53 protein-coding genes (1 of these 53 running past the window's edge) are annotated in these 57,671 nt (G+C 38.6%); 32 read left to right on the top strand and 21 right to left on the bottom strand.

The genetic code is table 11. The features are described 5' to 3' along the window. From IR083_RS22745 to mtaB, 4 genes are all read right to left on the bottom strand, one after another. Positions 1-510, bottom strand: the 5' portion of a protein-coding gene (locus IR083_RS22745) for a DUF4294 domain-containing protein (protein WP_006797563.1). The gene continues 117 nt to the left of window position 1, outside the view; the window shows 510 of its 627 coding nt (coding positions 1-510); the start codon lies at positions 508-510; its stop codon lies beyond the left edge, outside the window. A gap of 252 nt (positions 511-762) precedes the next feature. Beyond that, positions 763-1,797 carry a glycosyltransferase family 2 protein gene (locus tag IR083_RS22740; RefSeq protein ID WP_194226039.1) on the bottom strand — a complete coding sequence of 345 codons (1,035 nt, stop codon included), beginning with the start codon at positions 1,795-1,797 and terminating at the stop codon, positions 763-765. Further along, on the bottom strand, positions 1,794-2,702 hold the full coding sequence (locus IR083_RS22735; RefSeq protein ID WP_194226038.1) for a lysophospholipid acyltransferase family protein: 909 nt from the start codon (positions 2,700-2,702) through the stop codon (positions 1,794-1,796). The genes IR083_RS22740 and IR083_RS22735 overlap by 4 nt, the downstream gene beginning before the upstream one ends. Before the next feature lie 3 nt (positions 2,703-2,705). Then, on the bottom strand, positions 2,706-4,016 hold the full coding sequence (gene mtaB / locus IR083_RS22730; protein WP_194226037.1) for a tRNA (N(6)-L-threonylcarbamoyladenosine(37)-C(2))-methylthiotransferase MtaB: 1,311 nt from the start codon (positions 4,014-4,016) through the stop codon (positions 2,706-2,708). Between the two features lie 691 nt (positions 4,017-4,707). On the opposite strand from mtaB, the gene IR083_RS22725 reads away from it, so the two are divergent. From IR083_RS22725 to IR083_RS22620, 22 genes are all read left to right on the top strand, one after another. Next, complete coding sequence (locus IR083_RS22725; protein ID WP_006797559.1) at positions 4,708-6,375, top strand: AMP-binding protein; 1,668 nt, start codon at positions 4,708-4,710, stop codon at positions 6,373-6,375. A 175-nt stretch (positions 6,376-6,550) separates the two neighbouring features. Next, positions 6,551-6,778: a hypothetical protein gene (locus IR083_RS22720; protein ID WP_006797558.1), complete on the top strand. Its 228-nt coding sequence runs from the start codon at positions 6,551-6,553 to the stop codon at positions 6,776-6,778. Between the two features lie 178 nt (positions 6,779-6,956). Continuing rightward, a complete protein-coding gene (locus IR083_RS22715; protein ID WP_006797557.1) occupies positions 6,957-7,820 on the top strand; it encodes an ABC transporter permease in 864 nt (287 codons plus the stop codon). 18 nt (positions 7,821-7,838) lie between these two features. Next, positions 7,839-9,122 carry an ABC transporter ATP-binding protein gene (locus IR083_RS22710; protein WP_006797556.1) on the top strand — a complete coding sequence of 428 codons (1,284 nt, stop codon included), beginning with the start codon at positions 7,839-7,841 and terminating at the stop codon, positions 9,120-9,122. A 214-nt stretch (positions 9,123-9,336) separates the two neighbouring features. After that, a complete protein-coding gene (locus IR083_RS22705; RefSeq protein WP_006797555.1) occupies positions 9,337-10,101 on the top strand; it encodes a cytidylyltransferase domain-containing protein in 765 nt (254 codons plus the stop codon). Then, a complete protein-coding gene (locus IR083_RS22700) occupies positions 10,098-11,153 on the top strand; it encodes an N-acetylneuraminate synthase family protein (protein ID WP_006797554.1) in 1,056 nt (351 codons plus the stop codon). The genes IR083_RS22705 and IR083_RS22700 overlap by 4 nt, the downstream gene beginning before the upstream one ends. 25 nt (positions 11,154-11,178) lie before the next feature. Beyond that, on the top strand, positions 11,179-11,646 hold the full coding sequence (locus IR083_RS22695; RefSeq protein ID WP_006797553.1) for a KdsC family phosphatase: 468 nt from the start codon (positions 11,179-11,181) through the stop codon (positions 11,644-11,646). Between the two features lie 334 nt (positions 11,647-11,980). After that, positions 11,981-13,087 carry a hypothetical protein gene (locus tag IR083_RS22690; RefSeq protein ID WP_194226036.1) on the top strand — a complete coding sequence of 369 codons (1,107 nt, stop codon included), beginning with the start codon at positions 11,981-11,983 and terminating at the stop codon, positions 13,085-13,087. A 15-nt stretch (positions 13,088-13,102) separates the two neighbouring features. After that, on the top strand, positions 13,103-14,236 hold the full coding sequence (locus IR083_RS22685; protein ID WP_006797551.1) for a glycosyltransferase family 4 protein: 1,134 nt from the start codon (positions 13,103-13,105) through the stop codon (positions 14,234-14,236). Then, positions 14,226-15,341, top strand: a complete 1,116-nt coding sequence (locus tag IR083_RS22680) for a glycoside hydrolase family 99-like domain-containing protein (protein WP_194226035.1) — start codon at positions 14,226-14,228, stop codon at positions 15,339-15,341. The genes IR083_RS22685 and IR083_RS22680 overlap by 11 nt, the downstream gene beginning before the upstream one ends. 5 nt (positions 15,342-15,346) lie before the next feature. Continuing rightward, entirely contained in the window at positions 15,347-16,273 is a 927-nt protein-coding gene (locus IR083_RS22675; protein WP_006797549.1) for a glycosyltransferase family 2 protein, read from the top strand. 4 nt (positions 16,274-16,277) lie between these two features. After that, entirely contained in the window at positions 16,278-17,120 is an 843-nt protein-coding gene (locus IR083_RS22670) for a glycosyltransferase family 2 protein (RefSeq protein ID WP_006797548.1), read from the top strand. Between the two features lie 4 nt (positions 17,121-17,124). Beyond that, on the top strand, positions 17,125-18,351 hold the full coding sequence (locus tag IR083_RS22665) for a glycosyltransferase (protein WP_006797547.1): 1,227 nt from the start codon (positions 17,125-17,127) through the stop codon (positions 18,349-18,351). Between the two features lie 4 nt (positions 18,352-18,355). Beyond that, positions 18,356-19,144 (top strand): glycosyltransferase family 2 protein, encoded by a 789-nt coding sequence (locus tag IR083_RS22660; RefSeq protein ID WP_006797546.1) that lies wholly within the window; start codon positions 18,356-18,358, stop codon positions 19,142-19,144. Then, a complete protein-coding gene (locus IR083_RS22655) occupies positions 19,129-20,004 on the top strand; it encodes a glycosyltransferase family 2 protein (protein WP_194226034.1) in 876 nt (291 codons plus the stop codon). The genes IR083_RS22660 and IR083_RS22655 overlap by 16 nt, the downstream gene beginning before the upstream one ends. A gap of 17 nt (positions 20,005-20,021) precedes the next feature. Then, positions 20,022-20,870, top strand: coding sequence for a glycosyltransferase (locus IR083_RS22650; RefSeq protein WP_044215271.1), 849 nt, complete (start codon positions 20,022-20,024; stop codon positions 20,868-20,870). Positions 20,871-20,882: 12 nt separating this feature from the next. After that, a complete protein-coding gene (locus IR083_RS22645) occupies positions 20,883-22,004 on the top strand; it encodes a DegT/DnrJ/EryC1/StrS family aminotransferase (RefSeq protein WP_194226033.1) in 1,122 nt (373 codons plus the stop codon). Next, positions 22,001-22,696 (top strand): WbqC family protein, encoded by a 696-nt coding sequence (locus IR083_RS22640; RefSeq protein ID WP_194226032.1) that lies wholly within the window; start codon positions 22,001-22,003, stop codon positions 22,694-22,696. Before IR083_RS22645 ends, IR083_RS22640 begins: the two co-directional genes overlap by 4 nt. A 12-nt stretch (positions 22,697-22,708) precedes the next feature. Beyond that, the gene (locus tag IR083_RS22635) at positions 22,709-22,927 is read left to right on the top strand and encodes a YdeI/OmpD-associated family protein (protein WP_006797541.1); all 219 of its coding nucleotides are present in this window, start codon (positions 22,709-22,711) and stop codon (positions 22,925-22,927) included. A gap of 9 nt (positions 22,928-22,936) precedes the next feature. Then, on the top strand, positions 22,937-23,890 hold the full coding sequence (locus IR083_RS22630; protein WP_194226031.1) for a hypothetical protein: 954 nt from the start codon (positions 22,937-22,939) through the stop codon (positions 23,888-23,890). Between the two features lies 1 nt (position 23,891). Beyond that, complete coding sequence (locus tag IR083_RS22625; protein ID WP_242052516.1) at positions 23,892-24,770, top strand: glycosyltransferase; 879 nt, start codon at positions 23,892-23,894, stop codon at positions 24,768-24,770. Between the two features lie 3 nt (positions 24,771-24,773). Beyond that, positions 24,774-25,592 carry a glycosyltransferase family 2 protein gene (locus IR083_RS22620; protein ID WP_194226030.1) on the top strand — a complete coding sequence of 273 codons (819 nt, stop codon included), beginning with the start codon at positions 24,774-24,776 and terminating at the stop codon, positions 25,590-25,592. On the opposite strand, the gene IR083_RS22615 is transcribed toward IR083_RS22620, so the two are convergent. From IR083_RS22615 to xrtK, 4 genes are all read right to left on the bottom strand, one after another. Continuing rightward, positions 25,589-26,962, bottom strand: a complete 1,374-nt coding sequence (locus tag IR083_RS22615) for a methyltransferase RsmF C-terminal domain-like protein (protein WP_006797536.1) — start codon at positions 26,960-26,962, stop codon at positions 25,589-25,591. The genes IR083_RS22620 and IR083_RS22615 overlap by 4 nt on opposite strands. Before the next feature lie 139 nt (positions 26,963-27,101). After that, positions 27,102-27,818, bottom strand: a complete 717-nt coding sequence (locus IR083_RS22610) for a phBC6A51 family helix-turn-helix protein (protein ID WP_194226029.1) — start codon at positions 27,816-27,818, stop codon at positions 27,102-27,104. 98 nt (positions 27,819-27,916) lie between these two features. Further along, positions 27,917-30,775: an MSEP-CTERM sorting domain-containing protein gene (locus IR083_RS22605; protein ID WP_194226028.1), complete on the bottom strand. Its 2,859-nt coding sequence runs from the start codon at positions 30,773-30,775 to the stop codon at positions 27,917-27,919. After that, positions 30,759-31,286 (bottom strand): exosortase K, encoded by a 528-nt coding sequence (xrtK, locus tag IR083_RS22600; RefSeq protein ID WP_194226027.1) that lies wholly within the window; start codon positions 31,284-31,286, stop codon positions 30,759-30,761. The genes IR083_RS22605 and xrtK overlap by 17 nt, the downstream gene beginning before the upstream one ends. Positions 31,287-31,509: 223 nt before the next feature. Here xrtK and nspC point away from each other — a divergent pair, with 223 nt between their 5' ends. From nspC to IR083_RS22550, 10 genes are all read left to right on the top strand, one after another. After that, on the top strand, positions 31,510-32,652 hold the full coding sequence (gene nspC / locus IR083_RS22595; RefSeq protein WP_194226026.1) for a carboxynorspermidine decarboxylase: 1,143 nt from the start codon (positions 31,510-31,512) through the stop codon (positions 32,650-32,652). Positions 32,653-32,743: 91 nt separating this feature from the next. Next, positions 32,744-32,908: a hypothetical protein gene (locus IR083_RS22590; RefSeq protein ID WP_006797531.1), complete on the top strand. Its 165-nt coding sequence runs from the start codon at positions 32,744-32,746 to the stop codon at positions 32,906-32,908. Positions 32,909-33,071: 163 nt separating this feature from the next. Beyond that, entirely contained in the window at positions 33,072-33,725 is a 654-nt protein-coding gene (rpe, locus tag IR083_RS22585) for a ribulose-phosphate 3-epimerase (protein ID WP_006797530.1), read from the top strand. A gap of 15 nt (positions 33,726-33,740) precedes the next feature. Continuing rightward, the gene (locus IR083_RS22580) at positions 33,741-35,345 is read left to right on the top strand and encodes a ComEC/Rec2 family competence protein (RefSeq protein WP_194226025.1); all 1,605 of its coding nucleotides are present in this window, start codon (positions 33,741-33,743) and stop codon (positions 35,343-35,345) included. Positions 35,346-35,610: 265 nt separating this feature from the next. Then, complete coding sequence (locus IR083_RS22575; protein WP_242052515.1) at positions 35,611-37,125, top strand: ArnT family glycosyltransferase; 1,515 nt, start codon at positions 35,611-35,613, stop codon at positions 37,123-37,125. Between the two features lie 11 nt (positions 37,126-37,136). Then, entirely contained in the window at positions 37,137-38,636 is a 1,500-nt protein-coding gene (locus tag IR083_RS22570; RefSeq protein WP_194226023.1) for a phospholipid carrier-dependent glycosyltransferase, read from the top strand. 7 nt (positions 38,637-38,643) lie between these two features. Beyond that, positions 38,644-39,348, top strand: a complete 705-nt coding sequence (locus IR083_RS22565; protein ID WP_194226022.1) for an SAM-dependent methyltransferase — start codon at positions 38,644-38,646, stop codon at positions 39,346-39,348. A gap of 964 nt (positions 39,349-40,312) precedes the next feature. Then, positions 40,313-41,041: a TorF family putative porin gene (locus IR083_RS22560; protein WP_194226021.1), complete on the top strand. Its 729-nt coding sequence runs from the start codon at positions 40,313-40,315 to the stop codon at positions 41,039-41,041. A gap of 30 nt (positions 41,042-41,071) precedes the next feature. Next, complete coding sequence (locus IR083_RS22555) at positions 41,072-41,428, top strand: P-II family nitrogen regulator (RefSeq protein ID WP_006797524.1); 357 nt, start codon at positions 41,072-41,074, stop codon at positions 41,426-41,428. Between the two features lie 42 nt (positions 41,429-41,470). After that, a complete protein-coding gene (locus tag IR083_RS22550) occupies positions 41,471-42,889 on the top strand; it encodes an ammonium transporter (protein ID WP_194226020.1) in 1,419 nt (472 codons plus the stop codon). A gap of 178 nt (positions 42,890-43,067) precedes the next feature. Here the strand turns inward: IR083_RS22550 and IR083_RS22545 are convergent, their stop codons facing one another. The 13 genes from IR083_RS22545 to IR083_RS22485 form a co-directional block, all read right to left on the bottom strand. Next, on the bottom strand, positions 43,068-43,511 hold the full coding sequence (locus IR083_RS22545; RefSeq protein ID WP_006797522.1) for a VOC family protein: 444 nt from the start codon (positions 43,509-43,511) through the stop codon (positions 43,068-43,070). Between the two features lie 91 nt (positions 43,512-43,602). Then, the gene (locus tag IR083_RS22540; protein ID WP_194226019.1) at positions 43,603-44,073 is read right to left on the bottom strand and encodes a GyrI-like domain-containing protein; all 471 of its coding nucleotides are present in this window, start codon (positions 44,071-44,073) and stop codon (positions 43,603-43,605) included. 140 nt (positions 44,074-44,213) lie between these two features. Beyond that, positions 44,214-44,552 (bottom strand): YegP family protein, encoded by a 339-nt coding sequence (locus IR083_RS22535; protein ID WP_044215372.1) that lies wholly within the window; start codon positions 44,550-44,552, stop codon positions 44,214-44,216. A 175-nt stretch (positions 44,553-44,727) separates the two neighbouring features. Further along, a complete protein-coding gene (gene pyrF / locus IR083_RS22530; RefSeq protein ID WP_006797519.1) occupies positions 44,728-45,552 on the bottom strand; it encodes an orotidine-5'-phosphate decarboxylase in 825 nt (274 codons plus the stop codon). Then, positions 45,549-46,634 carry a peptide chain release factor 1 gene (prfA, locus tag IR083_RS22525; protein ID WP_006797518.1) on the bottom strand — a complete coding sequence of 362 codons (1,086 nt, stop codon included), beginning with the start codon at positions 46,632-46,634 and terminating at the stop codon, positions 45,549-45,551. Before prfA ends, pyrF begins: the two co-directional genes overlap by 4 nt. A gap of 560 nt (positions 46,635-47,194) precedes the next feature. Next, the gene (gene uvrA / locus IR083_RS22520; protein WP_006797517.1) at positions 47,195-50,029 is read right to left on the bottom strand and encodes an excinuclease ABC subunit UvrA; all 2,835 of its coding nucleotides are present in this window, start codon (positions 50,027-50,029) and stop codon (positions 47,195-47,197) included. A gap of 27 nt (positions 50,030-50,056) precedes the next feature. Beyond that, complete coding sequence (locus IR083_RS22515; RefSeq protein WP_006797516.1) at positions 50,057-51,037, bottom strand: lytic transglycosylase domain-containing protein; 981 nt, start codon at positions 51,035-51,037, stop codon at positions 50,057-50,059. Positions 51,038-51,126: 89 nt separating this feature from the next. Beyond that, complete coding sequence (gene ispE, locus IR083_RS22510; RefSeq protein WP_194226018.1) at positions 51,127-51,945, bottom strand: 4-(cytidine 5'-diphospho)-2-C-methyl-D-erythritol kinase; 819 nt, start codon at positions 51,943-51,945, stop codon at positions 51,127-51,129. A gap of 108 nt (positions 51,946-52,053) precedes the next feature. After that, positions 52,054-52,950, bottom strand: coding sequence for a diaminopimelate dehydrogenase (locus IR083_RS22505; RefSeq protein ID WP_194226017.1), 897 nt, complete (start codon positions 52,948-52,950; stop codon positions 52,054-52,056). Between the two features lie 60 nt (positions 52,951-53,010). Further along, positions 53,011-53,700: a DUF2461 domain-containing protein gene (locus tag IR083_RS22500; RefSeq protein ID WP_006797513.1), complete on the bottom strand. Its 690-nt coding sequence runs from the start codon at positions 53,698-53,700 to the stop codon at positions 53,011-53,013. A gap of 177 nt (positions 53,701-53,877) precedes the next feature. Further along, complete coding sequence (gene glmM, locus IR083_RS22495; protein ID WP_006797512.1) at positions 53,878-55,263, bottom strand: phosphoglucosamine mutase; 1,386 nt, start codon at positions 55,261-55,263, stop codon at positions 53,878-53,880. An 8-nt stretch (positions 55,264-55,271) separates the two neighbouring features. Next, positions 55,272-55,883 (bottom strand): DUF4827 family protein, encoded by a 612-nt coding sequence (locus IR083_RS22490; RefSeq protein WP_006797511.1) that lies wholly within the window; start codon positions 55,881-55,883, stop codon positions 55,272-55,274. A 27-nt stretch (positions 55,884-55,910) separates the two neighbouring features. Next, entirely contained in the window at positions 55,911-56,942 is a 1,032-nt protein-coding gene (locus tag IR083_RS22485) for a DHH family phosphoesterase (protein ID WP_006797510.1), read from the bottom strand. Between the last annotated feature and the right edge of the window lie 729 nt (positions 56,943-57,671).

Below are 57,671 nucleotides of genomic sequence, written 5' to 3'. Positions count from 1 at the left end.
ACTGTTGCCAAAAAGCCCCGCAAAAGCGTTATATACTCCCGCTTTGAAACTGCCGACAAGAGCTTTTACAATGTTATATGAAGGAGTATTACATTCCCGGTCGATAAGCTTTACCAATATCTTACCCTGATTCTTGGTCATCTTTTTCATCTTAGGCTTATACTCCGCCATCATATACTTTTGCACATCTTCCAGATATTTTTGCTTTGCCTTTTCGGTTGGCAAGGTCTCCATATATTCGTAGGTTTCTATGATGGAGTATGCTATTGTTTTGGCATAAGGATATGCAATTTTCACATCCCGCACCAGTTTGGAATATTCCTGTCTCTCCTTATTGTTTTTAAATTTGATTTGTCCAAATATATAAACAGGTTTTAGCTGAACCACAGCAATAGTATCACCCTCATATATAGCGGCTATATCTATATACGTCTTAGGCTTCTCATCCTGCGACTTAACCGACACAGAAAGAAGCAAAAGCAAACATAGTACAGATAAAACCCTCTTCATATTTCAGTAAATAAAAACATTCAAATATACAAGAAAAATAAACAGAGGAATCATTTTTAGAATAAATTAAGCTCGTGGATATTCTATTTTATATCAGAATATAATAGTGGTGAGTTGTTATTTTTCGCAATATGGTATGATATATCAATTTTTCAAAGAACCGCGAGCCTGTATAAAAGTTATACCCTCACAACTATAGATAAAGATTCTTCGAAAAAAAACGCACATAAATAATCCTGATATCCGGAATAATTATAAGTCAGTAAAACCCTGCAATTTAGAAAAAGCCCTCACTCGCTTCAGGTAATATGCAGCAAGAATACTTTTCGGATAAATCACTTTAACTTCCCTTGCTACCTTTTTTTGCAGATTCTCGCAACGTGCCTGACGATATCGTTTCCTGTTATCATAAAAGTCTCTATGCGCCCGGATAACCTCTTTTGCATTGGCATATTTACCTGTAAGAGTGAATTGAATGGCTGCAATATAATCAAGAATGAGACGTATAACCATTACTCTCTTTAAATTCTCTTGCGGTAAATTCTTATAGAGCATAATCAGATTGTTGCGGAAATTAAGAAAAGTCTTGCGTGGGCTTTCTTTCTTCAACGTGGCAGCACCTACATGATAAACAACCGATGAAGGCAGGCAAACAATTCGCTTTCCCCGGCAATTCAGACGCCAGCAAAGATCAATTTCCTCCATATGGGCAAAGAAAGACGCATCAAAGCCTCCGGCTTCGAAAAAATCCTTAGAACGGATAAACAGACACGCTCCGGTAGCCCAAAGCACATCGACCGGCTCATCATATTGCGCCCTATCTTCCTCCACATGCATAAAAATACGTCCACGGCAAAAAGGATAACCGTATTTATCGAGAAATCCTCCTGATGCTCCCGCATATTCAAAGCACGCTTTATTTCTCTGGGCAAGAATTTTGGGTTGGGCCGCAACTATATCTTTATTATTATCCAGATGGTCTATTATTGGCAACAGCCAACCATCGGTTACTTCAGCATCCGAGTTGAGCAAGACATAATATTCAGCCTCCACTTCTTTCAGGGCCTTGTTATATCCATCGGCAAAACCGTAATTTTCCGGTAAAACAATCCGGACAATCTGAGGGTATACAGATTGAAGAAACACTATAGAATCGTCCGTAGAACCATTATCTGCCACAACAAGTTCCACATCGGCATGTGTGGTATATCGTATCACGGAAGGCAGGAAGCGCTCTAAAAGCGCCTTACCATTCCAGTTAAGAATGACAACTGCTACTTTTTTCATTTTTGTTGTTGCATTGCTTCCACTTCTTCACGTGTCCGTTTCCAACGCTTATGAGTCCAAAGCCAGTAAGCCGGATTGCGAAGAATTGTCTTTTCCATAGCCCTGATATATGTTTCTGTTATTTTATTTTCGGGTTCTTTCTTCGGATCATCTGTGATCAGGCGAACGGTAGCCTTATAATGGCCTCTCTTTATTTTCTCCATATCCAGATAAACAACCGCAAATCCGGTTTGCTTCGCAATACGCTCTACTCCGGTAAAAACAGGTGTATCCTGATTAAGGAAAGGAGTCCAGTAATGAATATTCCGCCATGCTGGTGTTTGGTCTGCCATAAAACCTATCAAGGTCTGTTGTCCTTCATTCCGAAGCTTTATAATTACCCGGTATGTATCTTGTTTAGAAATGGCAAGAGATCCGAAGCGACTTCGTATTTTGAGAAACAAATCATCCATCGCTTTATTTTTCAATGGCTTATAAATCTCTCCCAAAACCTTACCATCTTCTTTGAAGTCAAGGTTTATAGATGTAACCCATTCCCAGTTACAATAATGGCCAAGATACATCAGGGCAGAATTTCCATCTTTCATCAACTCTTTTATTTGTCCCACATTATTAAACTGCATCCGCCTTTGCATTTCTTCATCAGATATATGCAGCAGTTTCAATGTTTCCACAAAATAATCACAAAAGTGATGATAGAACTCCCGCTCTATGGTCAATCTTTCCTGTTTGGTCTTCTCCGGAAAACTGGCTTCCAGATTGTGCCTGACTACCTTTAAACGATAACCGGCTATTTTATAGACGAAAAAATAAAGTATATCGGATAATATATACAACACCCTGAATGGCAATAGGGCATGCAAATACATCCATACATATAATATATAATATAACAGTCTGCTCATTTCTTAATTCTCTACCAGTGCTGTTTTTACTTTATTAAAGTCTCCTAAGGTAACTATTTTTATTTCATTTGCCTTACTTGCCTGATATGGCGTCTCTATTTTCACATAATTCTCGGTAAATCCGTACATCCTATCATCATGCTGAGCATGCTCAAACAGGACTTTTCTCTGCGTACCCTGTTGCGACTGGTAAAATGCTTCCAGCTTATTATCCGATAAATCCAGTAAGACTTTGCATCGGGCATGTTTTGTTTTCGGGTCCACCTCGTGCTCTATCTTCAAGGCTTGTGTATTCGGGCGTTCAGAATATGTAAAGACATGAAGCTGGGAAAAATCAAGACCTTCCAGAAACAGTTTGGTCTCCTCGAAGTATTCATCCGTCTCTCCCCTTGTACCTACAATTACATCCACCCCGATAAAAGCATCAGGCATTATCGCCTTTATTTTCTCCACTTTGTGACGAAACAATGACGTGTCATACCGGCGGCGCATCAACTTCAATACAGCATCAGAGCCTGATTGCAGCGGGATATGGAAATGCGGTGCAAAACGTTTCGATTTTGACACAAAATCTATAATCTCATCCGTCAGCAAATTAGGTTCAATAGACGATATACGGTAGCGTTCAATGCCATCTACCTCGTCTAAAGCCTTTATCAGATCAAAGAATGTCTCTCCTGTCGTACGCCCGAAGTCTCCGATATTCACTCCAGTTAATACAATTTCCTTTCCTCCTTTTGCTGCCACTTCCTGCGCCTGTTTTACCATACTCTCAATAGTGCCGTTACGGCTACGCCCACGTGCAAAAGGTATAGTACAAAATGAACAGAAATAATCGCACCCGTCCTGCACTTTCAGAAAGTAGCGGGTACGGTCGTCTTGCGAACAGGAAGGGACAAAGGACTTTATTTTATTTGTTTTCGATGTATGCACTACACCCTTGTCTTTCTTCTTCAACTCATCCAGATACGCGACTACGTCGAGCTTCTGCTCCGAACCCAATACAATATCAACACCCTCAATTCCAGCTATATCCTCAGGCTTAAGCTGGGCATAACAGCCCGTCACTATAACATACGCCCCGGGATTTTCTTTGATCAATTTACGAACGGCCTGACGGCATTTTTTGTCGGCAAACTCGGTAACCGAACATGTATTTATTACGCATATCTCCGCAACTTCCCCTTCTCTAGCCCTGCGAACCCCCACCTGCGAGAGTTGCTTCCCGATAGCGGAAGTCTCGGCAAAATTCAATTTACATCCTAATGTGAGATAGGCTGCTTTCTTATTTTCAAATATCGAATTATCTATCATTGTATTTAGCTTTTTGCTGACAAGATCGATTGTCAGCTTCAGTATTGTATATCTAAAAAACTATAAAATCTTATATAAACAAAGTAACTGGTTCAAACTATGAGCCACCTACATGTTAACTATTAATCTGTGAGAACCTCCATTAAATTAACCTTATTTTGCAATATATAGTTAAAAGGTAACAAAAGTAACAGTATTTAGCTATTAGCCGTTAGCTTTTTTTGTATCCCGTCTACTCGTACCTCTTTCAAAAAAGGTAACAAAGGTAACACTATTTACAGTTAGCAGTCATCAACTTGTATCTCGTACCTTCTCTACTTGTACCCATTTACTCACTACTTATTACTTAAGACTCATTACTTGCTAAAAAGTAACAACCAACGGTCACAGGAGCGAAGCGTATGTAAAAGTAACACCAAATACTAATTTCTCTTTTGTTACTTTTCTCCAAACCTTCAAAGAACCATAAATTAAACAGCAGAAAATATCAGGCTGTTTAGTATATAGATAAAATCTCGTGAAAATCATACATTCCTCTGGCATTAAATCATATAGAGCCAAATTCGAATGAACCCGAAATTTAAAAGAGTACAAAATTACAACAATTGTCGCAATTTTAGTGATAAAATACTTGTAGAATATAAGGAGACTATTTATTTTTGCACAAATTCACCTAAAATGAGCAATCTTCATGATTAAAGAGAACCTGATCGATTTATACGCCAATAGCTTCAAAAACAACTGGGAATTAAAGGGATTATCCGATTATTCAGAACAAAAAACATTATATTACAAAGACTTAGCTTATGAAATAGCCCGTATACATATTATACTGGAAGAAGCTCAAATAAAGAAAGGTGACAAAATAGCCCTTATCGGGAAAAACAATATACCTTGGTGCGTTACTTACCTGGCTGTCATCACATATGGCGGCATCATAGTGCCTATCTTACAGGATTTTCATGCCGACAGTGTGCAGCATATCATAAATCATTCCGAAGCCGTCCTCTTATTTTCGAGTAGTCAGATATGGGATTCTCTCGATGAGGATCACCTACCCAAAATACGAGGGGTCTTCTCGGTGAACGACAGCAGTTATAAATGCCTCCATGAACAGAAAGGCGAAAAACTATCGCTTATTGTCGATTCGTTAGACGAAAAGATGAAAAAGAAATATCCCGACGGATATAAAAAAGACGATGTAAAATATGCCAAGGTAGATAACTCAGAACTTGCACTTATTAATTACACTTCAGGTACAACAGGATTTAGCAAAGGAGTAATGCTTTCGGCAAACAACCTCGCCGGCAATATCACGCATGCCCATTATCTGAAACTTTTATTCAGGGGACAAAACATAGTATCATTCCTGCCTCTAGCCCATGCCTATGGCTGTGCCTTCGAATTCCTTTACTCCCTTACCGAAGGCTCTCATACAACCTTATTAGGAAAAGCGCCATCTCCAAAAATACTGGCGGAAGCCTTTGCTGAAATAAAACCCCATCTGATTATTTCAGTACCCTTGGTTATAGAAAAGATATACAAAAAATCCATACTTCCAAAAATAGAAAAGCCCGCCATTAAGATGGCTCTGAAAATACCGATTGTAAGAGATCAGATATATTCAAAGATACGAAAGGGCATGATGGAAGGACTTGGCGGTAACTTTCATGAGGTTATTATAGGAGGAGCCGCTTTGAACAAAGAAGTAGAAGCCTTTCTGCACAAGATAAAATTTCCGTTTACTGTAGGTTATGGTATGACCGAATGCGCGCCTCTCATTTCATATGACCACAATTATGACTTTATCCCAACCTCATGCGGTAAAATATTAGACAATATAATGGAGGTAAGGATTGATTCCGACGATCCTTACAATACAGTGGGAGAGATACAGGTCAGAGGGGAGAATGTAATGATGGGATACTATAAAAACGAAGAGGCAACCAAAGCTGCATTTACCGAAGACGGATGGCTCCGAACAGGCGATCTGGGCACAATAGACAGCAACAACAGGATATTTATCAGAGGTCGTAGCAAAACAATGTTGTTAGGCCCAAGCGGACAAAACATATTTCCGGAGGAGATAGAAGCCCGATTGAATAATATGCCGTTTGTACTCGAAAGCCTTGTCGTAGAAAGGAACGGGAAGCTGGTTGCATTAACTCATCCGGATTATGAAACAATGGATGCCGCACATGTAGAACAGGAAATGCTTCCGGCTATCATGGAAGAAAACAGGCACAACCTGAATAAGCAGTTGGCCAGTTACGAAAACATAACAGCAATACAGATATATCCTAGCGAGTTTGAGAAAACTCCTAAAAAAAGCATAAAAAGATATCTCTATGAAAACTAAATAGTTATTTAACAAAATTAGACTTAAATGCATAATTTTGGAAGAAAATAAGAAAAACACTAAAAAAAACATAATTATGCTATACAACATGTAAAGAAATATATATATCTTTGCATCGTGTTATCAGAAATAACTCAAATACATTTACCGTTTAAGTTTTAATAGAAAAGAAAAAATGAAAAAATTAGTATTATTTGCTGTTGCTGTTATTGCAATCTCTTTCGCATCATGTAGTAATAAAGCTGCTGAAGAAGCTAAAGCTAAAGCTACTGCTGACTCAATCGCTGCAGTTCAAGCTGCTGAAGAAGCTGCTGCTAAAGCTAAAGCTATCGAAGATTCAATCGCTGCTGCTACTAAAGCTATTGAAGATTCAATTGCTGCTGCTACTGCTCCAAAGAAATAATCTGAGCTATAACAGCTAAAGATTACAGAAGCCTGTATGAGTAAGACTCATATAGGTTTTTTTTATTAACTATTTATCGGTAATATTCACAATCAAAGGCAGTTATTTTAATAAATAATTGAGTAAAAATAACTATCTTTGCACGCTGATTAATAGAACACAAACAAAAACATAATAAATGGAATCTGAAAAAGAGCATTGGGATATAATAATAAAACCTCGCGATAACAGCTTCTCTTTGAACTTCGGTGAAGTATGGAAGTATAGAGACCTCATAAAGAGGTACATACATCGTGACATTGTAACAGCATATAAACAAACTGTTTTAGGCCCTCTCTGGTACATTATTCAACCTTTGTTTACTACAATTATGTACATGTTTGTTTTTGCAGGAATTGCAAATATTCCGACAGACGGCTTACCTCAGCCTTTATTTTACTTATCGGGAATTTTGATATGGAACTATTTTGCAGAATGCTTAGGCAGAGCTCAGGGTACATTTCTTGGCAATGCGGGCGTCTTCAGCAAAGTGTATTTCCCCCGGATGGTTGTACCTATTTCGGGTGCCATATCCACAATGTTGAAACTGGCTATACAGGTTGTTACTTTTGCAGTGATCTACCTATATTTTCATTATGCTGAAGGGACAAATATAGCACCCAATATATACATATTATTATTCCCTCTTCTGATATTAATGACAGCTTGTTTCGCCATAGGAACAGGCATCATCATCTCTTCTATGACAACAAAATACAGGGATATGGGTATCCTCATTGGCTTTCTGGTTTCATTGTGGATGTATATAACCCCTATAATATACCCTTTGTCGATAATGTCAGAGAGATATAGTGAATACAAGTGGATTATTGCATTGAATCCCCTAACTCCTATTGTGGAAACCTTCAGATTTGCCACGATGGGTACTGGTGAATTCTCGTGGGCTTCACTTGCGTATAGCTTTGGCGTCACCGTGGTTGTATTGATTGCCGGGATTGGGATCTTTAATAAAGTTGAGAGAAACTTTATAGATGTAGTATAATAATAAATAAAACGAAAAATGTCGGATATAGCAATAAAGTTTGAAAACGTATCAAAACAATATCGTCTTGGGGTGGTCGGTACAGGAACTATCAGCCATGACCTTAACCGGTGGTGGCATCTTGTAAGAGGAAAAGAAGACCCATACCTGAAAGTAGGAGAGGTAAACGACAGAAGTTCTAAAGCTATAAGCCAATATGTATGGGCGTTGAAAGATATCAATTTTGAAGTTGAACAAGGGGATGTAGTTGGGATTATAGGACGAAATGGAGCGGGAAAATCCACCCTTTTGAAACTATTATCGCGTGTGACTACTCCTTCGACAGGGATGATAAAAGCAAAAGGACGGATTGCATCCTTATTAGAGGTAGGTACAGGTTTTCATCCCGAACTTACAGGTCGGGAAAATATATACATGAACGGATCTATTTTGGGCATGACAAAATCTGAAATAACTCGAAAGTTGGATGAAATTATAGAGTTTGCCGGAGTAGAAAAGTACATAGACACCCCGTCTAAAAGATATTCCTCAGGAATGACTGTACGTCTGGGTTTTGCGATAGCGGCTCATCTAGACCCTGAGATAATGGTCGTAGATGAAGTTTTAGCAGTTGGAGATGTCGAATTTCAAAGAAAAGCTATTGGAAAAATGCAAGATGTAGCCACAGGAGAAGGAAGAACTGTTTTATTTGTAAGCCACAATATGAATTCGGTTAATAAGCTTTGTAATAAAGGAGTAATATTAGAGAATGGATATACTGTTTTTAATGGAAATGTAGAGGATGCGATAGACAAATATGTTAGTGATTATATGATCGATGATGATGCATCTGTTTCTTATATTGCCGATTTAAATGCTCAAAAAGATAAAGATATCATTTTACATGCTGCCGAGTTAATTGATGAGTCTGGCAATAAAATAGACAATGTTATAGATGTACACACAGCCTTTAACCTGCGCTTGCAAATTGAATTTAGAAAAAGAATCAACGCTCCAAAAATTACGTTTCATTTCAAGAATATGCGTGATCAGTTTGTATGGTTTAATGATATCAACGATGTAAACAAGGGGATGGATATTCCTCATGAAAAAGGTTTATATGAATTCATCATACCAATAGAGCAGCCTTTATTGAAGCCTGATACTTATTCTGTCTCTGTCGGTATAACAAACGAAGACAATAGACAAACAAACCATTTTGGGTATATCCTGAAAATGGAAATAGTAGATTTCGCTGGGATCAGGGCTACAAGGGCTGGGTATTTGTATACTGAGACTAAATGGAATATAAAAAATCTTTGATTATGAATATGTATTATTATTTCTATTAGAGTAAGAGCCTGTTTAAATTTTATTCGTTCCGATTTTTAGAATGATTTTTTCTTTTCTGAAGCGCGAATAGCGGGTTATTCAATCTGAAAAAAGGGTAAAATCAGATAAAAAGGGACTGAAAATGAACAAAAAAACTATAATAAAATGTTTTGGTAAAATTTAAACAGGCTCTAAAAATATATTTATGAATCAGACTCGAAATACAAGCTTTATTATTCAAGCACGGATAAGTTCTACTAGATTTTCATCAAAAATCATCTTACCGTTTTGGAATGAGAAATCTATTTTGGATTTATTAATAGAAAAATTGAAAAAGGAATTTCAAGGCATACCTATAATCTTAGCAACCTCTTTAAATAAAGAGAATGATATACTGGAAGAAATTGCATTAAAACAAGATGTTTTAATATATAGAGGAAGTGAAACAGATGTATTATCTCGCTTTATAGAAGCTGCTAGAAAATTCAACATCAACAATATAATTAGAGTCTGCTCTGATAACCCGTTTCTTGATGTAAGAGAATTAGATCGTCTTATTAATTTTGTAAAAACAAAAGATTTTGATTATGTAAGTTTCAAAATTGAAGATACTCCTAGTATTAAAACTCATTTTGGATTCTGGACTGAATTTGTTACCCTTCAAACTTTGGAAAAAATAGAAAAAATAACAACTTCTCCTATTTACCATGAGCATGTAACAAACTTCATATATGAGAATCCTGATAAATTCAGCATTTTTCTGTTGGATCCGAATGAAAAAGTTCGTGAAAGAAAAGATATAAGAATGACTCTGGATACTAAACAAGATTTTGATCTCTTATCTGAAATCTATAAAATATTAGTTTCAAAGTATAGAAATATTGGAATTGATGAAATAATAGACTTTTTGGATAAAAATCCCAAATACAAAATTTCTATGATGAAGCAAATCAAATTAAACGAAAAATGAAAAAACATGTTTATATCATAGGCGAAATAGGACAAAACCATAATGGCTCGGTGGATATTGCCAAACTTCTTGTGGAGTTGGTTTCTCGTCCAGTCAGGGAAGATGTATTCGGTATCGATTTAAAACCTATGGATGCTGTAAAATTAACAAAAAGAGACTTATCCGAAGAATTGTCCGTATCGCAAATGAATAAAATTTACGATTCCCCCCACTCTTTCGGAAAAACATATGGCGAACACCGTGCTGCATTGGAGTTGTCAGACGAGGAGCATTTTGAAGTATACAAATATGCAAAAGAACGAAACCTCGAATTTGTGGAAACACTCTGCTCTATTGGCTGTTTATCACTACTGAAACTTTTCACTCCTGATTACCTGAAAGTTGCAAGCCGCGATTTGACTAATCTGCCATTGTTGCAAGCAATGGCTGAAACAAAAATCCCAATAATACTTTCAACCGGTATGGCTGGAAAGAAGGAATTGGATGATGCCCTTGAAGTGATTACTAAATATCATTCAGGCATATCTATTCTTCATTGTGTATCACAATATCCGACACACCCGCAGAACCTGAATCTCAATACAATCGCTTACCTTAAAGAATATTATGGACAATATTCTATCGGATTCTCTGACCATACAATAGGCATATCCGCCCCCGTTGCTGCCGTTGCAATGGGAGCTGAAATGATTGAAAAACATGTTACAATAGACAGACGGATGAAAGGTACTGATCAGGCCGGTTCATTAGGTCCTGATGGAATCAATAGAATGATTAGGGACATCAGGATAACAGAAATGTCGATGGGAAAAAAAGAATTGTATATAGAGCCTGTGGTTGAAGCCAGCAAATATAAACTGGAACGTTCTATTGCAACTATACGTTCAATGCAGAAAGGTGAAATCATTACCGAAAATGATATTCATTTGCTAAGCCCGGGTGATGGCTTTAAATGGAGCCAAAGAGAGTCTGTGATAGGGAAAAAGCTACTAAACGATATTGCCAGCAACGAGATAATATACAAATCAGCTATATCGGGCGAAAACGGGTAAAATTAATACATTAAAATAGAAGAATATGCTAAAACTTGTTCTCACAGATATCGATGGCGTTTGGACAGATGGAGGAATGTATTATGACCAAACAGGCAATGAATGGAAAAAATTTCATACTTACGACAGCGCAGGTGTACTATTTTGCCATCAGGCAAACATACCCGTTGGGATAATAACAGGTGAAGAAACTGAAATTGTTAAACGCCGGGCCGAAAAACTGAAAATTAATTATCTGTTTCAGGGAGCAAAGGACAAGCTTGGAATAGCAACAAACCTATGTAAAGAGTTAGGAATTAGCCTATCTGAGGTTGCATATATAGGTGACGATATAAATGATATCGAATTATTGAAAAATGCAGGAATCAGTGCATGTCCGAATAGTGCCCCCGAATGTGTAAAACAAGTTGTTCAGATCATTTTGAAAAAAGATGGGGGGGAAGGAGTTTTCAGAGAATTTGTAGAATATATACTATCTGAAAACATCAAATAAATAGCTTGAGTGAGTTATTTATCTTGATTTCTAAATTAGAATAATACAAATTAATATGTACACTACCCGAAAAGAATATCTCAACTTGATTCAACAACTTCAGGAAGCTGTATTTCCTAAACTTAAGAAATGTTGGAGATCAAACATATGGCCCATTGTACAGATTCAGGTCGGATATTATCTTCATTTGATCTATATCGGGAAAATAAATGGAACTGATGTTCAGCCAATCCAAGCATCTATCTTAGATGAAAGAGTAAGTCTCCGGGACTTTAAACTGTTTATCAGATCAGTTTGTCGTTTAATAATCTTATATCCGAAATGGAAAGGTAAATTGAAGAATAAAATATTACTTTCAGGCTTCAAAGCACACAACACAGGTATATATAATCAATACATTGATCCTTATAAAGAAATATTAAAGAAGAATAATGAAGAAAGTGAAACTATCTTTATCGACGATATTTTCTCTGACTATCAGAATGATTTTTATCTACTATGCAGACATTTACATATAGTCATTCTTTTTCTATCGAGAATAAAAAATAAAATATTCAGCAACCAGATCAAGAACATTAAATATAATGCAAACTTAATTAAGTCCTTCTTTACAGAGCAGACTTCTTTAGATGCACACTATATAGAGTCCTTGGTATATAGCAGTGTCGCGGAGAACCATTTTTACTATATTTATTTCAAATATCTATTAAAGATAATATCTCCCCGGAAAGTATGGTGTTATGTTTATTACAACAATCAGCAAAGTGCATTAATAAGAGGTGCTAATTCCTTGAAAATAGCAACGTGTGAATATCAGCATAGTGCTATCTCCGACAATCACTTTGCTTACACTCGCTGGAGTAAAATATATGAATATTCATATCATTTTCCCCATACCTTTTATGTATGGAACGAAGATGATAAAAAGTTAATCATCCGTAATTTTTCCGAAAATTCGTTTCAACCACAGGTAATAGTTTCGGGGAACTATTATTTATTGTCACAAAAAGAAAATACACAGTATATATCAAAAGAAACAAACAATGATATTCTAATTTGTTTGCAAGGAATGTGGATTCCACAATTTATCGAAGATACCATCGCTGAATCCGACACAAGGAAATGGTATATTCGCCTGCATCCCAGATATCCACAGGATAGGCCTCACCTATTATCATTATGCAAAAAATATCCGGACAGAGTTGAAATTGAAGAAGCAAACCGACAACCATTATATGAATTATTCAAAAAAGTATCTACATTGCTTGTTTCATTTTCGGGAACTGCAATAGAAGCAAAAGAGTTTAGGCTAAAAGTAATTATATTTGGAGAAGAAGGCTATAACAGTTATAAAGATTTTATCAATAACGGAGATTTTTCATATGTAGACAGTAAAGATAATTTATTAAAAATCATGGAGAAAAATAAAACAATCTCGTGAATAAAAAGTAATGAAATGAAAATACTTTGTATATCACACGGTAGCACATTAAATGGAGCGGAAAGGTCATTTGCAGAAATGCTCGAGGCTTTTTCCATAGCTGGACATGAACTATATGCTGTATTTCCATATCATGGCGAATTAATAGAATTATGTAAACCGTATCTTAACAGCTTTACAATAGTGCATCAACCTTGGTGGCACGACCATGGTACTGAACTTTCATTAAAAGAAAAGACAAGAAGACTATTTAGTATATTAATAAACACTAGAAATAGCTTACACGTAATCAGGAAGATAAAACCTGACATCGTTATTACCAATTCCTCAGTCATCCCATGTGGAGCTATAGCAAGCAAGATCGCAAGAATAAGGCATTTATGGTACTTTAGAGAAATAGGGAAAGAAGATTTAGGATTTAATTACATTTATGGAAAAAAACTGTCTTTATGGCTAGCTAATAAATTATCGTCAACAATATTATTCAATTCTTACTTTTTAGAGTCTAAATATGAAAAATACATTTCAAAGAGAAAGCGGAAAGTTGTATATCAAGCGGTATCACTAAAAACAAATAACCAATATATAAAGAAAGATCAATCCTGTGATATTTTAACACTGATCATTGTTGGACGTTTTGCAAAAGGAAAGGGCCAAGTACAGGCTTTGCAAGCAGTACATACCTTAATACGACAAGGAGAGAAAGTCAGATTATTATTAGTTGGTGCAAGTCGTGATTCTTATTCAAATCAGATTAAAGATTATATCGAAAAACATGATCTATCATCATACATATTACCTATCGATTTCTCGAAAGATATCAGTGAATATTATTACCAAGCGGATATTGCCCTTGTATGCTCCAGGTGTGAAGCATTTGGCCGCGTTACTATTGAATCTATGAAGATGGGATTACCTGTTATTGCGTCAAATACAGGAGCTAACAGTGAACTTGTCAAAGAAGGTTTTAATGGATATTTATACGAATTTAGTAACAGTAAAGATTTGGCAAATAAAATTTTAATGTTAAAAGATAAAGATACTAGAAAGATGTTTGCAACTCAAGCTAAAGAGTGGGCTGATATAACCTTTACCATGAAAAATTATTCGTCGAACCTGAATGAAATAATAAATAATTATGAACGATAATATACGTCCCATCGCCATATACCTCCCCCAATATCATCTTATACCCGAAAATGACAAAGCCTGGGGTGATGGTTTTACAGAATGGACCAATGTAAAGAAAGCTAAACCTTTATTTGAGGGACATTATCAGCCTCATATACCAGATAAAAAAACAGGTTATTATGACTTGCGTGATCCAGAAATTATGGTGAAACAGGCCGAAATGGCAAAAGAGTATGGTATCCATGGATTTGCTTTTTATCATTATTGGTTTCAAGGCAAGAGGTTGCTAAATCTACCGATAGATAATATGCTGAACCTAGGTAAACCAGATTTCCCATTCTGTTTTATCTGGGCAAATGAGCCCTGGAGTAAACGTTGGGATGGAAGCGAAAACGAAATTATCCAAGAACAAACATATTCGGAAGAAGATGATTTGAATCATATAAAGTTTCTAATACCTATCTTTAAAGATAAAAGATATATAAGAGTTAACGGAAAGCCCTTATTTGCAATATATAAATCAGCTGATTTCCCTGACATTTCAAAAACTATCCGAATATGGAGGGAAGAAGCCGCGAAAGAAGGGCTGGAGTTATATATATGCCGGATAGACAGATGGAACTCCAATGCGAAACAACAAGTGGTAGATTTAGATATTGAAGCATCCATAGAATTTCAACCGTTAAGCCCGTCCCTCGAACGTTTTCTGAAAAGAGAATGGACTATCGGAGAAAGATTAAGAAATCGTATAAGTAAAATAATAGACAGATATTTTAACGAAAACAGAAAAGTCAATCAAACAATTATCAATATGCAAAAGTTTGTTGATTTTGACAATCGCTATTTTCATACGGATCATAAATGCTACCCTTGTGTATGTCCGTCTTGGGATAATTCTGCAAGGAAAAAAGAGGCTATAATTTTCACCCATTCTTCACCTAAGGTTTTTTATAAATGGATTAAAGGAAAATTAAATAAATTCACACCATATTCAAAAGACGAAAATTTCCTATTTATTAATGCATGGAACGAATGGGCAGAAGGGAATCATCTCGAACCATGCCAAAAATGGGGAAAAGGGTATTTAAATGCCTTAAAAAAGGCGTTGGACGAAAACAAATAGATTTTATGAAAATAATTGTAATAGTAGTCACCTACAATGGTATGAAATGGTATAAGAATTGTTTCGATAGCATAAGAAACTCTTCGATACATGCCGATACCATTGTTATCGATAATAACTCAAGCGACGGCACTGTACAATTTATCAAAGATAATTATCCGGAAATCAATCTGATAGAAAGCAAAGTCAATTTAGGATTCGGAAAAGCGAACAATATTGGGTTAAAGTATGCAATAGAAATAGACGCTGACTTCGTTTTTCTCCTGAATCAGGATGCATGGGTTCGCCCCGACACAATTGAAAAACTCGCAGTAAAACTGGAAGAAAACCTCGAATACGGGATATTGAGTCCGGTACACCTGAATGGAAAAGAAAACGAATTAGATGCTAACTTCGCTGCTTATATTCGGCCTGCCGCATGCTCAAATCTTATTTCTGATTTTATAATAAAGGGAAAGGCCGAAGACAAGATTTATCCTGTCAAATTTGTAAATGCAGCATTCTGGATGATTTCAAAAACATGCCTTTTAACCATCGGTGGATTTGATCCGGTTTTTCCTCATTATGGAGAAGATGATAATTATATCGGGCGGGTCGAATATCATGGTTTTAGAACGGGAATTTACCCTAAAGTATATGGGGTGCATGACAGGACGTTCAAAGGCAGGAAATCATTAAAAGAAATCAAAGACAGAAAGTATATCTATCATTTGATTATCCTGACAGGTATTTATATGCCTTTCCGAAAATGCATATTCCGTTCTTTCTATTATCTGTTTATGGAGTCTTTGGGCCATTTATTCCATTTGGCATATAAGGATATATGGATTAATCTTTGCGTTTCGTTAAGACTCATAAAGACTATCCCGAAAATATTAAATAATCGCAGAACTTCGAAAGTAAAAGGTTTAAGTTTCTTACCTGAAAAATAAGAGTATGGATAATCAGCCCCTTTTTTCTGTTCTCATAGCCAATTACAACAACGGCCGCTTCCTTGCTGAAGCCCTGGAGAGTGTTTACAAGCAATCATATAACAATTGGGAAGTTATAATCGTGGACGATCATTCAGATGACAATTCATTTACGGTATACAATCAATTAAAAAATGATGAGCGTATAAAAATATACTGCAATAGTGAAAATCAGGGAGCCGGATTTACAAAAAGAAAATGTGTGGAAATGGCTTCAGGAAATATCTGTGGATTTCTTGACCCTGACGATGCACTAACCGATGATGCACTGAGAAAAATGGTTAATGCCCATCGGGATAATCCAACTGTATCACTTGTCCATTCTATATCATATCACTGTGATGAAAATCTGAAAGTAATCAAGACGAATGACGCACCTAAACAAATTGTAGCGAATGACCCGTATTTCCTGAACATGGAAAGCGCCATATCACATTTTTCTTCATTCAAACGAAATTTTTATCAAAAAACCGAAGGTATAGATCCATATTTACAAAGAGCGGTAGACCAAGACCTTTACTTAAAATTGTATGATGTGGGTGAAACCTATTTTCTGAATGAAGAATTATATTACTACCGCATACATAATTCAGGAATATCCACCAACGAAAATATAGGCAAGGCCTACTTTTGGCATTGGGTTGTAATTATCAATACCGGAAAAAGAAGAGGGATGAATTATGAAGACTTATTTTGCAAAAGCCTCGCTTCAAAATCCGAATATGATAAGTTGGAAAACAAATACTTGAAACTGCGCAAATATGAAAAGCTTAATAACTTATTAGGAAGCATAAGACGTAAATTCTAAATAAATGAAAATCACCCACATATCAACAGGAATAACGGGTGGTGGTGCAGGGATCGCCACGCTCAGACTTCATCAGCATCTGATGAAGGAACCGGGCATACAGTCCGAGCTAGTCCAACGTTTTCCTATCGATCCTGAATTTGCTATTGCAAATAATATTCATACAGTCGGTACAGGGCGTTCCCTTATAATAAGGGCTTTGAAAAAATATAACCTACATGCAGAACACTTTCATTGGGTAAAACTAAATAAATATCCTAAGAATTATGAAATAGCTACGTTTGCAACAACATCATACAGGTTAGAACAACTGCCCATCATAAAAGATGCTGATATCATCCATTTACATTGGATTTCGGAGTTTCTCAATTATCCTACTTTCTTCAAAAATATAACGCGTCCCATTGTATGGACGCTGCATGACATAAATCCGTTTATGGGCATGTTTCATTTCGAATCGGATAGGATCAAAAACATCGAGAGATATGGTAAAATTGATAATCAGGTACGAAATATCAAGATAAAAGCCATTAATAAAAACAAGAATATCCATATAGTCTGCCTTTCGGAATGGATGAAGAAAAAGTCCGAAGCGAGTGCTGTTTTCTGCAATTACCCTCACTATTTGATACCCAATGGACTCGATTTTTCAAACTACCCGGTTATAGATAAAACCTATGCTAAGCAGAAGACAGGAATCAGCACTAATCTGAAAACTTTCATAATAGTAGGGGCGCATCTTAGTAACATACAAAAAGGATTCCCGATGTTTTTTGAAACTATAAATAAGATGGAACGCAACGATTTTCAGATAATATCAGTAGGCCAACTACCCGATAGTATGAAAATAAGGTCTGGTATCAATCATATTCACTTCGATAAGATAACCGATATATCAGCACTCAATCGATTATACTCTGCTGCCGATCTAACCGTTATACCGTCAAAAGAAGACAACTTACCCAATGTCATGCTCGAATCATTTGCAAATGGTACTCCTGTTATAAGTTTCAGCAATGGAGGTATGGCAGAACATATAAAAACCGGGGAAAACGGAATATTACTCTCTGAAACAGGGGTAGAACCTTTAACACAGGGACTTAACGATTTCTTAAATAATAAGTATACCTTTGAGGAAAAAGCAATCAGGGATTATGCCGTAAATACATTCTCCGATACATTACAGACTCAAAAATATATACAATTATATAAAGACATACTGAGCAGATAAGAATATGAAATTATCCATTATAACAATAAACTTCAACAATGCCGATGGGCTTAGAAAGACCATCGAAAGTGTTATATCTCAAAACCAATCAGGCTTTGAATACATTGTTATTGATGGAAATTCAACCGATGGCAGCATAGAAGTTATAAAAGAGTCTAACAATCACATTTCCTTCTGGCTGAGTGAGGCAGATACAGGCGTCTATAATGCTATGAACAAAGGCATTAAACACGCCAACGGAGAATACCTCCTTTTTCTCAATAGCGGGGATACCCTCCTTAAAGATGCCGGACTGACTGGAATTATTGATAAACTGACAGGAGAGGATATAATCTATTACAACCTCGAAATTTGTGATACAACAAACAATAATAAGTTTATCAAGTTCTATCCTGATTATATAGACTTTAAATACCTGATTGAAGACGGACTCCCACATATGGGTACTTTTATAAAAAGAAATACCCTGATCGATTATGGCGGTTATTCGGAGCAGATGAGAATATCCTCCGACTGGGCTTTCTTCATCGATGCTATCTGCCTTAACAATGCTTCATATAAACATATCGACGATTGTTTTTCTACATTCTATCTGGACGGAATGAGCTCCGATAGTCAAAACCGCCAGGTATTAACAGACGAAAGGAACAATCATATTGCTACTACATACCCACTATATCAAAGTGTGTACAATGGCTGGATAGAGAAAAAACAGGAACTGTACAAACTGAAAACATCAGTAAGCGTAAGGTTTCTTAAAAAGATAGGATTATTGAAATGGCTGAAACTATAAATAAGACAACTCCCCCACCCTCGATTTCGGTAATTGTTCCCTGTTACAATCAGGCGGAATACCTGCCGGAAACACTGCAATCGGTATTAGAGCAGGATTACAGTGATTGGGAATGCATTATAGTGGATGACGGTTCACCTGATAATACCCGGGAAGTAGCCGCACAGTGGACAGAAAAAGACCAGCGTTTCAGATATTTCAGGAAAGAGAACGGCGGACTGTCCGACGCCCGCAATTTCGGTATAAAACATGCTTCAGGAAAATACATCCTGCCGTTGGATTCTGATGATAAGATAAGCCCCCAATATATTAGCGAAGCTGTGGATGTTCTCGAAGAAGATCCGGAAGTGAAGGTAGTTTACAGTAATCTCATCTTATTCGGGACGAAAAACCAAAAGCTTAAAACCCCCGACTATAGCTATAAAAGATTATTCACTGAGAACCCTATATTCTGCTCGGGGATATACAGGCGGAGTGATTTCCTGCAAACAGGAGGTTACAATACCAATATGGCTGGAGGACTCGAAGATTGGGACTTTTGGCTCGGATTTATCAAAGAAGAAGACAAAGTCGTAAAATTGGAGAAATACCATTTCTACTATCGCATAAAAGAGGTTTCAATGCTTTCGTCCCTTGATAAAGAGAAAAATGAGCGATTATTACTCCAAATCTTCAAGAATCATGTACCTTTGTTCCTCGGATACATCAACCCTGTAAGAGACCATATCGAAGCTACCTACTATAAATGGGAAGCCGATTTATACAAAAAATCGATAGAATACAAGATAGGAGATTTCTTTTATTCACCGGTCAAATTTTTGAGGAAAGTATTCCGGAAAAAGCCCTTGAAAGAGGAGTAAGATTGATACAAACTATTATGAAGATAAACGTCATACTAATCACTTATAATCAGGCTGCATATATGCCTCAGACGCTCGAAGGCATACTGATGCAGGAGACTGCACATGAAGTAGAGATTATTGTGGCTGACGATTGTTCTACCGACAATACAGTAGATATCATAAAAGAATACGAAAATAAAACCGGGTTCAAATTCACATACCTTCAAAAATTCCATAATGTAGGCTATAATAAAAATTATCAGCAAGCTTTTGCCGCCTGCACTGGTGATTATGTAGCCATTATGGAAGGAGATGATTATTGGCTGAAACCGAATCATTTACAAAATCATATAGACCATCTTGAAGCCGAGCCCAATTCTTCAATGAGTTACAACAGGCACCTGCGTCTATTTATCGACCTGGACAGAGAAGAAATATTCGACTGGACAGAGAGTAAAGATTATGAACTCATTACCACTGAGCAACTGGCTTTGGGAAATAAGATAGGCAACCTGTCATGCTGCGTATTCAGGGGAAAACATGTGCAAAACCTTGATCCTAGGCTGTTCGATATGGAAATTGCCGACTGGATGTTGGGGATGTATATGGGGCAATTCGGTCCTCTACTCTATCTTGAAGATGTTACTTCCGCTTACCGGATACACGACAACGGCCAATGGTCGAAGATGGATGATAAAGCCCAATATCTGCGAATCATTGAATTCATAAACGAGTACGACAAATACTTCAATTATAAATATACTGAAGCTTTTACAAAACATAAACGGAGGCTGGAAATACTACTCTATGGCGACAAATCGCTACGGGGACGTATAAAAAGCATTACCCCGGGTTTTATTCGAAAAATATACCGGAAACTATAGAAAACAAAGATTATGAATAAACAAATATTTGTAACGCAACCGGCACTACCGCCATTAGAAGAATTCATCCCTTATCTGCAACAGATATGGGACAATAAGATATTGACCAACAACGGGCCTTTTCACCAACAGTTTGAACAGGAACTGGCTGATTATCTCGGAGTGAAATATATCTCGGTATTCTCTAATGGTACATTGGCTCTCATCACGGCATTACAGGCTCTGCGTATAACGGGAGAAGTAATAACTACGCCGTTCAGCTTTGTCGCAACCACCCATTCACTTTGGTGGAATAATATCAAGCCTGTATTTGTGGACATCGACGATAAGTATTACAATATAGACCCGGCAAAGATAGAAGCGGCCATAACACCGCAAACAACAGCGATCATGCCTGTGCATGTATATGGTAACCCTTGCAATGTAGAGGAAATACAACGTATCGCCGATATATACGGCCTACGGGTAATCTATGATGCAGCCCATGCTTTTTCAGTAAAGAAAGACGGGCAATCGGTGATGAACTGGGGCGACCTTTCCATTCTGAGTTTCCATGCCACAAAAGTATATAATACAATTGAGGGTGGTGCTATTGTTTGTCAGGATGAAAAGACCAAGCAACGCATCGATTTGCTCAAAAACTTCGGGTTCCGAAACGAAACCACCGTCATAGAACCGGGTATCAATGCCAAGATGAATGAGTTACAAGCAGCTTATGGTTCCCTTCAGCTCAAATACGTAGACAGTTATATAGCCAAACGCCTGGAATTGGCAAAATTATATGATAGCCTGCTGAAAGATATCCCCGGAGTATCTTACATGGAAGTAGCCGAAGGAGTACAGCACACCTACCCGTATTATCCTGTGCGCATCAATACGGCAGAATACGGCATGAGCCGGGACGAACTTTATTTCAAATTACAGGAATATGATATTTTCGGACGCCGCTACTTCTACCCGCTTATCAGCGATTTCCCTACATACAAAGGGCTGCCGTCGGCAAGCGTGGCTAACCTCCCGATAGCAGGGCAGGTATCCAAAGAAATCGTATGCCTTCCTATATATGCCAATCTGGAATTTGACGAAGTACGTCGAATCTGCGATTTAATAAAAAATAAACCTTGGGGAAAATGAAACTGGGGATAATGCAGCCTTACTTTTTGCCGTATATCGGATATTTTCAATTGCTGAATGCTGTTGATAAATATGTGATATACGATAATATTCAATACACAAAAAAAGGCTGGATTAACAGGAACCGGATTTTGCAAAACGGCAAAGATTTGATGATTACTATTCCATTGGAAAAAGATTCGGATTATCTGGATGTCAAAGAACGAAGTTTATCGGTTGGTTTCGATAAAAAGAAATTATTAAATCAAATAAGAGAATCTTATAGGAAAGCTCCTTATTTTGAACAGGTAATGCCTTTGATAGAGAGAATCATCAATTACGACGATAACAATCTGTTTCATTATATAGATAACTCTGTTCGCGAAATATGCAGATATTTGGAAATTAATACAGAGATAATTATATCCTCTTCTCTCGGCATCGATCATTCCCTAAAAGGACAGGATAAAGTAATTGCAATCTGTAAAGAACTGAAAGCTACGGATTATTATAATGCAATCGGGGGGCAAGAGTTATACTCACCCGAAGAGTTTAAGAAAGAAAATATAAACCTGCATTTCATTTCTTCCAGTCCGATTGAATACAAACAGTTTGCGAATGAATTTGTACCCTGGCTTTCCATACTGGATGTAATGATGTTCAATTCTTTAGAGGATATACATAGAATATTAGATAATTATGAATTAATATAATCCGGCTGATATATGGAAAGAAGTAAAGGCGAAATCATTATACCGGAAGAACTCGTAAAACTCCTCAATGATAACAATGAAGAAAAGGAGTTCTTCGAGAGTCTCACAGATGGATATAAACGGGGATACTGTGACTGGATAGGCGGAGCCAAACAACAGGCAACCCGGGAAGTAAGAGCTGGAAAGGCTTTAATCATGTTAAAGAACAAACAGAAAACGCTCAAGACATAACTATATCGAATGAAAGAAATTGGAGGATACTTCGAACTTCAGCTCCGCAAAGGCGAGCATTACCACAAAGAAGCGGTACGGCTGAATACTGCCCGTAATTGCCTTGAATATATTCTGAAAGCAAAGAAGTATAGAAAGATATATATTCCATATCTCAACTCAGAGGTAATATGGGAGCCTATAAAGAAATTAGGCCTCGAATCTGAATTCTACTCTGTCGATTTCAATATAGACCCGGTCTTCGATAAGGAACTGGCTAAAGATGAAGTATTCCTTTACTCAGACATATATGGAATCAAATGCAATACTGTCGAAAAGCTAGTCAGGAGGTTTGGTAAGCAGCTCATTGTGGATAATACCCATGCATTCTATTCCAGACCATATGAAGGAATAGATACGATCTACTCTCCACGTAAGTTTTTCGGACTGCCCGATGGCGCATATCTTTATACAGATACATTGCTGGACGAAGTATTCGAGCAGGATATGGCAATACCTCATATGACGCACCTGATGAAGCGTATCGAATATGGGAATGCAGGCGCAGCCTATCAGGATTATCTCGACTATTGTGCCAGCCTAATTAATCAGCCGATAAAAAGGATGTCTAATCTGGCAAATGCCTTGCTGGCGAATATAGATTATGAAAATCTGAAACAAAGGCAGATAAGCAACTTCAAGTATCTGCATTCTATCTTAGGTAAAGACAATATATATGAGTTCGACAACTTTCCCGATGATACCTGTCCGCTCAGTTATATGTTCTATTCGGAAAATACGAACCTGAGGGAAAAGCTGATAGACAATAAGATATTCGTCTCCACTTATTGGAAAGCAACCCTGGACTTAGTCGAAAAAGATTCTGACGAATACAGGATTGTAAATTATCTTTTACCTTTACCTTGTGATCATCGGTATGAGGAGGAGGATATGAGAAGGATCATAGATGTGATATATAGCTAAAATGACTGAACAAAAGAACATAATGGTCTCCGTTTCCATGATAACTTACAATCATGAGAAGTTTATAGCCGAAGCTATTGAAGGAGTAGTCATGCAAAAGACGGATTTCCCTTTCGAACTCGTTATCGGCGAAGATTGCAGTACCGATAACACACGGGCCATATGTATCGAATATCAGAAAAAATATCCTGATATTATCAAGTTGAGGCTACCCGAAACCAATCAGGGTATGATGCTCAACTGGATAAACAATATAAACTCCGGACAGGGCAAATACATTGCTCTTTGCGATGGAGACGACTATTGGACCGACCCTTACAAATTACAGAAGCAGGTCGACTTTATGGAAGCTAATCCCGGTTTCGTCATGTGTTCTCATAAGGCCCATACACTAATGTGTGGCGTTTTGGACGAAAATATAGAGATGGAACGGGATATACTGACAACGGAAGACCTTATCAGCAAAGACTGGGGATTACTCACCGCGTCTATCTTTTTCCGTAAAGACGCGCATAAAACACCCGACTGGTATTATACTGTAAAGAATGGGGACTATGCCCTGCAACTCATTGTTTCCCTGTCAGGTAAAATCAAGTTCCTGCCTGAATATATGGCAGTGTACCGACAACATCTGGGCGGAATATCATCTACATTGAAGCCTTTGAATCAAACCGCATGGATGGTATATTTATTGCATGAATTTGATAAGTATACCAATCATAAATATAAGAAGATTGTCAAAGAGCGCATAAAAAGGATGTATAAGGTACAAATTTACTATGCCAAAGGCTATAGCTTGCGAAAGGCCGCTGCTATACTTACTTTGTTCCAGAAATTGTGTTACATCAATCCCTTTCTGATAAAATCGCAACGTAAATAAAATATGAAACTGTCCATTATAACCATCAACCTGAATGACGAAGCTGGTCTGCAAAAGACTATCGACAGTGTTGTTTCACAAACATTTACCGATTATGAGTTTATCATCATCGACGGTAAGTCCACTGACGGCAGTGTAGACCTTATCCGCAAATATGAAGATAAGATATCATACTGGGTAAGTGAAAAGGACAACGGCATATATAACGCTCAAAACAAAGGTATAAAGCAGTCAAAAGGCGAATACCTGTACTTCCTCAACTCCGGCGACGCCCTATATGAAAAAGATACCCTCGAGAAGGTCTTTGCAGACTATCCGCACGCCCCTTTTATCTGCGGCAGCTTCTATATGGAGCAAAAAGGGAAACTGGAAGCCGACACCTCATATAAAGACCGCGACTGGCATATGGCCATCTACGAGCTGTTTTCCGGATTCCTTTGCCATCAGGCATTCTTTATTCATCGCAGCAACTTCGAAAAATATGGACTATATGACGAGACCCTGCGGGTAGTAGCCGACTGGAAACTATTCTTTCAGGGAATAGGAATAGACCAGCTACCTGTAAAGTATGTAGACACATTTATAGTCATCTACAATATGGAGGGCTTCAGTACACAAATCGGCGGAGGTGTCATCTACCCCGAAAAACTGAAAGTATGCCGTGAATTCCTCAACGAAAATGCTGTCAAAAAACTGGAACGGCTCTATTATCTAGAACAAAATGGCTTTGTGACCGATATTATGAAGTCTAAACGTTGGATATACAACGGATTCCGTGCATTCTGCAAAATCGGGCGTATCTTCGGTTTTGTAAAGGGCTAATCCATCACATTTACTTCGCTTTCGGGTATATTTGCAGAACGTATGCGCCATTCCTGCGGGTAAAGGTTATTAGCACGATTCCCTATATTTTTCACAAATCCTATTGGAACATTCTTATATGTCAGAAGAATATAGCCTTTCGGCATATCCTGTAATATCAGGGCTTCCTTTCTTAGATAGCTTATAGCTGTTTTCCAATCCATATCGTAAGTTTCAAAGGCTTTTACATTCAGATAATTGCTTAAAGCCAACGATTGCGCAGGAATAAAATCCTTTCCTTTAAATTCACCCAGACAAATACCTTCCGATACAATATTCAGACTCGAATTTAAAATACAGACATCATTATACAGTTCCTCCGTAAAGGCATACCAGGAATCACCCTTCGGATAAAATACAAATTGCTCTTTATCCAGAATATAATCTTTGTATTGATCAGGCAATTCCACTCTGTTCTTTTTCTCATTCCGTTTTCTCCTGAAGTCGGTACGGACACCCTCTTCCTGCTGCTTCCGCAACAAAGCAAAGAAAAACCCCTCCCCTTTTGTCTTGTGAGGAAAAAAGCGACAAGCAGGAATATCCTCTGCAAAAGAAGGGCTTATCCCCCACTCTTCCTGTATATCCACTGGCAATACTTCTGCTCCTAATTCATCGCGAATCCACTGTACATTTTCTTCATTCTCTTCCAGATTATAGGTACACGTACTGTATAATAATAATCCGTCGGGTTTTAGTGCAGGCCAGATATCCGCTAAAATCCGTTGCTGCCGTTCTTTGCATAATCTTGCATTATCGACAGACCATTCGGATATTGCTCCCTCATCTTTCCGGAACATCCCCTCACCCGAACAGGGAGCATCGACAAGTATGATATCGAAGAAGCCTTTCAGTTTGCCTATTTGAGCAGGATCATTGTTTATTACCACGACATTCGGATTGCCCCATTTAGTCATATTTTCAGACAAAACATTTGCCCGCGAACGGATTACCTCATTCGATACCAACAAGCTATCTTTGTTCAATAAATCAGCTATCAGAGTAGATTTACCTCCGGGAGCCGCACACAAGTCCAAAACTTTCACATCATCCTCTGCATACTGCTTCAATGCCTGCCCTATAAACATGGAAGACGCTTCCTGCACATAGTAACAGCCTGCATGAAACAAGGGATCGAACGTAAATTGCGGCCGTTTGCCAAGATAATACCCTGTATCGCACCATGGTACTTTTACTCCGGATATTCCTATTCCCTTCATTCGGCTCAAACGGATGCTGGTTGGTGAATCACTGCTTAATGCTGCGATAAGGTCGTCCCATTCTTCTCTCAGGAGCGGTTTGGTCCGTATTATAAAATCATCAGGTAAATTCATTTTTTCCAGTTATTAGCCCCACTCCTCGGGAGGAGACTTTAGATGCTACTCACCCTCTCCAAAGCCCCATTGGGGAGGTTAGAGGGCTAAAAGGTAACAAAGGTAACACTTTTTCCACTTTTTTCACCTGTTACATATTTCATTTTCTACGTCTCTTTTTCCTTTTATTCTGTTGGCTTACAGCCTTTCGATTATTATTGGCAATCAGTCTCCGCTTTATTTCCTGACGGGCTGCAAAGGCATTATCCATTCGCTCGAAATATTCATTCATTTCCGCTTCGTCAATCTCGCTGCTATCTTCATCATCATTCTCTGCTATGGCCTGTTCCATATCATCGTCCACCTCCTGTGTCTCCATTTGTGCAAGTGCGGATTCGCTCTCCGGCTCTTCGGGCATACAAAGGGAGTCCGGCTCAGTCTCCGTCATATATTCTTTTTCTTTCCAGTCTTTTCCCTCCTCTTGTGGAAGGCGGGAAAGGCTTTGTTTATCCTGTCTGTCCAACAGCAGCTTTATGGTACGCAGATCGGGCAGGCAATTCTTCCGTTTTATCGTTTTCGATTGCAAGGATACTCCCTCCGGATTACCGGGATCAGGCAGGTAAATTTCTTTTTCTTCAACCATGATATAGCCGTCGAGCCGTTTTTTCAGGGACGAATACAACATCTGGCGTGTTCTTTCCTCCCGCCGATTCTCGGCTTTGGATATTTCCCGCGCCAGTTCGGGCTTGGTGTCTTTCCACGTGTAAAATGTTTTACGGCTGATACCCATTACCCTGCATATTTCAGCCACCGAACAAAAATCATCCTCTATCAATGATACGATTTTTTCTACTGATTCTTCACTATACTTTGCCATAAGGTTTTTATGGTATAGATAAATGATTCGGAATTTGATAATGAGCAACCAGTAATTACCTAAGCCCCAGCATTTTCAGTTTCAATAAGAACAAAGGTCTATTCCGTCACTTTCATCTTACGCTTCCTATACCATACCCAAAACAGTGCGAACAGAATAATTAATATAATTAAGTCAGGCTCCGTCATCGGCTGTGTCTCGTCATTCAGGTCGAGCGCCCTGTGACCCGACATAACTTCTTCCTGCTTCTTTTTCAGTATAGCCTTCTGTGCGTCGTTTTCTACAACAATGTAGGATGTAAGCGGACTCATTATCCCCGATTTGAAACTGTTTTGCAGCAGGCTGAGCCACTCTTTATCGGCGGTTTCGGGATGTAATACCTGATGCATCCATTGTGCCTGCATCAGCAACCCCGATTCCCAGTTCTTTTTATTTATTGCATCCTGATTTATGTCCAGTGTTTTATCTTTTGTATTTAGTATAACGGACGCTTTGTTATCGTCAGGCAGATATACAAGCGGATTACTTAGGCGCGGCCATACTTTTACGGCTTTTAACGGGATAGAGTCGATAATGCTCTCTGTTACTTTTATACCCTTCGAAAAAGAATGTCCTTTCAGGCTGTCGTTTTGCAACGAATAAAACCTGTCTCCTTCGGGATAAGTAAACTCCATATCAGCAAAATCATTATAAAGAATAGCCTTCTGTATATTATCGCTCAATACAACTATAACAGGGTATGTCATTTGAGGATCGGTATAGGAATCGAAAAGGATTTTCTTTACAGCCCTGTCGAGGAAAAATCCCCCTTCGAATTTTTGCTTTTTCAGTTCTTCCTGCCATTCATTTTTCAACGAAAAGGTTTTTATATAAGTGTTTGTAAACGATATTTTCGCATTTTCTCTGTCAATCAGATTACGGTCGAGCAGCTTGTTTATTTCGTCAAGATACTTTCCGGCTTTTTCTCTATCAGTTCTTTTTTCTTCCGGCAGATATTGTCCCGCTATTTCATAATCACCCACATTTGCAGATATATCGACAATGAAGTGGTAATATGGTTTGCGTTCTACTGTCTCCAGTTTTTGTTTTTCCTGTCCCGAAATATATGTTACTCCTGCCATATGTACATTCGGGTCTGTATGCATTTGCATTTCAGTATCTCCAAGCATAATCCGGTTGCCGTCTATATCGATAGTGACAGGCTCTTTGTGAATAAACTCGATTCCGGTATATCTCGTCTCGTCTGTTTGAAATGGAAAGACTTTGAATTCCACTGTATTTCCCGACAGGTAGCGAAGTAGTCCCGGGTCTCTGCTTACATTTCTTATCTGATTGAATACCCATGTTGCAGTTTTTTTTTCGGCCAGTATACCCGGTTCTTTCACATCTCCTACATAGAGGTAATAATCGCTTATCCAGCATCCGGCAGGCAAATCTATTTTTGTTATATATTCAGCATCCCGGAGAGGAACATTTTCGTTGTATATTGAGAGGTCTATCCAACTGACCCATGCTTTTTGTGCATCATCATATTTACTGCTATGTTGGATATCTGTTATTTTTATTTTTTGTATTGTGTCGTTTCCCGGACTTTGCCACATCCTGCTGCGTCTGTTATTATTTGCTTCATGGCCATTGAACAGGTTGTAAATCAGAGTCCGTTTACTTTCCGAAAGGGTCAGATTGTCTAGTACTAACCACTTATAGTAGCTTGACAGATACGGGGTGGAAGAATAGAATGCCGTACCGCCCGTTGGGTCGTGTGTTTCTGTAGCTTCCAATATACGGTCTACAGATTTTGCATTTAGTTTATATTCTTTCCTATAGTCGGGACTATAAAGATATTCGAGTGTTGTGTGCAGTATGCTGCGGTCGTATTTATAAGTAATCGTTATTGCTGTTGGCAACACACAAATACTAATGATTGTAATCGTATATAATAATGGTTTCTTATAGCTTCGTTTTAGGTTATTGAAGTCCTTTACGATATCATTGAGATGTATAGGGAATAAAATTAATGGTGTGAGCATCAGGAACCCTCCTCCGAAAATGATAATGGCAAACACCGACAACGGCAGGAAAGGCAACATGACCAGGAAAAAGTAAAGCGTATACATAAATGTGATACATCTCCCTGTGTAGAGAGATAACCTTAGCTGCCTGTTTTCCGGTATCGGGATGCAGATAAGCAAACCGTTTGCAACGGCTATAATATAAAACCACGGATCGGAGAAATTTCCGAACAGGTTATCGAAATTCTTATTGATATACAAACCCAATATCGGAAATATAATAGCAACCGGAATTTTCCATGCCAGCTCATATTCTTTAAAGATATTCCGGCGTGATATAAGTATATAAATAAAGCGAATGATAAAAAACAGAAAAGCGGCAGTAGCCAGAATAGCGGATACAAGGTAGAGATGTTCACTCCCGAATCTCATTCCGTCCCACAATGGCAATACCAATGTAGCAAAAACATAAATAAAAAACGGAATACTTATGGCCACTGCAATATTTATGGATGCCTTTTGGTTTCTGGCATGCGGAGTGAGTAAAATGGCCAGGGCAAACAAAGTATATATAAGTGTGGGCATAAGAAAAGCCCCTACATACATAGGCAGGTTTCCCGATATCATCCAATCGGGAATGCCGGATGGCACCAAATAGGTATAATTATAATAATATGCGTATATAAAACTGAGAAAAGCAATAAATGATACAATACAGTAAACTATATCTACCCGTTTTTTGCGCACCATCTGTACAATAGCATAGGCAGCATTCAGCAATGCAAGCATAACCAGTACAATTGCAAACGACTTCCAGCGTGTCAGTTCGGAATAATCCAGCAAGCTTTTTATTATTTGAAATTCGCCCCATTCCAGAAATAGGATCAGTATGACAGGTAAAGTGTTGATAAGGAATATCCATTTAGGATTAAGCAGTTTTCTCATGATTGCGTTGTATTTTGTTTATTATCTGATTTAGAAGTAAATATCCGAATATAAGAAAGGAGAGGTAGACAAAAATCCCTTCAGCCTGATGTATCAACTTATCCGGAAGGCCGGAAGCTGAATAGAAACCTGTATCCATTATCAGCATATACCCTGTTATGCGTGATATATTGGCTATAAGAGTTATCATATAAGAAAGAATGAAAGATGCGGGTATAACGAGCCATTTTTTTATAATACCTGTTTTTATAAATACAAAAGCAATCATCAGAAAACTGATCAACAGAAAGTTAAAACCCGAACACGACTTATTGATCACCATATTTATCTGCGGATAAAAATATCCTGATGCATTATTGTAGATAGCATCCGATCCAGATATCAGTTCTATGGCTTTATTAGTAGGACCAAGCAGAAACCGTATATTATCGGTATCTAAATGTGGATAAGCCAGTTTTAAACCTGCGAATATGCAGAAGCAAAGAATTGAAAGTGTTATTTTATTTTCCATAAAAAAGAACTTTGAAAAACAAAGTAATGTTTAAAAATTTAATTAACCAAACTTTTTTGAGAATTATTATAGAGAAAAATAAAGTTATTGAACGTAGAGGTGAATAAATATTCGCCTCTATAAACTACTATTGAGAATTGACATATTAATTTTTAAACCACCCCTCCACTATTCAATAAAAATAGCGACCTTTGCAAACGAAAAAATATAGATCAGTAATTACATGATAGAAATACATAAAGTACCCTCTCCATGCTTTGTTATGGAAGAAGAACTGCTCAGAAAGAATCTTTCACTTATCAAATCGGTAAAAGAACGGGCAGGAGTTAATATAATACTTGCGTTCAAAGCATTTGCCATGTGGAAATCTTTCCCCATTATCCGCGAATATATCCCATACTCAACGGCTAGTTCGGTGTTTGAAGCACAGTTGGCTTACGAGGAAATGGGAAGCCTTGCCCATACATTCTCTCCAGCCTATACTCCGGATAATTTTCCTGTATTCATGCGATATAGCAGTCACATTACGTTCAATTCCTTGTCTCAATACGAACGCTTTTATCCTGAGACTCTGAAACACAGGAAGAAAGTCTCGTGTGGTATCCGCATCAATCCCGAATATTCAGTTGTGGAAACCGACCTGTATAATCCGGCAACTCCGGATTCTCGCCTCGGTGTTCCGGTCAGCCATTTCGGCGATGAATTACCCGAAGGAGTAGAAGGTCTGCATTTTCATACGCTGTGTGAATCTTCTTCTTATGATTTAGAGAAGACACTGGAACAGGTAGAGAAGAAATTCGGGCATTTTCTGCCAAAAGTAAAATGGCTGAATATGGGAGGTGGCCATCTGATGACCCGCGAAGACTACGATGTGGAGCACCTCATAAATTTGCTACTATCGTTTAAAGCAAAATATCCGAACCTCGAAATTACAATGGAGCCGGGAAGCGCTTTTGCTTGGCAGACAGGGGTATTAGTCTCCACAGTGGTGGATATTGTGGATAATGGCGGAATAAAAACAGCCATACTCGATGTGTCTTTTGCCTGCCACATGCCTGATTGTCTCGAAATGCCGTATAAACCTTATATCAGGGGAGCATATCATGAGCCGGTAAAAGGTCTGCCTACTTACCGGATGGGAGGTAGCAGCTGTCTCAGCGGCGATTTTATAGGGGAGTGGTCGTTCGACGAACCGCTTTTGATCGGCGACAGGATTATCTTTGAGGATATGATACATTATACTACTGTGAAAACAACTATGTTTAACGGTATCTCGCATCCTGCTATCGCGCTTTGGAACAAGTATAACCAGCTGGAAATTTATCGTGAGTTCGATTATGAGGACTACAAAAACAGAATGAGTTGATCCGGTAAAATGTTAAAAATGAGATTGTAGGCAATAAGACTTTTATACAGGCGTTTCATTAATATAACTCTAAAAAAAACGGAAATCGCCTATGAAGAAAATCTTTACACCTGAACAATGTCAACATTTTGATAAAAATGAAGAGAAGGTTGTCGCACCTTCCGAAAAAACACTAGACTTTCTTAAACAATTTGCACGCGCGCATTATGTAGATAAATCCTTACCGGATACTATAAGCGGATTTTGTGTAAATTAAGAGCAGATAAAAAAGAAAATAGAGTACAGGCTATCACAGCCTGTGCTTTTTTATTGAGATTTTTGAAATATACAGAAGCTCAAATTCGGATTTTCCTATATCATCCCGTCCCTTTTTTTACTATATTTACACTCATAATATTTATAACTTATAATTCGTAGACATGTCACACAAGATAGCGCCTTCTCTTCTTTCTGCAAATTTCCTGAATCTTCAGGCAGATGTGGAGATGATAAATAAGAGCGAAGCCGATTGGTTCCATTGCGATGTAATGGATGGGAGTTTTGTACCTAATATCTCGTTCGGCTTTCCGATAATAAAGCAGATCAGTACAATTGCAAAGAAACCGCTGGATGTTCACCTGATGATCGTCAATCCCGATAAGTACATATCGCAGGTAAAAGAGGCCGGAGCATATATGATGAATGTGCATTACGAGGCTTGCACCCATCTGCACCGTACGGTTTCAGGTATACACGAAGCAGGGATGAAAGCCGGGGTGACATTGAATCCGCATACGCCTGTTTCGTTGCTGGAAGATATATTACAGGATGTGGATATGGTTCTTCTTATGACAGTGAATCCGGGATTCGGCGGGCAAAAATTCATAGAGCATTCGCTCTCTAAAGTTTCCCGTTTGAAAGATATGATACTAAAAAGGAATTTGCAGACTTTGATCGAGGTTGATGGCGGGGTGAACTTGCAGACAGGAAAGCAACTTGTAGATGCCGGAGCCGATGTGCTCGTGGCAGGTAATGCTGTATTCGCAGATGCCGATCCTGTGGAAATGATACATAAACTGAAAAGTCTTAAATGATAACTTAATAGGTCTGTGACCTTATTATTACCGGCGGGAATGAAGAATCCGTTTTCCAAAATACCATTCCTGTTTTTTCTTATTCCGCTTGTAGCGGGGATTTTATTACAATATTATTTAAAGATAGAATATTCAGGCATAGCTTTCTCCCTGACAGGACTGATAGCTATGCTTTTTTCATATCTGATACCGGAGGATAAGCAATTCCGCTGGCGTTGGCTATTTGGTCTGGGTGTCGCTTTATTTCTTATAAGCGTAGGTGTTGTATCTACATCCTTGCGGCAGCAATATTCTGAATTTACATACTCAAATAAGGTAGAGATATATGCCGGTATAGTTACCGATACGCCACAGGAGAAGAAAAAAACGACAGCGTACAGAGTCTATCTGCCCGACGAAGATAAACTGATAGTTTGTTATTTTCAAAGAGATGCATTGGATAACAACAGGCTGCAACCCGGAGATATCTTTTCTTTCCAGGGAAAGATACAACCATTTCAGAACATCGGGGATTTCGATTATGCACGCTATATGTACAATCAGGGGTTTGTGGGCTCTGCCTATGTTTCAAACGGTTTATGGCAAACTACGGGAGAGATATCACCCTCACTGAAATATACAGCGTTACGCTGCCGTCAGTATATAATGGATTTCTATAAATCGTTAGGATTCAATGATACGGAATACAGTATTCTTTCTGCGCTGACTCTGGGCTATCAGAACGATCTGACAGACGATATTAAGCGGGGATTCAGGATTACGGGTACAGTACATGTCCTTTCGGTCAGCGGACTTCACGTGGGTATCATCTATCTGATGATTAGTTTTCTACTCGGGTTTATTCGCAAAAGCACGAAGTATTATTGGCTGAAACCCTTATTGATTATTGTTCTACTATGGATATATGCTTTTATTACCGGTTTGCCGCCTTCAGTGATAAGGGCAAGCGCAATGCTCACGGTATTCTGTGTTTCAGAAATTTTCGGGCGGAAAAGCTTCTCCCTGCATGCTCTATATATCGCAGGATTCTTCATTCTGTTGGTCAGTCCTTTTTCATTATTTGATATAGGTTTTCAGTTGAGCTTTATGTCTGTTCTCTCCATATTATATTTATTACCTAAAGTTTCAGGGTTATTGAAGGTGGAGAATAAATATTTGCGAAATATATGGCAAATGTTTACCTTGTCTATCGTGGCTCAATTGGCGACATTTCCTCTTTGCTTGTATTACTTCGGCACATTTCCCACTTATTTTTTTGCTGCCAATCTGCTGATTGTACCATTGGTTACATTGATAATCTATACTGTGGGTGGCATTGGACTAGCTAAAATACTGAGTATGATAATGCCGGATTTAACAGCTTGTTTTTACTACTTACCGGTCAAAACATTACAGTTTTTAGTATGGTTGATGACAAGTATTATCCGTTTCTTTGAAGGTTTACCACTCGCTTTGATTGATGGTATAGAAATATCATTTACAGATATGATTTTAATATACACTCTAATCACAGGTCTACTCATCTTCCTTATTTATAAAAAGCCCAAAGGACTGATTTTGGGGCTATTCGCTGTATTTTTGTTCTTTGGAGTTCATATTTACCATAACTTTTCTATGTAAATCATCAATAAAGATTAATGACTTATATTAATATTCTTTCCTCTTATATTTAATTCCTCCCTTGCTTATTTTAGAATATCGGCGCATTATTGCCGCACCCTCCTGTGTTTATCCTCGATCTTGGTTTTGCCAAAACGGGACACAGTATCAAATAATTACACATTCAGTTCAATGACGATTCAAATAATATCTAATGAATGAGCAAAACAATTCACTGTCAGTAATATTTTTCCTATTTTTGCCTCTGATTTCAATTTATATACTAATGATAAAGAAAACGATATCTGATGACAGGAACATATTTATTGTTCTATTCATATACGCTTTCCTTCTTGTCTTTTTCTGCTCGCTGATGTCGCCATTGTATCCGTTCAATGACTGGTCGGATATAAATCTCTATTTCAACATAGGTAAAGCGATGTTTCACGGGCAAACGCTATATACCGATATCTTCGATCACAAAGGCCCGCTTATCTTCGTCATCTATGGCATCGGCTCCCTTTTTTCGGAGGACTCCTTCATAGGCATGTACTTCATCGAATCCCTTGCATGGGTGGGGATGATATTTGCTGCCTACCTTATAGGACGGTTATATCTCGATAAAATATATGCCTTCATCACCGCACTCTTTTTCCCTGTTCTGATGCTTTCCCACTCATCGGAAGGAGGTTCGGCCGAAGAATTCATAACATTATTTATCGTTATCAGTTTCTATTTGTTCATCCGGTACTTTAAAGATAAAGACGCTGAGCTGCACAAACCTTCACATATGCTTGTACACGGCATTATGTGTACCGTTGTATTGTTCATCAAGCTCAATCTGGTTGTCTTCTGGTTTTTCCCCCTGCTAGCCGTTTTTATTAATCTACTGCTAAAGAAAGAATATAAGAATCTTGTAAGGAATATAGCCGCATTCATAGCCGGAGTAGTGATAGTAACTTTACCTATCGTAGCCTACTTCCTTATAAATGGTGCACTCTCCTATGCCTGGGATACTTACATTACACTGAACAGGACATATGCGCAACTCGGCGACTTCGCCCGCATCATGGAGAACCTGATTATCCGCTTCTACCAACGCCTAAAATATGACAACTACGAATTTGTAATCATACTTATAGGGGCTATATACTTCCCATTCAGGTATCTGGGAAATAATTGGGGCAAGATAGGAATTATACTTTCGTTTGCATCGTTGTACACAGTCATATTTATGCCTGCCAATTATGTTTTCTACTACTCCATTCCTTACTATATTTTCTGCATAACAGGCATTATCTCGATCCTGGATATGCTGAGCAAATATATTAAGATACCCGGCCGGTGGTATTCCTATCTGTTTTTTGCCCTCGTTGCTCTTGCATGCGGAATCATGACTAAAGACTTTTTCGGAAAACCCAAAGAAGTTATTTTCAGACAGCAGGAAGAAACCAGCGGCGTTCTCTATAAGTTTTACAACGTAATATCGAAGGAAAAGAACCCTACACTCATGTGCATGGGGCTTGATGCCACAACAGGCATCTTTACCAAAGCGAATATAATGCCGACTGTAAAATACTTTATCTCGCCCAATCTGCCTTACAATATCTATCCCGAAATGAGGGACGAACAGACAAGATACATAGAAGAGAAGAAAGTACAGTTCATCATATTGTCGGGGGCTTCGTTCAGTTACGATTACTATATGTCTTTGCCTGTCCTTCAGGAGAATTACACGCTTGTAAGCACCTATGAAGAGAATGGTAAGTCCACCTATTTCCTATACAAACGAAAAGACTAAACCAAACACAAATGATAAAGAAACAAATACAAGAAGATAAGAGGAACTTCGTCATACTGATTCTGTATGTCATCATCCTCCTGTTCTTCTGTTCAAAGATGTCCCCTCTTTATCCTATCAACGAATGGGCAGATGTAAACCTGTACTTCAATATAGGAAAAGCCATATTTCACGGGCAAGTGCCTTATGTGGATGTGTTCGACCACAAAGGCCCGCTCATCTTCTTTATCTACGGAATCGGATATTTGCTCTCAAATACCTCTTTTCTGGGAATGTACTTCATCCAGTGCCTATTGTGGATATTAATGGTATCCGCAGCATATCTTACAGCAAAACTGTATCTGGATAAAATATATGCCCTTTTTGCTGCTATGCTTCTCCCCGCTCTGATGCTCTCGCATACATTGAACGGAGGTTCGGCCGATGAATTTATTACCGTATTTGAGGTTATAAGCCTTTATCTCTTTATCCTATACTTCAAAGATAGATCAGCAGCAGCGCATAAACCAGCACATATGCTTATACACGGCCTGTTGTGCGCGATGACCCTCTTTATCAAGATCAACCTGATTGCATTCTGGGTTTTCCCTCTACTGTTTATATTCATCAACATAATACAGCAAAAGAAATATCGCAACCTGCTGGAAAACGCCATAGCATTTTTACTCGGATTATCCATTATCGCCTTACCTATCCTTCTTTACTTCATCTTCAACAACGCTTTGCAAGATGCCTGGGATACCTATATCGTACTGAATAAAAGCTACTCGAAGCCGGGAAGCATTGGCGAAATATTAGAAAGGCTGTTTTCTTATCTTTATCAACAGATACGCTATGGCAACTTCGAGTTTATTATTATTCTCATCGGAGCTATCTGGTTTCCATTGAAATACATTGAAAACCGTTTAGGTAAGGTGGCTATCATATTATCTTTCGCTGCCACATATACAGCCATCTTTATTTCGTCCTATTATATCGACTATTACTCTGTTCCCCTGTACACCTTCATACTGTTGGGATGTATTGTTATTTGCCGCTATATAAAAGTTCCTTCTCCATCGTGGAAGTATTACGCCCTTTTCATTATCCTAGCCCTGTATATGGGTATTCAGCAGCGTAAATTCTTCGGCATGGATTTCAGCGAGCTTTCCGGTAAAAAAGAAAACAGCTTTGATATATCCAAGTTTTCTCAAATAGTAGAACAGGAGAAGAATCCGACTTTGATGAACCTGGGGCTTGATCTTGGCAACTCAGTCTTTACACAAGCCGATGTTATCCCAAACGTAAAGTATTTCATATCCCCCAATCTCGAATACGATATGTATCCTGTGATGCGGGACGAACAAACAAAATATATAGAACAACGGAAAGTCCAATTTATCATACTTGCCGAGATCGCTCTCAATTTTTCATATTTCAGCCAACTTCCTGCCCTGCGCGAGAACTACGAAGTAGTATCTGTCATAGGTAACGAAGGTGGCAGGTATTACCTCTATAAGTTAAAACAATAAGAAGCATATGCAACCATCATTATATCTCATTCCCGTCACATTAGGAGAAACCAGCATAGAACAAGTATTACCACCACACAACAAAGAAGTAATACTACAAATAAAATATTTCATTGTCGAGAATATACGTTCAGCACGCCGCTTCTTAAAGAAAGTGGATAACAATATTAATATAGACGATCTCACTTTCTATGAATTGAACAAGCATACCAAGCCCGAGCACATCGATAATTACCTGCAACCGATAACCAATGGTTTTCATATCGGCATTATATCCGAAGCCGGTTGCCCTGCCGTAGCCGACCCGGGGAGTGATATTGTTGCTATCGCCCAGCGAAAAGGTTATAAAGTGGTGCCGTTGGTTGGTCCATCATCTATCCTTTTGTCACTGATGGCTTCGGGATTCAACGGTCAAGGCTTTGCCTTTCAGGGATATCTGCCCGTCGACAGCGCGGAACGTATCAAGAAACTTAAACAACTTGAACACTTTATCCAACACGATCATCAGACCCAGATATTCATAGAGACACCCTACCGGAACCAAAAGCTGGCGGAGGACATCATCAAACATTGTACGCCTTCAACAAAGCTTTGTATAGCAATGAATATTACCTGTGAAAACGAGTATATAAAGACATTACCTGTAAAGCAATGGGCCAAGAAATTGCCGGACATGGGCAAACAACTTTGTATCTTTCTTCTGTATAAGTAATTAAAAAAAGTAACAGGTATATCAGTTATCTGTTAGCAACTTGTATCCCGTACCTTGTCTACTCGTATCTTTTTTCAAAAGGTAACAAAAGTAACACATTTTTAGCTATTAGCTGATAGCTGTTAACCAATATCTTATGCACAAAACCTGACAAACCTGACACTTTTACACAATTTTTTATTGTCACTTTTTCTTCTAAAAACTCCGTGCTACTCCTTCTACTCCGTGGTTAAAAATTAAAAGGTAACAAAGGTAACAGATATTTCAGCTTTTAGCTGATAGCTATTAGCCGTTACCACAAGCTATCGCACAAGAGACTCTACGGCAAACAGAAATACTGTTCTTAAAACTTACGACTTGTTAAAAAGTAACAAAGGTTACACTTTTTGCTGCTTTTTATTTTCCACTTTTCATTCTTTCTTTTTCCCACTTCGGGTGGGGGTGATCAAAATTTCAAAGAACTAAAGGCTATCAGCTACATACATAGATAAACTTTTTCAAAAAAGACTAAATTTCGTGTCGGCCTTAGCCTGTAACCACGCGACGGGCAAAGGAATCTGTCACCTTTTAGAAAAGTAACACTCTTTAGATACTTTCCAGACGATGTAACTTTTCATACCTGTTCAATTTCTATACCTTCCGCTTTTTATCAAAAACAAAATGAGACAATATAGAGATTGCGTTATATAGATAAAATACTTCATAATTATACAAATATCTTTTTAATCCAAAAAGATATCAATAACAATAAAAAATCATCAAACAATCTTTATATAAAAGCATTATAACACAATAAAAAGTATCAATAAATCTTTTTGCAAAAATTTATCCTTTCAAATTTGCCAATTAAAATATTTTGACATACTTTTGCCAATATAAATATCAAAAAGAATACTCCAATACCATTTTTCTAATCAAAAAGAGAATTAAAGTACATTTTTAACATCTTTAAATATTTTTGATTATGAAGATTTTAGCTTTAAGGAAAAAAGTTTGTTTGGTCATCATTCTATTCGGTTTATTATCGACGGTTCAGATCAAAGCCCAGTCGGAAATTGAAGTTGATCTTGGCGCAGATCTGGTCAGTTCCTATGTATGGCGAGGATTTAAACAGGCTGGTGCAAGTGTACAACCCGGAATCAGTGCCAGTTTAGCCGGATTCAGCCTAAGTGCATGGGGCTCTACAGACCTGGCCAGTGTAGGTAAAAAAGAAGTTGACTTCACTGCTGCTTATGAGAAAAGCGGATTTAAAGTAGCCGTTACCGACTACTGGTGGGACGGAGAAGGTGCCAACCGTTATTTCAGCAGCCCTAACGACGGTTTCACCGGACATTACCTGGAAGCTACATTGGGATATACTCTACCCGAAGCATTTCCGTTAAGCCTTACCTGGAATACATTTTTACTGGGAAAAGGGAATAAAAAAGAAAATGGAGACAATTCCTATTCCACCTATATCGAATTAGCTTACCCGTTTTCGGTAAAAGGTATAGATATGGGCATTTCGGCAGGGTTTACTCCTTGGGAAAGTTCAGTATATCCGACTTCCGGATTTAAATTTACATCCATAGCATTAAGCGCATCCAAAAGCATCAAGATCAACGATTCATTCTCCTTACCCGTATTTGCCAATATAATAGCTAATCCGGCTGTAGAAGACATTCATTTCGTATTTGGAATATCCATCAGGTAAGTAAAAATCACTCTATAATTACTATTTAAAATGAAAAAAATCGAAGCGATTATCCGCAAATCAAAATTTAATGAAGTACGCGCTGCGTTGCACGAAGCTGATATAGACTTCTTGTCGTGGTGGGACGTAAAGGGACAGGGCAGCGCCCGTCAAGGATTAATATTCAGGGGAATAGCATATGATGTGAACGCTATAGACCGCATATATATTTCATTCGTGGTAAGAAATATAAATGTAGAAAAGTCAATAGACGCTATACTAAAATCGGCATATACGGGAGAAAGCGGTGATGGACGCATCTTCGTTTCCAGTATCGAGCAGTCGATACGCATACGCACTGGAGACCACGGCGACGAGTCGTTGTATGACAAAGATGAAGATAAATAAGGATTTGGTTATAAAATTAGGTTAAGGTAAAAACAAGAAAATATGAAACGAAGATTATTTAAGTATATAACTATATTGCTGTTCGCTTCGCTGACTCTCCCCACAGCCGTAATAGCACAAGATTCATTGGCTACAAGTACAGATTCTTTACAGGTGGTTGCTACTACCGTTGTAGAGGGAGTAGCCGCAGCAGAAGCCCCTGCAACACTGGACTCTGGAAATACAGCATGGATGATAGTTGCAACCATACTGGTATTGATGATGACTGTACCCGGACTAGCCTTGTTTTATGGAGGTCTGGTACGTCAGAAGAATGTTCTAAGTATTATTATGCAATGTCTCTTTATAACAGGCGTTATCAGTATATTATGGATAGCATTCGGATACAGTTGGGTATTCGGTACAAGTTTTATGGAGTCTGATAGCGCCTTAGGGGCAATAATCGGAGGATGGGACAAAGTATTCCTGTGCAGTCTCACGCTCGATACCCTTACGGCCGGAAATATTCCTGAAATACTGTTTGCATTATTTCAATGTATGTTTGCAGTTATTACCCCTGCCCTTATTATTGGTGCATTCGCCGAAAGGATCAAATTTTCGGGATATGTTGTGTTCATCATTCTTTGGTCCATTATAGTTTACAACCCTATGGCGCACTGGGTGTGGGGAGGCGGATGGCTTCAGGAAATGGGTGCCATTGACTTTGCCGGAGGTACTGTCGTACACATCAATGCCGGTATCTCAGCCTTGGTAATGGCTCTCATGCTGGGACGTCGCAAAGGATACAGAACAATAGGTCATCCATTTACCCCTCACAATATACCATTTGTGTTCATCGGTACAGCATTACTATGGTTAGGATGGTTTGGGTTCAATGCCGGTAGCGGACTTGCTGCTGACGGGCTTGCCGCAAATGCGTTCCTTGTAACTCATCTGGCAACCTGTGTGGCCGCAGTAGTATGGATGTCACTGGAATGGTTCTTGTACAAAAAACCTACTATAGTGGGCTTCTGTACGGGAGCAGTAGCCGGACTTGTAGCAATAACTCCGGCAGCAGGAACAGCTGATGTATTAGGAGCATTCGCCATAGGCGGCATCTCTGCACTTGTATGCTTCTTCATGGTTGCTTATGTGAAACCAAAACTGAAATATGACGACTCTCTGGATGCGTTCGGTGTACATGGTGTAGGTGGTATTGTCGGATCAATTCTTACAGGTGTATTTGCCACACAAGCAATTACCGGGGCAGAAGGTGTGCAGGGTGCTTTATATGGCGACTGGAACCAGCTTTGGATACAGGTAATAGCTACCGGAGCATCAGTTGTTTACAGTGCAGTACTTACATTCATCCTATTCTTCATCGTTAATAAAACAATCGGGCTTAGAGTATCTAAAGAAGAAGAAGCTGTGGGGCTGGATATCTCCCAACATGGAGAATTCGCTTACAGTGAAAACGAATAAAAATAATCGAGATTACATTATACTATAAAAACACGACGAGAAAAGCGGGATATAGGTTCTTATCTATTCCCGCTTTTCATTTTAAGGTCTCAGACCTTTTTATTGCTTTACAAAGACTGTTATAAACTAATAGTATATCATTAAATACTTTCTTTTACTTATATTCTGCAGACTGAAATTAATTTTCAAACTTCTTCATATCCTCCAACAAATCCTGATCCCATTTATCTAAAGGCAGGCTTGCATATAATTCTATCAAATTACCCTCTGTATCTCTCAAGTGTACCGTACGACAACCCCAACCTGTCATATCGGTCGGCTCGTTAATAAACTTCACACCACGCGACGAAAGTTCTTTGTAAGTTTTATCCACATCATCTACTTCAAGAATTATAGCAATCTTCTCCCTGCAATTTTCCGGTAACGATAGGTCTGTATTACCTACAGCCGGAGCCATCAGATCGGAAGGAAAAATGGAGAGGCCTTCACTATCGCTTACTTTAAAGCTGGCATACTGTCCGCCAATTTCACCCCAGGTCACCTCCAGCCCCAGCTTTTCGGAATAAAATCTGAAACACTCGTCAAAATCTTTTACTAATAGTCTGATACCATTTAGTTTCATAGTTTTCATTTTATTGTTAGTAGTATATGCAAAAATAGTCAGAAGCTACTGCTTTTTTTGTGTAAAAAAGCGACATTCAGGTCTTTAATCTTTACTTCAATGCAATTACTATTTTTGTCAGATATTCACTTTCAGGATATTCTATCCCGTTATAATAATACTCATACGAAATTCCTGCTGACTCAAATCCATTTTCCTTAATCCATTTTATCATATCTTCGTATACAGGCATCAACTCGGCATATGAACCTCTGTACATGCAAAAAGCGATTTTACCTTCGGGTATCACGTCCGGTTTAATATCTTCTTTTTCCGGAAGCTTCTTTGATACGGGAAAGCCGACTTGTATAAGCATATTATCCTCATCCATATTCTCATAATCAGGAAAAGCTACAAAAGGGACATCTGTCATCTGTTCCCCTAATTCTTTCAGATAAGCTGCCATCCGGGCAAAGCTCCGGCCTATGATAGATGGCAGTTCTCCGAGATTCGTCTTTACTTTAATACACAAAATGGGCTGCTCTCTTTGCCTCAACAACTCTACATTCGACATTCTTGGCATAAAAGTTCCTCCTTTATAATTAAATTACTTAATCTCTCCTTAGTGATAAAAGTTTCACCGTTTTTTAAAGATAGGAAATAAAAATAAAAAACGAAGACTCCTTACCGAATCTCCGTTCACATATAATAAATGTCTAGCCTTTATTTTTCCACCGTCAGGTCTACCACCTCTGCATCAGGAGCGTTTTTCTTAACTGAGGCAATACCATTATCGCGGCTGGCAACAGTTTCATACATTTCACTTGTACCGATAATCTGTCCGTTTGTTGCTTTCAGATTAAAATATGGCTTACCGTTCTTTGCCTCCAACTTATCAAAGCGGGCATCTACCTGACTGTTTTTCTTTACAGATTCAATTCCGTTTTTACAGTTTTCCTTAGTTGTATAGCCTTCGCTTGTAAGTATCACTTGTCCGTTACTAGCTTTAAGATCAAACTGGTATTCACCGCTTTTTCTCTTCTTGATTTCAAATTTTCCCATTTTGTTTTGTTTTAAAAGTTTATATTTAGGATAACGCAAGTTTACAACAAAAAGTTCAGTTTTCATATTTTTTACACATATATTTATCTTACACCTTGCAGGAAAACATGCACTAAAACAAAATGAGCCTCGTAAAATTCATTTTACGAGGCTTCATATTTTTAGATAAACGTTATCAAATGATCTGTTCCAGATAACCGGCCATCTCCGCTTGTACCTTCTTAGCCTCTGCCGTTGCAGCAAAAGCAAATTCACGTGTATTATCTGCATATATAATCGCACGCGATGAATTAACCAGTAGTCCGCATTGCGAATTCATACCGTATTTTACTACTTCGGCCAGACTGCCTCCCTGAGCTCCTACTCCGGGTACTAACAGAAAATGATCAGGCACAATCTTCCGGATATCGGCAAACATTTCACCTTGCGTAGCCCCGACCACATACATCAGTTGCTCATCGGTAGCCCACTCTTGAGATTTCTTCAAAACTTTCTCAAATAAGCGTTCTCCTGCTTTATCTTCTGTTAACTGGAAGTCAGCAGAACCCTTATTAGAGGTTAGAGCCAAAAGAATAACCCATTTCTTCGGATACTTCACAAACGGCTTCACACTGTCTTCTCCCATATAAGGAGCCACAGTCACGGCACTTGCTTTCAGGTGTTCGAATGCCGATACGGCATACATTTCAGACGTATTGCCTATATCCCCCCGCTTGGCATCGAGTATGATAAACTGATCCGGATACTTGATCCGTATGTATTCTATCGTCTTCTCCAGAGCAATAATACCTTTCACTCCATGGCTTTCATAAAAAGCAGTATTGGGCTTATAGGCCACACAATATTTGGCTGTGGCATCTATAATGGCCTTGTTAAAAGCATATATAGGATCTTCCTCTTCCAAAAGATGAGAAGGTATCTTTTTTATGTCCGTATCCAGTCCTACACACAGGAAGGATTTTTTCTTTTTAATATTTTCAAATAATTCTTGCTTCGTCATAGTTCACTCTCTTTTAATCTTTCTGTATTCTCTGCTATAATCAACTGGTCTATTATCGGTTGTATCTCGCCATCCATAACACCTGACAAGTTATAGAGTGTGAGGTTGATGCGGTGATCAGTCACTCTTCCCTGCGGATAGTTATATGTTCGGATCTTAGCAGACCGGTCACCCGTAGACACCATCGTCTTGCGCTTCGATGCTATTTCGGCCTGATACTTGGACAATTCTATATCATACAGTTTTGTCCTCAACATCTGCATTGCCAATTCCCTGTTTGCCAACTGGGAACGAGCTTGCTGACAGACAACAACCAATCCTGAAGGCTTATGTGTCAATTGTACTTTTGTTTCCACTTTATTTACATTCTGACCTCCTGCCCCGCTCGATCTGGCTGTTTGCATCTCTATATCGGCCGGATTTATTTCCACATCTACTTCCTCTGCCTCGGGTAATACGGCAACGGTAGCAGCTGATGTATGCACTCGCCCTTGTGTCTCAGTAGCGGGTACACGCTGTACTCGATGTACACCCGATTCGTATTTCAATATTCCGTAAACACCTTCACCTGTAACGGTGAATATTACTTCTTTATATCCGCCCGAAGTACCTTCTGTTAGGCTGGTTATCTCTGTTCTCCACCCTTTGAGTTCACAATATTTGATATACATACGGTAAAGATCACCTGCAAAAATAGCAGCTTCGTCTCCACCTGTACCTCCACGTATTTCTACAATCGCATTCTTACTATCTTCGGGATCGGCAGGGACTAACAGGAGTTTTATTTCCTCCTCAAGTTCCGGTAAACGTACATTAGCTGTATCAAGTTCTTCTCTGGCCATCTCCCGCAGCTCAGCATCATTCTCCGAGTCGAGAATATTCTTAGCTTCTTCCACATTAGTCAGCAACTGTTTATACTCGTTACGGGCTATGCTGATTTTCTCCAGATCACGATATTCTTTATTCAACTTGACATATCGCTTCATATCAGCAATAACTGAGGGATCGGTTATTAGCTTGCCTATTTCTTCGAAGCGCATAACCAAAGTATCAAGTTTTTCCAATAAAGATAGCTGACTCATAGTAATTTATTCCTTTTCCTTTAAATTCGGGGACAAAGGTAAAAATAAGTTGTAAGTTATGAAATTATATAATATAAGTATTTTCAACAACTCAATAATAATTAAATGATAATGAATATATAAAAAACAGAAAGTCCGCGAAATCACCTTCGCAGACTTCCCAACCTTAACACAAACTTTACAAAACTACACAATAGAGCTGATTGCAGCCTGATATTTGGTTCATTCGTAATTTCAGGAACCAACTCTGTGTTCGATTATATTTTCTAAGATAAAGATAACGTGTACCCACATAGTAACATGCTATCAATTCTTCTTATTTTATTTCTTTTCTGACAAAAACAGATATTGGAAACTATAGGTTGGATATGACATTCTCCCGTTCAAAGTAGTAAGTGAAATTATCTATTGACATGAGGAAGCCCTCATTTTTCTTTACATTTCTACCTTCAAATGTTATAGTTGCCGTTTCTCTATTATCACTCGACAAAGATAGTAAATTTTACACATTGGCAATAGATAATATCTATTTTTTTGAAAAAATTATCTTTTCTCGTAAATTAACTTAACTCATCTCTTAGATATTCAGCGGTAAAGCTATTTTTCTCTTTGATGACCTCTTCCGGTTTTCCGACAGCAACAACTGTTCCTCCTCCGATTCCCCCATCAGGCCCCATATCTATAATATAATCGGCACTTTTTATAATATCCTGATTATGTTCGATCACGATGATTGTATTGCCTCTGTCTACCAGTTTGTTTAGTACACCCAGTAATACTCTGATATCTTCGAAATGAAGACCTGTTGTAGGTTCATCTAATATATATATAGTATTTCCTGTGTCTATTCTGGCCAGTTCGGATGCAAGTTTTATACGCTGCGATTCTCCTCCCGACAATGTAGTGGAGGGCTGACCAAGTTTGAGATATCCCAGACCTACTTCCTGCAACATTTTCACTTTATGCAATATAACAGGTACATTTTCGAAAAACTCAACAGCCATATTGATTGTCATATCCAGCACATCAGCAATAGACTTACCTTTAAAGCGGACTTCCAACGTTTCTCTGTTGTAGCGTTTTCCATGACATTCTTCACATTGCACATAAACATCAGGAAGGAAATTCATACCGATAGTCTTATAACCGTTTCCTCCGCATACTTCACACCGCCCGCCTTTTACATTAAATGAAAATCGTCCGGGTTTATAGCCTCTGATTTTCGACTCGGGGAGCCCGACAAAAAGGTTACGGATATCGGAAAACACACCCGTATAGGTCGCAGGATTGGAACGCGGTGTACGGCCGATAGGCGATTGGTCTACACTGATAACTTTATCCACATTGTCAATTCCGTCTAATGTCTTATATGGTAGCGGATCGGCCAATGACTTGTATAGGTGCTGGCTCAATATCGGTTGCAGCGTTCCGTTTATAAGACTAGATTTGCCACTACCCGATACTCCTGTCACACAAATGAATGTATTGAGCGGGAATGTGACTGATACATCTTTCAGATTATGTCCTGTCGCACCTTTTATCGTTATTTTCTTACCGTTACCTTTTCGCCTTTTCTTCGGAATCTCTATTTTGAGCTTACCGTTCAGGTAATCAGCTGTCATTGTACTTGCACTAAGCATTTCTTTCGGAGTTCCCGCAAACACGACCTTACCTCCGCGACGTCCGGCATATGGTCCTAAATCGACTACATAATCGGCATCCAGCATAATATCTTTATCGTGCTCTACTACAATGACCGAATTGCCCGAATCACGTAATTTCTTCAACGAATCTATGAGTCTGTTGTTATCCCGTTGATGCAAACCAATACTAGGCTCGTCCAATATATATAGAACGTTTACCAATTGGGATCCTATCTGAGTGGCAAGCCTGATTCGCTGACTTTCCCCACCCGAGAGAGTTACCGAGGCTCTGTTCAATGACAAATAATTCAAACCCACATCGAGTAGAAACGAAAGACGGGATGCAATTTCTTTCTTTATTTCCTGGGCTATCAGCTGCTGGCGTTCCGAGATATGTACATCCATATCTTGTATCCATTCATACAAGCGTTGAATATCCATTTCCGCCAGTTCTGCAATATTCTTTTCATTTATCTTGTAATGAAGAGCTTCTTTATTCAGGCGCTGACCATTGCAATCTGGACAAACATCAGTTTTAATAAACTGCTCTGCCCATTTCTGAGCCGATGCCGAAGAATCACTATCCTGTTGCATCTCGATATATTTAGCTACACCTTCAAATGCCACTACATAATTCGATGTTCCCAACGATTCGTTTTTAATCTGTAAACGCTCGTCGGTGCCGAACATGATATCATCCATTGCTTCTTGTGGTATATCCTTTATCGGGGTTTTGATAGAGACACCATGCTTTTCGCAGATGGCTTCTATTTGCCAGAAGAACAGTGAATTTTTATATTTTCCAAGCGGGGCTATACCACCGGCATAAATACTAAGTTGGGGTTTGGGTACGATTTTACCCATATCTATCTGGTTGACTACCCCCAATCCTTTACAACGGGGACATGCTCCGTGCGGTGAATTGAATGAAAATGTATGTGGAGCAGGCTCGCTATAAGACAGACCTGTGGTAGGACACATCAGCTGACGGCTGAAATGGCGTACGTCCCCGGTTTCTACATCCTGAATCATTATAAGTCCGTCTCCCTGTTTCATCGCCGTGCGCAAACTGGCTTTCAGATTATCTGCAAATTTATTGGATACCTGCAACTTATCTATCAGGACTTCGATACTGTGCATTTTATACCTGTCGACACGCATGCCGGGAAGTATTTCCCGTATCACACCATCGACACGCACTGTAAGGTAGCCTTTCTTACTGATTTGCTCGAACAGCTCTTTATAATGTCCTTTACGGTTCCGGACTACAGGGGCAAGCAAGTATATCCTTTTCCCGATATAACGCTCCATAATGAGTTCCAGAATCTGCTCTTCTGTATATTTTACCATTTTCTCCCCTGTAAGGTAAGAATAGGCATCTCCTGCACGTGCATACAGCAAGCGAAGGAAGTCATATATTTCAGTGGTTGTACCTACCGTAGAACGGGGATTCCGGTTAGTTGTTTTTTGTTCGATAGAGATAACCGGACTAAGCCCCGTTATCTTATCCACATCAGGACGCTCCATACCTCCCAGAAAATTGCGGGCATATGCCGAAAATGTTTCAATATATCGTCTTTGTCCTTCGGCAAAGATAGTATCGAATGCCAATGATGATTTTCCGCTACCGCTAAGGCCTGTAATGACTACAAGTGAATCGCGGGGTATTTCTACGTCTATATTTTTGAGATTGTGAACGCGTGCTCCATACACGCTTATCGTTTCTTTTGTTTCCTGTGTATTTGTTTCCATTAAATAAAAATGTTCTTTACTAAACACTTATCTGTCTCTGTAAATCCAGGCCTTATCGTGTACTTTTATTTTCTCACCCTTTTTATAATAGAGCGATTCCTGCGTAGGTAAAAGGATTGTATATGAACTACGGCTTTTGGAAGTAATAGTTAGTTTTCTATCCCTGAGCCATGAATTGAAATCTTTCAACTGAGCATAAGTAAGCCCTTTTTCTTTGGCAAAACCTGCCAAATCGGAGATAGACTGTGTTACTTCTACTTTTGTAAACTCGATAGGTTTGTATAAATCGTTTTCGGTAAGGACAAACCCGTATTTGGACGGATCTTCGAATATTTGCTTAATTGCCAGCATACGGTAATAATAGCGGGTAGTCTCGTTTACCAGCCATAGATCGAGACTATCTTCGGCCTGCTGCTTATCCAGTTCGGTACTTATCCTCCCTTGTCCTGCATTATAGGATAAAGCGACGCTCGCCCAACTTCCATATTTGGCATAAGCCTCTTTGAAGTAACGGCATGCAGCTTCTGTCGATTTTTCTATCGAATATCGTTCGTCCACTTCCGAGGATACTTCCAATCCGTAGCTAGGTGCAGTTTTAGGCATAAATTGCCACAATCCGGCCGCTCCGGCCGACGAAACCGCACGGTGATCGAGGCTACTTTCTATTACGGCGAGATATTTAAAATCTTCAGGAATACCATTTTCCTTCAATATAGGTTCTATAATAGGAAAATAGCGATTAGCTTTCTTTATCAGGAGTAAAGTTGTAGAATGTAGATAAGTAAACCCGTTTATCTCACGGTCATAACGCTCATGCAGATCATACCTGTCCAGCACGAGCTCTTCTCCGGCAAACTCTACCTTATGGGGAACTTCTACCGACTTAGTCATCGACAGCACATAGGGTACTTTCGATTGTACTTCTTCGCCGCTGTTATTGGAAAGTAAAAAAAATGCCAGAAAGCATAATATGAGGACAGAAAGAGAATATATTATATATTTTTTCATCAGAGAAAATTAAATCTGTTTTTTGAATAGATAATAACTATCAAAGGTACGATTTTATTTTCAGAAATGAAATTACGTATACAGCCCTATTATGCAGGTCCCTGCCATACAAAGCAGTCCTGATAAGAGTTTTGAATATCAGACTGTTCTTCCTTAAAAATTCCAAAAACAGAAGAGCCCGAGCCTGTCATGGATGCATACAGTGCTCCTTTCTTATATAAATCCTCTTTCAGACCATCAATTAGAGGATATTTGGTAAAGACACTTTTTTCAAAATCATTCACCATTAACCCTTTCCAGCCGGAAACAGGTTGTTTTATGATTTCCTTCAATGATATATAAGGCTGTTTCGGCTTTATTTCGGCAAAGGCATCTTTAGTAGGTACATGGATATCCGGTTTAATCAGTACTATAAAGTATCCTTTGAGAGATAAATTGATATTTTCAAATACTTCTCCTATTCCACTAGCAAATACGGGCCGGTTGTAGATAAAAAAAGGACAGTCGGCACCCAGTTGGACAGCTAACGCGGCCAGTTCCTCGTCGGAAACTTTCAGCCCAAAAGTGCTGTTTATAAGTTTCAACATAAAAGATGCGTCTGCCGACCCCCCTCCAAGTCCTGCTCCAAAGGGAATCTTTTTTAAAAGATGTACCTCAATCGGAGGAAATTTATACTTAGTCCGCATCAGCCTCAAGGCCTTCATTACCAAATTGTCTTCGGCAATAGAATCCACTCTTATTCCGGCTTCAATAAAGGTGTCGGAAGACTGCTCTTCACGGATTATTATCTCCAGAGCATCTTTAACCTCAATGGGGTAAAAGATGGTTTCCAGATTATGATATCCATCTGCCCGCTTAGATACAATATTCAGGCCTAAATTTATTTTCGCGTTGGGGAAACAAATCATATTTTTGAATGAAGAGCGAAGAATGAAGAACGAAGAATGAAGAATAGAAAGTGTTGTAACATGCAATACCCTATTCTTAATTCTTCATTTTTAATTCTTCATTAATTTTTACACCAATTTCTTTATTAAGGCTTCTTTATCGCCATATATATAATCTATTATAGGCACTTCGATCATTGTATAAGCACCCGGCTTTTGTTTCAAGGTAGCGCGTGCCGACGCCACAAGCACCTGGGCTGTGAGAGCCGGATTATTTATCCTCATATTGAAGTCCAGAAGCTGATTCTGTGTATCTCCCGAAACACCTTTGCGCACCATGTTTACGCCATGTCCCATATCTTTGAGGTTATCTACACATTCTACCTGCATCACATGCGTTTCGTCATGTGCGAAATAGTCGTCAGCTTTGATCGCTGCCGCTACATCAGCAAAATTATGTCCATCTTCCACTTCTATATAAACCATACGACGATGAATCCCCGTACCCACAGGAATAGTCATGGACAATGCCGCTTTTACTCCTTTTATGGCTTTCACTGCAACCGTATGTCCCATACTCATACCCGGACCGAAATTTGTATATGTGATACCTTTAGGCGCCATAAATTCAAACATGGAACGCACCATAGAATCTGTACCCGGGTCCCATCCCGCTGAAATGATAGACACTGTATTGTTAGCTTTGGCTACTGTATCCAGCGATTTGCGCAAAACAACGATCCCACCATGTATATCGTAGCTGTCCACGGTATTGATTCCGGCGGCAAGGCACTCTTTTGCATATTCTTCGACACTGCGTGTAGGCGTACAAAGTATTGCCACCTCTACATCTTTCAGTTCTTTTACTGCCTTTACTACAGGATATTTTTTCAGTTCGTCCGGAACATTATTAGGGTCACGGCGTACAATACCTGCCACTTCGAAATCCGGTGATGATAGTATCGCATCCAATACATATTGCCCGATATTTCCGTATCCGACAATTGCTGCTCTGATTTTTTTCATTGAAATGTATTTTTAGTTATGAATTATGGGTTATGAGTTGTAAGTTAAAAAAATAGCGGATTAATCCAAAGTCGCTTCCTTCATAAAGTTATAAAGCCATTCCATGGCCACAAAGTCTTCTTTCATCAGGTTAGCAAAATCGGCAGAGAACAACTCTTCTCCTACCGGCCTATGCTTACTCACCCATATACCTTTGCGCTGTATCCATGGCTGAAAATATTCGGACAAGTCGTTAACTATCGGGCGTTTATATTCTTCCCCGTTTATAGTATATCCCCTATCTAAGACCGTTTTTTGAGTTATTCGCTGAAATTCTTCGGCATCGTAGGTTATCTCTTCCCTGAATGCATCCATCACTTTCTTCTTCGGTTGAAAAAGGCCCAGTCCAAGTGTATATCCCTCACCGGAAATATCCAGAAAATAGCCCGGATGATCTTTCCATACATCATTTGTAACAGGTATCTGGAATGCCATCCACATAAAATCCTTATATGGGTCTTTGTTTTTAGAAAAACGAATATCACGGTATATCCTTGACAGACAACGATGCGGCCGCAGTTCGAATAATGGATCTATATTGTGCATAGCAGGCGATAATGTAGCAACTAATGCTTTCAACGGATTCAAAACCTCTTTTTCGTAGATATGCTTGTGTTCATCGAACCATTCTTTATAATTATTCTCTTTCAGGTCATTAAAGAACCTGAACGTCTCCGGAGTAAAACCTTTAAATGTTTCTATTTTAGCCATATTATTTTACTTAATAAGCAAAAGATAGTATTTGATGCGACATTACTTGATCGTAGCCAGCTATTGTTACTACAGATGCAAAAATAATAAATAGGTCTGCGACCTGTCATAAAAAAAGGATAACAAATCTATAAAGAAAAAGATTGTTATCCTATATTTTTTTAGCATCAGCCTTATTTATTTTGCCAACTGCCTGATTACATTCATTATCTCGCCGCCTATTTCCTCTGCCTCTTTCATCGAATGCGCTTCGGAATATACACGGATAATAGGCTCGGTATTAGACTTACGAAGGTGTACCCATTTGTCAGGAAAATCTATTTTCACACCATCTATATCCGTTACATCATATTGACTGAATTTTTCTTTAACAGCCTTCAGTATACCATCCACATCGAGTCCGGGAGTCAGTTCTACTTTCTGTTTTGCTATATAGTACTGCGGATAGGACGAGCGTATCTCACTTACTTTCTTTTTTTCATGTGCCAGATGCGACAGGAACAAAGCGATACCCACCAGCGAATCGCGTCCGTAGTGGCTGGCCGGATAAATAACCCCGCCATTTCCTTCTCCGCCTATTACGGCATCGGTAGCTTTCATCTTGGTAGTCACATTCACTTCCCCTACTGCCGCAGGATTGTATTCACAACCATATTTACGGGTCACATCGCGCAATGCCCGACTCGAACTAAGGTTGGACACGGTATTGCCCGGAGTATGTTTCAATACATAGTCGGCTACTGCAACCAGCGTATATTCTTCACCGAACATTTCACCATTCTCGCAAATAATTGCCAGACGGTCTACATCGGGATCGACAACGAAACCGACATCCGACGATGTAGTTCTCATCATTATCGATATATCTTTCAAATGCTCCGGTAGTGGTTCCGGATTGTGCGGAAATTCACCGTTAGGAGTACAGTACAGTTCGTTTATTTTATTTACTCCCAATGCCTTTAACAGCTTAGGAATAACAATACCACCAACAGAATTGACACAGTCGATAGAGACTTCAAAATCTGCGGCTTTAATGGCTTCCACATCGACCAAAGCAAGACCAAGAACAGCCTGTATATGTTTGTCTGTATAATCTTTTTCTTTTATACTGCCAATATGGTCGATATGCGCATAATGGAAATCTTCGCTTTCGGCTATACGAAGAACCTCTTCGCCTTCCTTAGCATTGAGAAACTCTCCATTTTCGTTGAGCAGTTTCAGCGCATTCCATTGTTTTGGATTATGACTCGCGGTAAGAATAATTCCACCACAGGCATGTTCCATAGCTACAGCCAGTTCGGTAGTAGGAGTTGTCGCCAAACCGATATTTACCACATCGAATCCCATACCCATAAGCGTACCTACAACTATCTGCTCCATCATCTTACCCGAAATACGGGCATCGCGACCAACAACAATAGTATTGGAACCATTCTTTACGTTTTCCCTTATAAAAGAAGCGTATGCTGATACAAATTTCACCGTATCGAGAGGATTGAGACCATCTCCGACTCTTCCGCCGATAGTTCCCCGTATTCCTGATATAGATTTTATTAAGGCCATCTTCCTATTTATTCTTTAGTGTCTTCGGTTTCATCCAATGTAAATTGATATCTCAAACGTCCATAAAACATCGGAATATAATTTGCCTGCTGATAAGTAGACCCGTTTGCAAACGGAACAATCAAGCTAACTTCAGCTCCATTTCCTAATCCTTGTTCTAAGGGCAAAACACAAGCCTGAGACAAGAAGTAATACATCTGAAGTTGATAGGTAGTAGAGGTACCACTACCCATATATGTGGATGTATTTCCATAACGGAAAGTCATATATGTACCCTGAAAATTATTTGCCGCTATAGTATCATTCTCATTTAGTAAGTTAAGGATATTCTCATACCTGAGATACACATCTGTTTTACCTTTTACCGGCAGTTTGCTTTCATCACCCGGATCGATCACCCGGAAATAAACACCGGTGTTCTCATCCAGATAATACTCGTTATCAGCAAATTTATGATCGGTAGGATATGTTCCTCTGGTCGTAATCTTATTATCATTTATAAAGCGTTCGATACCCTTTTTTTCTTTTTTCAGTTTATCTGCGTATGTTTCTCCGCCACAAGCAGAAAAAATAATCGCTAAACCCATAAAAGTAAATATTGCGCCAATAATCTTTCTCATGTATTCTTATTCGTATTTAGTAATTACTCATTTCTTATTTAGTAAATCAGCATATTCCGGCAATGCTTTTTCAAATATAGCGATTGCTTCATCCATTGTCCCGTAGAACTCTCCTCCTGAGGCATTAAGATGGCCGCCGCCATTGTAACATTGAGCTGCAAACTTATTGCTAGGGAAGTCCTTCTGAGAACGAAACGAAATTTTTATCATTTCATTGTCTTCACGGATAAAAACAGAGAAAATAATTCCTTTAATATTTAAAGGCAGATTGGCAAAACCCTCTGTGTCGCCTTTTTTCACTTTATATCTTTTCTGTTCCTCATTTGTCAGCCATATCAAAGCCGAATTATATTCAGGATATATCTTCATCTTTTCGGACAGGGTAAAGCCCAGCATACGGTAACGGTCTTCTGAATAATTATGATATACATTCGAATATATCTGGTCTTTATTTATGCCTTTTTTCAGCAGTTCACCTATAATATAATAGATTTCGGCACTATTCGAATTATAGGTAAATGCACCCGTATCGGTCATCATTCCGGTATAGATCGCAGTAGCGCTTTCGTGGCTCATTACTTCAAAATCACCCATCCGGCAGATAAGACGAAAAATGAGTTCGCTGGTCGATGATATTTCCGGATACGAGATCATTACATCACAAAAATCAGTCGGTTCGGGATGATGGTCTATCAACACCTTTTTCCCTTTTGCCGCTTCTATAAAAGGCCCTAAATGATAAGAGCGTTTCGGCACATTAAAGTCGAGGCAGAATATAAGCTCAGCCTCAGCAATTAGTTTTTGTGCAAATTCAGGATATCTCTCATATTCGAGAATGTCCTTAGCACCGGGTATCCATTTCAGAAAATCGGGAAAAGAATTTGGAACAATTACATTCACATTGTTTCCCAAATCATTCAGATAATGATATAATCCCAAAGATGAGCCAATAGCATCACCATCAGGCGATACATGTGTCACAATCACTATTTTATCATACTTATTGAGTAACTCTTCTACCTCTGTTATTTTCTGACTGGCTATTATCTTTGAAATCATTCAGTTATACTTTTTCCTCTAACTCTGCATTATGCAGGCACAAAAATACTAAAAAAACAAACTAAACACACCTTTTTGAACCATATCGTTATAGGGAAAGTTCTGTTTTTGACATTCTTTAGATAATTTTGGTTGTAGATTGTTTGATAATGAAGCATCTTAATTTTATAAGACATTTTTAAACACTTTACATATCGGACACTAACCCGGCTTCGTTTTATTTCGTCAGAATACTCATTTTGCAGCTTTAGGCAACAGTAATTCGAGTAATCTTTGATTCCGCGCAGAAGAAAAATTCAAGATTAAAAACTCAACTACTGGTCGACATTATTAATTAAGTCTTATTGCTTCTGTAACCTCTCAACCATACAGAGTTAAAATAGTATAAATAAAAAAGATATGTTTACTCTCGTTTTAAATAGTTAAAATCATTTTTTCGTATATTTGACGTGTAAACAAAACTACAAACACAAACATATTGAATTATGAAACCCCCATGACGTAAAAAAGACGCCAAAGATAATGTAAAAGTTAGCAAAGGCCCTTAGCTTTGGTTATAACCAACTAAAGATTAAGACTATGGAACAGATTACATTTACCCAGGTCGTATCCAGGGGATGCGGCATAGACGTACACAAGAAAGTAGTAGTAGCCACCGTGGATGGCGAAGGCATAAAGAAAACCACACGAGAGTTCTCTACTTTCACGAGTTCTTTGACAGAATTGAGA

The sequence above is a fragment of the Dysgonomonas sp. GY75 genome, assembly GCF_015234155.1.
Classification (GTDB): Bacteria; Bacteroidota; Bacteroidia; order Bacteroidales; family Dysgonomonadaceae; genus Dysgonomonas; species Dysgonomonas gadei.
This window is presented reverse-complemented; position numbering and strand designations above follow the sequence as displayed.

Bases quoted from the DNA above. Each gene is read 5' to 3' on its own strand.
- IR083_RS22740 (WP_194226039.1), bottom strand. From the start codon at position 1,797: ATGAAAAAAGTAGCAGTTGTCATTCTTAACTGGAATGGTAAGGCGCTT.
- IR083_RS22735 (WP_194226038.1), bottom strand. From the start codon at position 2,702: ATGAGCAGACTGTTATATTATATATTATATGTATGGATGTATTTGCAT.
- mtaB (WP_194226037.1), bottom strand. From the start codon at position 4,016: ATGATAGATAATTCGATATTTGAAAATAAGAAAGCAGCCTATCTCACA.
- IR083_RS22725 (WP_006797559.1), top strand. From the start codon at position 4,708: ATGATTAAAGAGAACCTGATCGATTTATACGCCAATAGCTTCAAAAAC.
- IR083_RS22720 (WP_006797558.1), top strand. From the start codon at position 6,551: ATGAAAAAATTAGTATTATTTGCTGTTGCTGTTATTGCAATCTCTTTC.
- IR083_RS22715 (WP_006797557.1), top strand. From the start codon at position 6,957: ATGGAATCTGAAAAAGAGCATTGGGATATAATAATAAAACCTCGCGAT.
- IR083_RS22710 (WP_006797556.1), top strand. From the start codon at position 7,839: ATGTCGGATATAGCAATAAAGTTTGAAAACGTATCAAAACAATATCGT.
- IR083_RS22705 (WP_006797555.1), top strand. From the start codon at position 9,337: ATGAATCAGACTCGAAATACAAGCTTTATTATTCAAGCACGGATAAGT.
- IR083_RS22700 (WP_006797554.1), top strand. From the start codon at position 10,098: ATGAAAAAACATGTTTATATCATAGGCGAAATAGGACAAAACCATAAT.
- IR083_RS22695 (WP_006797553.1), top strand. From the start codon at position 11,179: ATGCTAAAACTTGTTCTCACAGATATCGATGGCGTTTGGACAGATGGA.
- IR083_RS22685 (WP_006797551.1), top strand. From the start codon at position 13,103: ATGAAAATACTTTGTATATCACACGGTAGCACATTAAATGGAGCGGAA.
- IR083_RS22680 (WP_194226035.1), top strand. From the start codon at position 14,226: ATGAACGATAATATACGTCCCATCGCCATATACCTCCCCCAATATCAT.
- IR083_RS22675 (WP_006797549.1), top strand. From the start codon at position 15,347: ATGAAAATAATTGTAATAGTAGTCACCTACAATGGTATGAAATGGTAT.
- IR083_RS22670 (WP_006797548.1), top strand. From the start codon at position 16,278: ATGGATAATCAGCCCCTTTTTTCTGTTCTCATAGCCAATTACAACAAC.
- IR083_RS22665 (WP_006797547.1), top strand. From the start codon at position 17,125: ATGAAAATCACCCACATATCAACAGGAATAACGGGTGGTGGTGCAGGG.
- IR083_RS22660 (WP_006797546.1), top strand. From the start codon at position 18,356: ATGAAATTATCCATTATAACAATAAACTTCAACAATGCCGATGGGCTT.
- IR083_RS22655 (WP_194226034.1), top strand. From the start codon at position 19,129: ATGGCTGAAACTATAAATAAGACAACTCCCCCACCCTCGATTTCGGTA.
- IR083_RS22650 (WP_044215271.1), top strand. From the start codon at position 20,022: ATGAAGATAAACGTCATACTAATCACTTATAATCAGGCTGCATATATG.
- IR083_RS22645 (WP_194226033.1), top strand. From the start codon at position 20,883: ATGAATAAACAAATATTTGTAACGCAACCGGCACTACCGCCATTAGAA.
- IR083_RS22640 (WP_194226032.1), top strand. From the start codon at position 22,001: ATGAAACTGGGGATAATGCAGCCTTACTTTTTGCCGTATATCGGATAT.
- IR083_RS22635 (WP_006797541.1), top strand. From the start codon at position 22,709: ATGGAAAGAAGTAAAGGCGAAATCATTATACCGGAAGAACTCGTAAAA.
- IR083_RS22630 (WP_194226031.1), top strand. From the start codon at position 22,937: ATGAAAGAAATTGGAGGATACTTCGAACTTCAGCTCCGCAAAGGCGAG.
- IR083_RS22625 (WP_242052516.1), top strand. From the start codon at position 23,892: ATGACTGAACAAAAGAACATAATGGTCTCCGTTTCCATGATAACTTAC.
- IR083_RS22620 (WP_194226030.1), top strand. From the start codon at position 24,774: ATGAAACTGTCCATTATAACCATCAACCTGAATGACGAAGCTGGTCTG.
- IR083_RS22615 (WP_006797536.1), bottom strand. From the start codon at position 26,962: ATGAATTTACCTGATGATTTTATAATACGGACCAAACCGCTCCTGAGA.
- IR083_RS22610 (WP_194226029.1), bottom strand. From the start codon at position 27,818: ATGGCAAAGTATAGTGAAGAATCAGTAGAAAAAATCGTATCATTGATA.
- IR083_RS22605 (WP_194226028.1), bottom strand. From the start codon at position 30,775: ATGAGAAAACTGCTTAATCCTAAATGGATATTCCTTATCAACACTTTA.
- xrtK (WP_194226027.1), bottom strand. From the start codon at position 31,286: ATGGAAAATAAAATAACACTTTCAATTCTTTGCTTCTGCATATTCGCA.
- nspC (WP_194226026.1), top strand. From the start codon at position 31,510: ATGATAGAAATACATAAAGTACCCTCTCCATGCTTTGTTATGGAAGAA.
- IR083_RS22590 (WP_006797531.1), top strand. From the start codon at position 32,744: ATGAAGAAAATCTTTACACCTGAACAATGTCAACATTTTGATAAAAAT.
- rpe (WP_006797530.1), top strand. From the start codon at position 33,072: ATGTCACACAAGATAGCGCCTTCTCTTCTTTCTGCAAATTTCCTGAAT.
- IR083_RS22575 (WP_242052515.1), top strand. From the start codon at position 35,611: ATGATAAAGAAAACGATATCTGATGACAGGAACATATTTATTGTTCTA.
- IR083_RS22570 (WP_194226023.1), top strand. From the start codon at position 37,137: ATGATAAAGAAACAAATACAAGAAGATAAGAGGAACTTCGTCATACTG.
- IR083_RS22565 (WP_194226022.1), top strand. From the start codon at position 38,644: ATGCAACCATCATTATATCTCATTCCCGTCACATTAGGAGAAACCAGC.
- IR083_RS22560 (WP_194226021.1), top strand. From the start codon at position 40,313: ATGAAGATTTTAGCTTTAAGGAAAAAAGTTTGTTTGGTCATCATTCTA.
- IR083_RS22555 (WP_006797524.1), top strand. From the start codon at position 41,072: ATGAAAAAAATCGAAGCGATTATCCGCAAATCAAAATTTAATGAAGTA.
- IR083_RS22550 (WP_194226020.1), top strand. From the start codon at position 41,471: ATGAAACGAAGATTATTTAAGTATATAACTATATTGCTGTTCGCTTCG.
- IR083_RS22545 (WP_006797522.1), bottom strand. From the start codon at position 43,511: ATGAAACTAAATGGTATCAGACTATTAGTAAAAGATTTTGACGAGTGT.
- IR083_RS22540 (WP_194226019.1), bottom strand. From the start codon at position 44,073: ATGCCAAGAATGTCGAATGTAGAGTTGTTGAGGCAAAGAGAGCAGCCC.
- IR083_RS22535 (WP_044215372.1), bottom strand. From the start codon at position 44,552: ATGGGAAAATTTGAAATCAAGAAGAGAAAAAGCGGTGAATACCAGTTT.
- pyrF (WP_006797519.1), bottom strand. From the start codon at position 45,552: ATGACGAAGCAAGAATTATTTGAAAATATTAAAAAGAAAAAATCCTTC.
- prfA (WP_006797518.1), bottom strand. From the start codon at position 46,634: ATGAGTCAGCTATCTTTATTGGAAAAACTTGATACTTTGGTTATGCGC.
- uvrA (WP_006797517.1), bottom strand. From the start codon at position 50,029: ATGGAAACAAATACACAGGAAACAAAAGAAACGATAAGCGTGTATGGA.
- IR083_RS22515 (WP_006797516.1), bottom strand. From the start codon at position 51,037: ATGAAAAAATATATAATATATTCTCTTTCTGTCCTCATATTATGCTTT.
- ispE (WP_194226018.1), bottom strand. From the start codon at position 51,945: ATGATTTGTTTCCCCAACGCGAAAATAAATTTAGGCCTGAATATTGTA.
- IR083_RS22505 (WP_194226017.1), bottom strand. From the start codon at position 52,950: ATGAAAAAAATCAGAGCAGCAATTGTCGGATACGGAAATATCGGGCAA.
- IR083_RS22500 (WP_006797513.1), bottom strand. From the start codon at position 53,700: ATGGCTAAAATAGAAACATTTAAAGGTTTTACTCCGGAGACGTTCAGG.
- glmM (WP_006797512.1), bottom strand. From the start codon at position 55,263: ATGGCCTTAATAAAATCTATATCAGGAATACGGGGAACTATCGGCGGA.
- IR083_RS22490 (WP_006797511.1), bottom strand. From the start codon at position 55,883: ATGAGAAAGATTATTGGCGCAATATTTACTTTTATGGGTTTAGCGATT.
- IR083_RS22485 (WP_006797510.1), bottom strand. From the start codon at position 56,942: ATGATTTCAAAGATAATAGCCAGTCAGAAAATAACAGAGGTAGAAGAG.